This window comes from Endozoicomonas sp. ALB115 (assembly GCF_049310245.1).
Lineage (GTDB): Bacteria > Pseudomonadota > Gammaproteobacteria > Pseudomonadales > Endozoicomonadaceae > Endozoicomonas.
Genome location: NZ_JBLYZG010000002.1, coordinates 1 through 57671, shown reverse-complemented (window position 1 = coordinate 57671; position 57671 = coordinate 1). Strand labels below are relative to the sequence as shown.

Annotated in this window: 55 protein-coding genes and 1 pseudogene (1 of these 56 running past the window's edge); 32 read left to right on the top strand and 24 right to left on the bottom strand. The window is 48.9% G+C overall.

All coding sequences use genetic code 11. The annotated features are described in order from the left end of the window. Window positions 1-1495 carry the 3' portion of a heavy metal translocating P-type ATPase gene (locus ACO6VE_RS01300; RefSeq protein ID WP_422449313.1) on the top strand. The gene continues 1001 nt to the left of window position 1, outside the view, so only the last 1495 of its 2496 coding nucleotides appear in the window; the start codon falls outside the window, past its left edge; it ends in the stop codon at window positions 1493-1495. 2 nt (window positions 1496-1497) lie between these two features. On the opposite strand, the gene ACO6VE_RS01295 is transcribed toward ACO6VE_RS01300, so the two are convergent. Together ACO6VE_RS01295 and ACO6VE_RS01290 are read right to left on the bottom strand one after the other, a co-directional pair. After that, on the bottom strand, window positions 1498-3006 hold the full coding sequence (locus ACO6VE_RS01295) for an ATP-binding protein (RefSeq protein WP_422459306.1): 1509 nt from the start codon (window positions 3004-3006) through the stop codon (window positions 1498-1500). A gap of 8 nt (window positions 3007-3014) precedes the next feature. After that, complete coding sequence (locus tag ACO6VE_RS01290; RefSeq protein WP_422459304.1) at window positions 3015-3770, bottom strand: response regulator; 756 nt, start codon at window positions 3768-3770, stop codon at window positions 3015-3017. 217 nt (window positions 3771-3987) lie between these two features. Here ACO6VE_RS01290 and mglB point away from each other — a divergent pair, with 217 nt between their 5' ends. The 3 genes from mglB (at window position 3988) to mglC (ending at window position 7723) form a co-directional block, all read left to right on the top strand. Further along, entirely contained in the window at window positions 3988-4962 is a 975-nt protein-coding gene (mglB, locus tag ACO6VE_RS01285) for a galactose/glucose ABC transporter substrate-binding protein MglB (RefSeq protein ID WP_422459302.1), read from the top strand. 166 nt (window positions 4963-5128) lie between these two features. Continuing rightward, window positions 5129-6652: a galactose/methyl galactoside ABC transporter ATP-binding protein MglA gene (gene mglA, locus ACO6VE_RS01280; RefSeq protein WP_422459300.1), complete on the top strand. Its 1524-nt coding sequence runs from the start codon at window positions 5129-5131 to the stop codon at window positions 6650-6652. Window positions 6653-6694: 42 nt separating this feature from the next. After that, the gene (mglC, locus tag ACO6VE_RS01275; RefSeq protein WP_101744865.1) at window positions 6695-7723 is read left to right on the top strand and encodes a galactose/methyl galactoside ABC transporter permease MglC; all 1029 of its coding nucleotides are present in this window, start codon (window positions 6695-6697) and stop codon (window positions 7721-7723) included. Between the two features lie 48 nt (window positions 7724-7771). Here mglC and ACO6VE_RS01270 read toward each other — a convergent pair whose 3' ends face one another. Both ACO6VE_RS01270 and ACO6VE_RS01265 read right to left on the bottom strand, forming a co-directional pair. Then, window positions 7772-8563 (bottom strand): sporulation protein, encoded by a 792-nt coding sequence (locus tag ACO6VE_RS01270; RefSeq protein WP_422459298.1) that lies wholly within the window; start codon window positions 8561-8563, stop codon window positions 7772-7774. Window positions 8564-8708: 145 nt separating this feature from the next. Further along, the gene (locus tag ACO6VE_RS01265) at window positions 8709-9113 is read right to left on the bottom strand and encodes a hypothetical protein (protein WP_422449325.1); all 405 of its coding nucleotides are present in this window, start codon (window positions 9111-9113) and stop codon (window positions 8709-8711) included. Between the two features lie 651 nt (window positions 9114-9764). Here ACO6VE_RS01265 and ald point away from each other — a divergent pair. Together ald and ACO6VE_RS01255 are read left to right on the top strand one after the other, a co-directional pair. Further along, complete coding sequence (gene ald, locus ACO6VE_RS01260) at window positions 9765-10886, top strand: alanine dehydrogenase (protein WP_422449327.1); 1122 nt, start codon at window positions 9765-9767, stop codon at window positions 10884-10886. A 294-nt stretch (window positions 10887-11180) separates the two neighbouring features. Beyond that, a complete protein-coding gene (locus ACO6VE_RS01255) occupies window positions 11181-11666 on the top strand; it encodes an OmpA family protein (RefSeq protein ID WP_422449329.1) in 486 nt (161 codons plus the stop codon). A 403-nt stretch (window positions 11667-12069) separates the two neighbouring features. On the opposite strand, the gene ACO6VE_RS01250 is transcribed toward ACO6VE_RS01255, so the two are convergent. Then, the gene (locus tag ACO6VE_RS01250) at window positions 12070-12558 is read right to left on the bottom strand and encodes a CBS domain-containing protein (protein ID WP_422449331.1); all 489 of its coding nucleotides are present in this window, start codon (window positions 12556-12558) and stop codon (window positions 12070-12072) included. 114 nt (window positions 12559-12672) lie between these two features. Next, a complete protein-coding gene (locus tag ACO6VE_RS01245; RefSeq protein ID WP_422449333.1) occupies window positions 12673-13356 on the bottom strand; it encodes a class I SAM-dependent methyltransferase in 684 nt (227 codons plus the stop codon). Window positions 13357-13476: 120 nt separating this feature from the next. Here ACO6VE_RS01245 and ACO6VE_RS01240 point away from each other — a divergent pair, with 120 nt between their 5' ends. Next, the gene (locus ACO6VE_RS01240; protein WP_422449335.1) at window positions 13477-14052 is read left to right on the top strand and encodes an NAD(P)H-dependent oxidoreductase; all 576 of its coding nucleotides are present in this window, start codon (window positions 13477-13479) and stop codon (window positions 14050-14052) included. Here ACO6VE_RS01240 and apbC read toward each other — a convergent pair. The 3 genes from apbC to ACO6VE_RS01225 form a co-directional block, all read right to left on the bottom strand. Beyond that, window positions 14049-15140: an iron-sulfur cluster carrier protein ApbC gene (apbC, locus tag ACO6VE_RS01235; protein ID WP_422449337.1), complete on the bottom strand. Its 1092-nt coding sequence runs from the start codon at window positions 15138-15140 to the stop codon at window positions 14049-14051. The two genes, ACO6VE_RS01240 and apbC, sit on opposite strands and share 4 nt — an antisense overlap. Window positions 15141-15311: 171 nt before the next feature. Then, the gene (locus tag ACO6VE_RS01230; protein WP_422449339.1) at window positions 15312-16112 is read right to left on the bottom strand and encodes a replication protein P; all 801 of its coding nucleotides are present in this window, start codon (window positions 16110-16112) and stop codon (window positions 15312-15314) included. Continuing rightward, window positions 16021-16449: a DnaT-like ssDNA-binding domain-containing protein gene (locus ACO6VE_RS01225; protein ID WP_422449341.1), complete on the bottom strand. Its 429-nt coding sequence runs from the start codon at window positions 16447-16449 to the stop codon at window positions 16021-16023. Before ACO6VE_RS01225 ends, ACO6VE_RS01230 begins: the two co-directional genes overlap by 92 nt. A 501-nt stretch (window positions 16450-16950) precedes the next feature. On the opposite strand from ACO6VE_RS01225, the gene ACO6VE_RS01220 reads away from it, so the two are divergent. From ACO6VE_RS01220 to ACO6VE_RS01205, 4 genes are all read left to right on the top strand, one after another. Next, on the top strand, window positions 16951-18822 hold the full coding sequence (locus tag ACO6VE_RS01220; RefSeq protein ID WP_422459296.1) for a hypothetical protein: 1872 nt from the start codon (window positions 16951-16953) through the stop codon (window positions 18820-18822). Window positions 18823-19013: 191 nt separating this feature from the next. After that, on the top strand, window positions 19014-21080 hold the full coding sequence (gene metG, locus ACO6VE_RS01215) for a methionine--tRNA ligase (RefSeq protein ID WP_422459294.1): 2067 nt from the start codon (window positions 19014-19016) through the stop codon (window positions 21078-21080). 398 nt (window positions 21081-21478) lie between these two features. Then, complete coding sequence (locus ACO6VE_RS01210) at window positions 21479-21829, top strand: hypothetical protein (protein ID WP_422459292.1); 351 nt, start codon at window positions 21479-21481, stop codon at window positions 21827-21829. A gap of 2 nt (window positions 21830-21831) precedes the next feature. Then, window positions 21832-23808, top strand: coding sequence for an F-box/WD repeat-containing protein (locus tag ACO6VE_RS01205; RefSeq protein ID WP_422459290.1), 1977 nt, complete (start codon window positions 21832-21834; stop codon window positions 23806-23808). A gap of 78 nt (window positions 23809-23886) precedes the next feature. On the opposite strand, the gene rsuA is transcribed toward ACO6VE_RS01205, so the two are convergent. Then, the gene (gene rsuA / locus ACO6VE_RS01200) at window positions 23887-24588 is read right to left on the bottom strand and encodes a 16S rRNA pseudouridine(516) synthase RsuA (protein ID WP_422449351.1); all 702 of its coding nucleotides are present in this window, start codon (window positions 24586-24588) and stop codon (window positions 23887-23889) included. 229 nt (window positions 24589-24817) lie between these two features. Between rsuA and ACO6VE_RS01195 the strand changes: the two genes are divergently transcribed. The 4 genes from ACO6VE_RS01195 (at window position 24818) to ACO6VE_RS01180 (ending at window position 28722) form a co-directional block, all read left to right on the top strand. Continuing rightward, window positions 24818-26170 (top strand): DEAD/DEAH box helicase, encoded by a 1353-nt coding sequence (locus ACO6VE_RS01195; protein ID WP_422459288.1) that lies wholly within the window; start codon window positions 24818-24820, stop codon window positions 26168-26170. A 5-nt stretch (window positions 26171-26175) separates the two neighbouring features. Further along, window positions 26176-27510 (top strand): DEAD/DEAH box helicase, encoded by a 1335-nt coding sequence (locus ACO6VE_RS01190; protein WP_422459286.1) that lies wholly within the window; start codon window positions 26176-26178, stop codon window positions 27508-27510. A gap of 103 nt (window positions 27511-27613) precedes the next feature. Continuing rightward, a complete protein-coding gene (locus ACO6VE_RS01185) occupies window positions 27614-28015 on the top strand; it encodes an SMI1/KNR4 family protein (RefSeq protein ID WP_163370593.1) in 402 nt (133 codons plus the stop codon). Further along, window positions 28015-28722, top strand: a complete 708-nt coding sequence (locus tag ACO6VE_RS01180; RefSeq protein WP_422449358.1) for a hypothetical protein — start codon at window positions 28015-28017, stop codon at window positions 28720-28722. Before ACO6VE_RS01185 ends, ACO6VE_RS01180 begins: the two co-directional genes overlap by 1 nt. A 7-nt stretch (window positions 28723-28729) precedes the next feature. Here ACO6VE_RS01180 and ACO6VE_RS01175 read toward each other — a convergent pair whose 3' ends face one another. Beyond that, window positions 28730-30181, bottom strand: a complete 1452-nt coding sequence (locus ACO6VE_RS01175) for an NAD-dependent succinate-semialdehyde dehydrogenase (protein WP_422449360.1) — start codon at window positions 30179-30181, stop codon at window positions 28730-28732. A 238-nt stretch (window positions 30182-30419) separates the two neighbouring features. Next, window positions 30420-31157, bottom strand: a complete 738-nt coding sequence (gene nfsA / locus ACO6VE_RS01170) for an oxygen-insensitive NADPH nitroreductase (protein WP_422459284.1) — start codon at window positions 31155-31157, stop codon at window positions 30420-30422. Between the two features lie 147 nt (window positions 31158-31304). Between nfsA and ACO6VE_RS01165 the strand changes: the two genes are divergently transcribed. Beyond that, a complete protein-coding gene (locus ACO6VE_RS01165) occupies window positions 31305-32336 on the top strand; it encodes a rhodanese-related sulfurtransferase (protein ID WP_422449364.1) in 1032 nt (343 codons plus the stop codon). 66 nt (window positions 32337-32402) lie between these two features. After that, window positions 32403-32597: a DUF4250 domain-containing protein gene (locus ACO6VE_RS01160; RefSeq protein WP_101744843.1), complete on the top strand. Its 195-nt coding sequence runs from the start codon at window positions 32403-32405 to the stop codon at window positions 32595-32597. A gap of 49 nt (window positions 32598-32646) precedes the next feature. On the opposite strand, the gene ACO6VE_RS01155 is transcribed toward ACO6VE_RS01160, so the two are convergent. Next, window positions 32647-33258, bottom strand: coding sequence for a hypothetical protein (locus ACO6VE_RS01155; RefSeq protein WP_422459282.1), 612 nt, complete (start codon window positions 33256-33258; stop codon window positions 32647-32649). A 251-nt stretch (window positions 33259-33509) separates the two neighbouring features. On the opposite strand from ACO6VE_RS01155, the gene ACO6VE_RS01150 reads away from it, so the two are divergent. Beyond that, window positions 33510-33902, top strand: coding sequence for a DUF2750 domain-containing protein (locus ACO6VE_RS01150; protein ID WP_422459280.1), 393 nt, complete (start codon window positions 33510-33512; stop codon window positions 33900-33902). A 315-nt stretch (window positions 33903-34217) separates the two neighbouring features. Here the strand turns inward: ACO6VE_RS01150 and ACO6VE_RS01145 are convergent, their stop codons facing one another. Continuing rightward, window positions 34218-34757, bottom strand: a complete 540-nt coding sequence (locus ACO6VE_RS01145) for a copper chaperone PCu(A)C (RefSeq protein ID WP_422459278.1) — start codon at window positions 34755-34757, stop codon at window positions 34218-34220. Between the two features lie 28 nt (window positions 34758-34785). Continuing rightward, window positions 34786-35220: a hypothetical protein gene (locus ACO6VE_RS01140; protein WP_422459276.1), complete on the bottom strand. Its 435-nt coding sequence runs from the start codon at window positions 35218-35220 to the stop codon at window positions 34786-34788. Between the two features lie 196 nt (window positions 35221-35416). On the opposite strand from ACO6VE_RS01140, the gene ACO6VE_RS01135 reads away from it, so the two are divergent. Then, complete coding sequence (locus ACO6VE_RS01135) at window positions 35417-36232, top strand: TatD family hydrolase (protein ID WP_422459274.1); 816 nt, start codon at window positions 35417-35419, stop codon at window positions 36230-36232. Between the two features lie 3 nt (window positions 36233-36235). Here the strand turns inward: ACO6VE_RS01135 and ACO6VE_RS01130 are convergent, their stop codons facing one another. Together ACO6VE_RS01130 and ACO6VE_RS01125 are read right to left on the bottom strand one after the other, a co-directional pair. Then, window positions 36236-36709: an Hsp20 family protein gene (locus tag ACO6VE_RS01130; RefSeq protein WP_269673372.1), complete on the bottom strand. Its 474-nt coding sequence runs from the start codon at window positions 36707-36709 to the stop codon at window positions 36236-36238. Between the two features lie 143 nt (window positions 36710-36852). Continuing rightward, window positions 36853-37341 (bottom strand): 8-oxo-dGTP diphosphatase, encoded by a 489-nt coding sequence (locus tag ACO6VE_RS01125; protein WP_422449376.1) that lies wholly within the window; start codon window positions 37339-37341, stop codon window positions 36853-36855. Window positions 37342-37836: 495 nt separating this feature from the next. On the opposite strand from ACO6VE_RS01125, the gene ACO6VE_RS01120 reads away from it, so the two are divergent. Both ACO6VE_RS01120 and ACO6VE_RS01115 read left to right on the top strand, forming a co-directional pair. Further along, window positions 37837-39516, top strand: a complete 1680-nt coding sequence (locus tag ACO6VE_RS01120) for an ankyrin repeat domain-containing protein (protein ID WP_422449378.1) — start codon at window positions 37837-37839, stop codon at window positions 39514-39516. Window positions 39517-39622: 106 nt separating this feature from the next. Beyond that, window positions 39623-40291, top strand: a complete 669-nt coding sequence (locus ACO6VE_RS01115; RefSeq protein ID WP_422449380.1) for an NAD(P)H-dependent oxidoreductase — start codon at window positions 39623-39625, stop codon at window positions 40289-40291. Window positions 40292-40297: 6 nt separating this feature from the next. On the opposite strand, the gene ACO6VE_RS01110 is transcribed toward ACO6VE_RS01115, so the two are convergent. Together ACO6VE_RS01110 and ACO6VE_RS01105 are read right to left on the bottom strand one after the other, a co-directional pair. After that, window positions 40298-40963: a metallophosphoesterase gene (locus ACO6VE_RS01110; protein ID WP_422449382.1), complete on the bottom strand. Its 666-nt coding sequence runs from the start codon at window positions 40961-40963 to the stop codon at window positions 40298-40300. Window positions 40964-41010: 47 nt separating this feature from the next. Next, on the bottom strand, window positions 41011-42384 hold the full coding sequence (locus ACO6VE_RS01105; protein ID WP_422449384.1) for a hypothetical protein: 1374 nt from the start codon (window positions 42382-42384) through the stop codon (window positions 41011-41013). A gap of 380 nt (window positions 42385-42764) precedes the next feature. Between ACO6VE_RS01105 and ACO6VE_RS01100 the strand changes: the two genes are divergently transcribed. The 3 genes from ACO6VE_RS01100 (at window position 42765) to ACO6VE_RS01090 (ending at window position 45698) form a co-directional block, all read left to right on the top strand. Next, window positions 42765-43199, top strand: coding sequence for a YybH family protein (locus tag ACO6VE_RS01100; protein ID WP_422449386.1), 435 nt, complete (start codon window positions 42765-42767; stop codon window positions 43197-43199). Beyond that, a complete protein-coding gene (locus ACO6VE_RS01095) occupies window positions 43148-44515 on the top strand; it encodes an MFS transporter (protein ID WP_422449388.1) in 1368 nt (455 codons plus the stop codon). The genes ACO6VE_RS01100 and ACO6VE_RS01095 overlap by 52 nt, the downstream gene beginning before the upstream one ends. Window positions 44516-44693: 178 nt before the next feature. After that, the gene (locus ACO6VE_RS01090) at window positions 44694-45698 is read left to right on the top strand and encodes a phospholipase A (protein WP_422449390.1); all 1005 of its coding nucleotides are present in this window, start codon (window positions 44694-44696) and stop codon (window positions 45696-45698) included. 251 nt (window positions 45699-45949) lie between these two features. Here ACO6VE_RS01090 and nhaC read toward each other — a convergent pair whose 3' ends face one another. Continuing rightward, complete coding sequence (gene nhaC, locus ACO6VE_RS01085; RefSeq protein WP_422459272.1) at window positions 45950-47377, bottom strand: Na+/H+ antiporter NhaC; 1428 nt, start codon at window positions 47375-47377, stop codon at window positions 45950-45952. Between the two features lie 181 nt (window positions 47378-47558). Between nhaC and ACO6VE_RS01080 the strand changes: the two genes are divergently transcribed. The 5 genes from ACO6VE_RS01080 (at window position 47559) to ACO6VE_RS01060 (ending at window position 49728) form a co-directional block, all read left to right on the top strand. After that, entirely contained in the window at window positions 47559-47774 is a 216-nt protein-coding gene (locus tag ACO6VE_RS01080) for a hypothetical protein (protein WP_422459270.1), read from the top strand. Between the two features lie 231 nt (window positions 47775-48005). Continuing rightward, a complete protein-coding gene (locus ACO6VE_RS01075) occupies window positions 48006-48371 on the top strand; it encodes a hypothetical protein (protein WP_422459268.1) in 366 nt (121 codons plus the stop codon). A 7-nt stretch (window positions 48372-48378) separates the two neighbouring features. Then, a complete protein-coding gene (locus ACO6VE_RS01070; protein ID WP_422459266.1) occupies window positions 48379-48828 on the top strand; it encodes a hypothetical protein in 450 nt (149 codons plus the stop codon). Between the two features lie 9 nt (window positions 48829-48837). Beyond that, window positions 48838-49197, top strand: a complete 360-nt coding sequence (locus tag ACO6VE_RS01065) for a hypothetical protein (protein WP_422449400.1) — start codon at window positions 48838-48840, stop codon at window positions 49195-49197. Window positions 49198-49383: 186 nt separating this feature from the next. Further along, window positions 49384-49728 (top strand): STAS domain-containing protein, encoded by a 345-nt coding sequence (locus tag ACO6VE_RS01060; RefSeq protein ID WP_422449402.1) that lies wholly within the window; start codon window positions 49384-49386, stop codon window positions 49726-49728. Window positions 49729-49887: 159 nt separating this feature from the next. Here ACO6VE_RS01060 and ACO6VE_RS01055 read toward each other — a convergent pair. Further along, window positions 49888-50319 (bottom strand): annotated as a pseudogene (locus ACO6VE_RS01055) (solute carrier family 23 protein); the annotation flags it as partial. 75 nt (window positions 50320-50394) lie between these two features. Between ACO6VE_RS01055 and ACO6VE_RS01050 the strand changes: the two are divergent. Continuing rightward, complete coding sequence (locus ACO6VE_RS01050; RefSeq protein WP_422459264.1) at window positions 50395-50670, top strand: hypothetical protein; 276 nt, start codon at window positions 50395-50397, stop codon at window positions 50668-50670. A 71-nt stretch (window positions 50671-50741) separates the two neighbouring features. Here ACO6VE_RS01050 and ACO6VE_RS01045 read toward each other — a convergent pair whose 3' ends face one another. Continuing rightward, on the bottom strand, window positions 50742-52082 hold the full coding sequence (locus ACO6VE_RS01045; RefSeq protein ID WP_422459262.1) for a DUF6035 family protein: 1341 nt from the start codon (window positions 52080-52082) through the stop codon (window positions 50742-50744). Between the two features lie 189 nt (window positions 52083-52271). Here ACO6VE_RS01045 and ACO6VE_RS01040 point away from each other — a divergent pair, with 189 nt between their 5' ends. Then, on the top strand, window positions 52272-52631 hold the full coding sequence (locus ACO6VE_RS01040) for a hypothetical protein (protein WP_422459260.1): 360 nt from the start codon (window positions 52272-52274) through the stop codon (window positions 52629-52631). Continuing rightward, window positions 52631-56116, top strand: coding sequence for a hypothetical protein (locus ACO6VE_RS01035; protein WP_422459258.1), 3486 nt, complete (start codon window positions 52631-52633; stop codon window positions 56114-56116). Before ACO6VE_RS01040 ends, ACO6VE_RS01035 begins: the two co-directional genes overlap by 1 nt. Before the next feature lie 116 nt (window positions 56117-56232). On the opposite strand, the gene ACO6VE_RS01030 is transcribed toward ACO6VE_RS01035, so the two are convergent. Both ACO6VE_RS01030 and ACO6VE_RS01025 read right to left on the bottom strand, forming a co-directional pair. Then, on the bottom strand, window positions 56233-57009 hold the full coding sequence (locus ACO6VE_RS01030) for a hypothetical protein (RefSeq protein WP_422459256.1): 777 nt from the start codon (window positions 57007-57009) through the stop codon (window positions 56233-56235). Between the two features lie 127 nt (window positions 57010-57136). After that, the gene (locus ACO6VE_RS01025; RefSeq protein ID WP_422459254.1) at window positions 57137-57442 is read right to left on the bottom strand and encodes a hypothetical protein; all 306 of its coding nucleotides are present in this window, start codon (window positions 57440-57442) and stop codon (window positions 57137-57139) included. Window positions 57443-57671: the final 229 nt, after the last annotated feature.

Below are 57671 nucleotides of genomic sequence, written 5' to 3'. Positions count from 1 at the left end.
ACGCCCCGGAGAGAAGATTCCGGTGGATGGCAGCATTGTGGATGGCATGAGCTTTGTGGATGAATCCATGCTGACCGGTGAGCCTGTCCCTGTAGAAAAGCAGGCGGGTGATGCCATTAGCGCCGGCACCCTGAATAAAAATGGCTCACTGTTGTTTACTGCTGAAAAAGTGGGCAGTGAAACAGCACTCGCCCAGATTATCGCCCTGGTAAAAAAAGCCCAGAGTGCCAAGATGCCGATCGCCCGACTGGCCGATAAAATTTCCAGCATCTTTGTTCCTGCCGTTATCCTGATTGCACTGCTGGCGGCAGCTGTCTGGTTTTTTGCAGGACCTGAGCCCAGGGTTGCCCATACGCTGGTGGTCACCACCACGGTGCTGATCATTGCCTGCCCCTGCGCACTGGGCCTTGCCACGCCCATGTCAGTTATGGTGGGAGTGGGTAAAGCTGCGGAGCTGGGCATTTTGATTCGTAAAGGTGACGCGTTGCAGCAGGCCAGTAAACTGACGACACTGGTTCTGGATAAAACGGGCACCATCACCGAAGGTCGCCCCACCGTAACTGAGATTGTCAGCCTGGAGCCATACACCGAAGTCGAACTGTTAACCCTGGCAGCCAGCCTGGAACAGGGCTCTGAACACCCTCTTGCTGAAGCAATTGTGGCATCCGCCCAGTCAAGGCAGATAGCACTGAAAGCCGTTGAAAGTTTTCAGGCCATTCCCGGTCATGGCGTCTCTGGCAACGTCGATGGTCAGGTAGTGTTGCTGGGTAATAAAAAATTGATGACCGACAATGGCTGCAACATCGAAAGCCTGGTCGATAAAGCGGAACAACTGGCAGAACAGGGGCAAACCCCGATGTTTATGGCGATTAATGACTGTCTGGCCGGGATCATCTCCGTTTCAGACCCAATCCGGGCCGACTCACAGGCAGCCATCAAACGGCTTCATAAACTGGGTATTACCGTGGTTATGCTCACCGGAGATAACCGGTTAACAGCACAGGCCATCGCCAGACAGGCGGGCATCGATGAGTTCCATGCCGAAGTTCTGCCTGAAGATAAAGCCGGGCATGTGAAAGAAATACAGCGTCTTCTATCCGGGCGCGGTCATAAAGTGGGTATGGCGGGTGATGGCATCAACGATGCCCCGGCCCTGGCCCAGTCCGATGTTGGCTTTGCCATTGGCACCGGGACCGATGTTGCCATTGAATCGGCGGATGTGACCCTGATGGGCGCGTCTCTTCACGGTGTCGCAGATGCTATTGAACTCTCAAGAGCAACACTGAGAAATATCAAACAGAACCTGTTTGGTGCCTTTATCTACAACTCATTAGGCATACCCATTGCCGCGGGCATCCTGTTCCCGTTTACCGGTATGCTGCTCAATCCGGTTATCGCCGGTGGTGCCATGGCACTGTCGTCGGTAACCGTGGTGTCCAATGCCAATCGGTTAAGGTGGTTCAAACCATCAACGAATAAACATCAATTGTCATAAAATCATGCGACTGGCAGTGTCAGGGTAACCTCCAGCCCACCCTCCGGATGGTTACGAAGTCTGAGGCTGCCACCATGAATCCGCGCCAGGTGGCGAGCGGTGATCAGCCCAAGACCGTTACCATCCGGGTTCTTCTGACAGCCGTAGTCCAGCCGGAAATAAGGTTTAAAAATCGTTTCTTCCATCCCCTCTGGAATACCGGGCCCATGATCACGGACAGTAATGATGACCTGATCGGCTACCCGCTCAATATAAACATTGGCCGGTGCCCCATAAACAATCGCATTGCCAATCAGGTTCTCCAGACACCGTTTAAGCGCCAGCGGTTTGCCGGTGATGTTATAACGCCCGTCACCTTCAGGATGATTCAGGAACGGTGTATGCAGCCAGGCTCTCTGCCCGACTGATTGGGCTGCCAGTGTCATGTCATTCAGCATTCTTTCCAGATCAACCACCCGGGGGTTTTCATGGATATCGGTATTGCTGACCACCTGCAGGGCCGACTTGACCATGATTTCCAGGTGTTCCAGGTCATGGATAAACGGCTCCCGCTGGGCGTCATCATCCAGCATTTCGGCTCGCAGGCGCAGTCGGGTAATCGGCGTTTTCAGGTCATGGGAAATCCCCGAGAACAACTGTTTCCGGTCACTCATATAATGGCGGATATTCTGCTGCATCTGGTTAAAAGCCCGGGCCGTTCTTTCATACTCCAGACAACCCCGTTCAGGAATGGCCACAGGCTCCAGATCCCGCCCAAAATCGTTTGCTGCTTTGGATAACGCCGCAAAAGGACGAACCATAAAATAGATAGCCATGGTCGCAAATACCAGCAGCACCAGCATCCAGATCAAATAGGAAGTTTGCAAAGGTGCCGGGGAGGAGTCATCAGCCGAGAGAATGGATGAGTCTGGCATCAGGGTTGCCAGGTATAGCCACTCACTGTTTTCAAGTTGAACCTGTATTACCAGAACCGGAAGATCCAGAGGCTCAACCAATAACGTTTCCCGGCCCCAGTTATCGGGCAGATCCTGCAGCAGCGTTTGATTATCAAACACCTTCAGCGTTTCCGGTCGGGAAAAAGCCACCTCGACCCGACCACTGATATGATTGGCGTTTTTAAGTACTGCCTTAAAGACATTCACCACCGTTTGATGGGCCAATGAGTTCTCATAAGGCACCAGTTTAATAAACTCCGGATTCAGGGTGATGAAGTAACGGGCTCCTCCCATGTAACGCAGTTTGTTGATAGCGGCCTTACGGAGTGAGGCAGGCAATGTAACAAAATATTCAGTGGTAGCCGACATACGCAGCGCCACACTGGTTGATACTCTGGCAAGCGCTTCCTGCCGGTCACTCTCGGTTTCCCGCTCCCAGAGATGATTCACCAGAAGCTGAGAGGTGAACACCAGGGCAAACATCACCATCAGGAAACGGCCGGCCAGCGTCCTTGGTGAGCACTCATGAAACTGGTGTTTGAGGATTTGCCAATACTCTTTTATGACGCCGCTCATCCTTACGCTCACGAAAGAACAGGCACAGTGGCATCATGAGAAAATCGAACCTCGGTGGCCATCAGGTATCCGGCACCTCGCACGGTTTTGATGATCGCCGGTGACCTGGCATCATCACCCAGACACTGGCGGAGACGGCTGATATGGACATCAATAAAACGGTCCAGTGGATCTGAACCGCGTTTGCGGGTTTCGCCAGCAATATACTCACGACTCAACACCCTGCCGGCATTGTTCACAAAGAGCATCAACAGATTGTAATCAGCACCAGAGAGCGGCAGGGGTTCCCCTTCCGTATCAGACAATGACCGGGTAACCATATCCAGGCGAAGGCCATGAAAACAGCAAAACCGTGAAGGCGGCAGCACCTCAGCGGTCTGCTCACTGCGCCGGAAAATGGCTTTAATTCGGGCCAGTAGCTCCCTCGGGTTAAAGGGTTTGGCAAGGTAATCGTCTGCCCCGATTTCCAGACCAACAATACGGTCCATTTCATCGGATACGGCAGTGAGCATGATCACAGGGACTTTGGTAAAGGTTCTCAACTGCCGACAGACATCAAAGCCATCAATACCCGGCATCATGATATCCAGCACCACCAGCGCATTCCGGGTTTCTTCCACGGACAGTGATTGGAACCGTTCCAGAAAAGACTCACCATCCGGTGATGTTTCTACAGCAAAACCATGCTTTGTCAGGTATTCAGCCAGTAACTGCCGAATGCCATCATCATCATCCACCACAAAAATCCGGTGCGATGCCCTCATCGTTCCCCCTAACCATATAATGACCACGTCGTCAGTCAGGATTATCCCAATCAGCGCTGAGCAAAACTATTGATCCCTGACAATATGAACGTCGATCGACTTATCTTTTTATGATCACTTTTTTAAGACTTTGTTACATTTCGTTGAGCTGCCTTACCCTAACAGTAAGCACTGTTTGATACCATCAAAGCACACAGAAATTCACCGAAGGACAACCATGAAAAAAGTCACAGCGCTGGCTGCCATGATGGCAGCGATGACCATTGGCAGTGCCGCTCAGGCCAGCACGACCCTTGGCGTTACCGTTTACAAATACGACGATAACTTTATGGCAAGCGTTCGCCGGGCTATCGAAGCAGAAGCCGACAAGGTTGACGGTGTTCGACTGCTGATGAACGACTCGCAGAACGATCAGTCCAAGCAGAATGACCAGGTTGACATTATGCTGGCCAGAGGGGTGGATGCTCTGGCGATTAATCTGGTGGACCCTGCTGCCGCTCCGGTCATCATTCAAAAAGCCAAGTACGATGATGTTCCCATTGTCTTCTACAACAAAGAGCCCTCCGCTGAAGCCCTGGCCAGTTATAAGCATGCTTACTACGTTGGCACTGACTCCAAGGAATCGGGCATTATCCAGGGAGAACTGATTGCTGAGCACTGGGCCAGAAACTCAGCCTGGGATCTGAACGGTGATGGCAAGATCCAGTATGTATTACTGAAAGGTGAGCCCGGCCACCCGGACGCAGAAGCAAGAACGTCCTATGTCATCTCTACCCTGAATGACCGGGGCTACCCGACGGCAGAACTCCATATGGATACCGCCATGTGGGATACCGCCATGGCAAAAGACAAGGTTGATGCCTGGATCTCTGGCCCGAATGCCGACAAAATTGAAGTGGTTATCGCCAACAATGATGCCATGGCCATGGGCGCTATCGAGTCCCTGAAAGCCGCCGGTAAATCCGCCATTCCCGTGTTTGGCGTTGATGCCCTGACAGAAGCACTGGCACTGATTAAAGGCGGGCAGATGCAGGGAACCGTACTGAACGACGCCAATAACCAGGCCAAAGCTGCTTTTCAGTTAGCCAATAACCTGGCCAATGGCAAAACCGCAGGTGAAGGCACCAACTGGAATATCGAAAATAAAATCGTTCGCATACCTTACGTGGGTGTCGATAAAGACGACTTGTGACAGGCAGGTTTAGGTCTGACTAACCTCTCGTTCCCACGCAGGAGCATGGGAACGAGAGGAAACCAGGCCAAATCTTTCAACTCCGTTTCTCATTCAAAAGAGCAGCCTCCCGGGCATTTCCGGTGCCCTTGCCGGGTGCTCTTTATCTCTGAAAAGTCAGAATGCTATGGATACCAGCAACCATTTGATTAACGACAGTGAATGGCTTCTGGAAATGACCGACATCAGCAAATCATTTCCCGGAGTAAAAGCCCTGGACCGGGTTAATCTAAAAGTGCGTCCTCACTCCGTCCATGCCCTGATGGGGGAAAATGGTGCCGGTAAATCAACACTCTTAAAATGTCTTTTCGGTATTTATGAAAAAGACGAAGGCAGTATTTATTTTCAAGGCAAGGCCACTGAATTTACCTCATCAAAGGAAGCACTCACTCACGGTGTTTCCATGGTGCATCAGGAGCTGAACCAGGTATTGCAATCCAGCGTGATGGACAATGTCTGGTTGGGTCGTTACCCAAAGAAACATGGTTTTATTGATCACAAAACCATGTACGACGAAACCAAAAAGATCTTTGACGAGCTGGATATTGATGTTGATCCAAAAGATAAGGTGGCGGATCTGTCTGTTTCCAAACGACAGATGGTGGAAATTGCCAAGGCATTTTCCTACAACGCCAAAATTGTCATTATGGATGAACCGACTTCGTCCCTTTCAGAAAAAGAAGTCCGCCACCTGTTTACCATCATTAATAAATTAAAAGAGCGTGGCTGCGGTATTGTCTACATCTCTCATAAGATGGAAGAAATTTTTTCTATCTGCGACGACATTACCATACTTCGGGATGGTCAATGGGTGACTACCCGGCCACTGGCAGGTCTGGATATGGACCAGATCATCAGCCTGATGGTGGGGCGGGAACTGACCCAGCGATTCCCTCAGCGGGATCACCAGCCGAAAGAAGTGATCCTTCAGGTTGAGCATTTGACCGCCAAAAACCAGCCCTCCATACAGGATGTCAGCTTTGAACTCCGTAAAGGGGAAATTCTCGGTATCGCCGGTCTGGTGGGTGCCCGTCGTAGCGATGTCGTGGAAACCATTTTTGGTATTCGCGATAAAAGCGCGGGCGTTATCAAGCTGCATGGAAAGACACTGGACAATAAGGATGCATACCAGGCCATCCAGAATGGCTTCTCTCTGGTCACCGAAGAGCGACGTGCGACGGGTATCTACGCCACACTCGATATCACCTTTAACGCTCTGATTGCCAATATTGAAAAGTACAAACAACGTTTTGGCTTATTAAGTAATCAGACCATGGGGGCGGATACTCAGTGGGTCATTGATGCAATGAAGGTAAAAACACCCGGTCATAAAACGCACATCGGCTCACTCTCCGGCGGTAACCAACAGAAAGTGGTCATTGGCCGCTGGCTTCTGACCCAACCGGAAATCCTGATGCTGGATGAACCGACCCGGGGGATTGATGTGGGTGCCAAGTTTGAAATCTATCAGCTGATTCTGGACCTGGCCAAAAAGGATAAAGGCATCATTATGATTTCATCAGAAATGCCTGAGTTGCTGGGTGTCACCGACCGCATCATGGTAATGAGTAATGGTCGGGTTGCCGGCATTGTCAATACCCGGGAAACCACGCAGCACGAAATTCTTGAACTGGCTGCACGCTATCTATAACGCATTTTTTATTTACTGAAACGAACAAGGGGAGAGACTGCCATGAGTGTTGCCAGCAGTCTGACGGCGGGAAAACAACTGAGTGTTCTGCGCCTGGTAAAAGAAGGTGGTATCTATGCGGTGCTGCTGATTCTTCTGGCGGTGATAATTATACAAGAACCGTCGTTTGTAAGTTTAAGAAACCTCAGCAATATACTGACACAGTCGTCGGTCAGAATTATTATCGCCCTGGGGGTTGCCAGTCTGATCGTTACCCAGGGAACCGACCTTTCTGCAGGTCGGCAGGTTGGTCTGGCAGCGGTCATCTCGGCAACCCTGTTGCAAGCTTTGGAAAATGTCAACAAAGTCTTCCCGGAGCTGGGACCACTGCCGATCCCTGCCGTTATCATGATTGTCTGTGCCATTGGTGCATTGATTGGTCTGGTGAACGGGCTGGTGGTCGCCTACCTGAAAGTGACGCCGTTCATCGCTACCATGGGTACGATGATTATCGTCTATGGCGTGAACTCCCTCTACTATGACTATGTGGGCGCTTCGCCAGTGGCCGGTTTTGCCACTCAGTTCTCCGAATTTACTCAGGGCTTTATCCGACTGGGTGACTTCCGGCTTTCCTACATCACCTTCTATGCGGTTATTGCCATTATTTTCAGCTGGGTACTGTGGAACAAAACCGTCTTTGGCAAAAACATCTTTGCCATCGGTGGTAACCCGGAGGCGGCCAAAGTATCTGGTGTCAACGTACCACTTACCCTGCTGAAGGTGTATGCGCTTTCCGGCGTGTTTTATGCCTTTGCCGGTCTTCTGGAAGCTGGCCGTATCGGCTCTGCCACCAATAACCTGGGCTTTTTGTATGAACTGGATGCCATTGCCGCCTGTGTGGTTGGCGGAGTATCTTTTGCCGGTGGCGTCGGCAGTATCATGGGGGTGGTCACCGGCGTATTGATCTTTACCATCATTAACTACGGTATGACTTATATCGGCATCAACCCTTACTGGCAGTTTATTATCAAGGGGGGAATTATTATCTTTGCCGTAGCTCTGGATTCCATGAAATACGCCAATAAAAAATAGTCGATAAAACGACGATGTCAAAGCACTGGCTCAGCAGAATATTGCCGATCACATTGTCTGATCAAGAAACGTGATCACCTGTTCAGCCAGTGCTTCCGGCGTTGTCTCCACCGATATTTCCAGGTGTCGATGCAACTCACCTCTACCCAGCAGTCCGGATAACATACCCTGCAAACCCCGTTGCTGACGATCGACTTCAAACCAGAGTTTAAGCTGTTGCTCATCGCGCCAGGCAACAATTTCCAGCTCCCGCCAGCGGCCAAGAAACTTTCCGGAGACAGGGATAAATTCAAACTCCTGAACAAACGGCAGTGCAAAGCCACTGGCGGCTTCACACTCTGCCTGGCGCAACTGCAAACCGGCGTTGGTGAGTCCATCAAACAGACCGGCCATCAATGCATCCGGCCTTACTACCAGCAAGTCAGTATCCGAAGGATCTATGGCAAACTGGATATCCAGCCCGGTTTCCAGCCATACCTTACCCTCGCCCAGGGTAATGGGTGTGTTATAGGGCAAAATAAAACTGGCATTGAATATTCGTTCTTCACCCGGAGCAATAATAAAGGTTTCCGGCAATGACCACTGGCTTAAAGAGCAGGTCTGTTTTACCTTTTCAGTCACGGTTCCTTCATCACCGCCCTTACGCTTTTCCAGCTCGGCAAAATATTGGCAGCAGATATTCAGATAGATGTTATCAATCTGTTGTTCAGCGACACCCCCGTTAACCCGAATGGTGAAATCCCCCCGTTTGCCCGGAATCAACTCTGGCTGCTCGAGCACGGCATCCACTTTGGCGGCACCTATCGACAACGACGCCATTGCTTTTTTCAGTAGTGACATAGATATACAACAACAAAACAGTAAAATCAGTCTGTGCAGCTGATCATTGATGATCAGAACACAATTCATATTGGCCAAAGTCGCCCATGATAAGCCCCATTTCCTGCCCGTCAAACTCTCTTCACTGACTCAGCCGGGCAGCGAGTCATTCATTATTCTGACCAGGTTCCGGCAGGTCATGTGCAGCTATATGTGCGTCAGTTTCTGCATAGGAGAGTATTTCTCTACAGCCACTCAGCGGACAGTGCACAAACAACCTGCCAATCTCATCCATGCTGGAAATATCGTAGTTTTCCAGTTTCTTGTCATCGCCACACCGACGATTGGGACAGCGTTGTTCATTACTGATCCAGCACTGGTTACAAACCCGATGGCCGCAAACCGTAACTTTGGTACCCTGCAAAAAATAAATATTGCACCCTGAGCACGTCGCTCTGGATGACAGCGCCTCCATAAGCTCTTTGTCATCAAGGCTCCTTTTGGCTATGGTCACCATATTACCTGCTGAAGTCACGACATAATCCAGTTTCATCCCGGGCATATAGCTCACTTTTCAATACTGTGTGATCGCAAAAAACCGGTACTTTCGGTGCGCAGCAAAAGTATGTATGCGACGATCTTTTCTTTTTAGTAGGCGGTAGTCTGGTATGGTTCTTTGCGATCACCAAGGAAGGTTGGTATTTCTCCATATACTGTACATCACGGGTTGTTATCTGAAAGCCTCTTCCACAGGTTTCGGTCTGTTCAGTTCAGCAGCCAATGTCAGGTAATAAGGTACCGATGTACGCAGTGTTCGGACAGCACTCATGATAGTCAGCGAGTTCTGTTTTGAAATCTCGCATTGATAGATCCCCCGGTTCTTTTAAGCGCAAGCCTCACTTTCAGCCCCGGGAGCCTGTCGGACTCAAGACTGGCCTTCCCGGGCAATATGCCGACTGACTTACTCTCTTTATCATTTTTGAGGCCTTTTTTATGCCAATACTGCCCAGTCACAGAGAGATGTTCAATATTCAACAAAAGTTAATTTACCGGCGGTTATATGGCTTTATCTGTTATGTCTCCTGAACACAGAGCAAAAAATTCATTCAAAAATATTTTTTAGATTAAAAAACCAATAAAAAGTCATATTCAAGATAAAATCCTGTGAAAATTGATGTTAAATATTGTTATATCCCAATTTAATAGGATCATGGAGTTGAATATGCGGATAGGTATTCCCAAGGAAATCAAGAATCACGAGTACCGCGTAGGCCTGACCCCGGCTGCTGTTAAAGAGCTGGTTCACAACGGACACGAGGTGTTTGTTGAAGACCATGCCGGTAATGGCGTCGGTTTCTTCAATGAGGACTATCTGGCCTCAGGTGCCACAATCCTGGACACGGCAGAAGCGGTTTTTCAGGCAGCTGAGCTTATCGTGAAAGTAAAAGAGCCCCAGGCTGTTGAGCGCACCAGACTGAAACCCCACCACACACTGTTCACCTATCTGCACCTTGCACCAGATGTGCCACAGACCACAGAACTGATCAATTCCGGGGCAACCTGTATCGCTTACGAAACCGTAACCGATGCCCGGGGTCGTTTGCCACTGCTGGCCCCCATGTCTGAAGTGGCCGGGCGCATGTCTATCCAGGCCGGTGCACGATGTCTGGAAAAATCCATGGCCGGACGCGGCATGCTGCTTGGCGGGGTTCCCGGCGTTGAACCTGCCAAGGTGGTCATTATCGGTGCCGGGGTTGTTGGCCAGAATGCCACCGCGATGGCAGTCGGCATGGGTGCCGAGGTGGTGGTACTTGACCGTTCAGTGGATGCCCTGCGCTGGCTGGATGCCCAATATGGCAACCGTGTGCGTACCGTATACTCCACTTCCCAGTCTATTGAGCAGCATGTGCTATCCGCTGACCTGGTCATCGGCAGTGTTCTGCTGCCCGGAGCAGCAGCGCCAAAGCTCATCACCCGGGAGCTGGTTAGCAGGATGAAATCAGGTTCTGTTATTGTCGATGTGGCCATTGATCAGGGTGGCTGCGCAGAAACTTCCGTGGCGACTACCCATGCCGAACCGACCTTTATCGTTGATGAAGTGGTGCATTACTGCGTTGCCAACATGCCCGGGGCGGTCGCCCGTACTTCTACCCTGGCACTGAACAATGCAACATTGCCTTATGTTCTTCAGATTGCCAACAAAGGTACTCGCAAGGCCCTGGAAGACAATCCATACCTGTTGGCTGGCCTGAATGTTTGCCGGGGTGTTGTTACCTGTGAAAGCGTTGCTCAGGCACAAAACCTGCCTTACAAAGCAGCAGCCCTGGTGCTGACTGAGATTTAACCGGCGCTGAAATTCATGTCTGATGGTTGCTGACTCCGGGTTACATCTCCACATCTGTCGAATGATCAGGGGTGTGGAGGCGTGACCGGGAGGCAGCACTTTTACAAGTGGCTCCCTGAGTCCTGCCGCTCATCCCTGAAAACCCGCACACTCTGTCAAAAATCAGTCTTACTGACACCTGCCCAAAAGATTTTCCAACAGGCTCCTGCAACGGGAAAGCACAACACTATACTCAGTAGAAATTCCCATTAAAGGGAATCAAACATCATTAAACACCATGGATGGAGAATTACCATGATAAGGCAACTCAAAATAACCGCCCTTCTGACAGCAGCCCTTCTGACAACAGCCTGCGGCTTAAAGCAAACCAGCAGTGAAATGGCCGCCAGTGATTACCAATCAACCAACAGCGTTTTCGACTGTGACTTTGGTCCCTTCTGTGCTTTTGCGGAAAAGCCACCCGAGGCCATATATTTTGATTTTGGAACTTCGGTTCTGGATATGGAAGATCGCAAGTTACTCGATACGGTGGCAGAACAGATGGGTGATTCCAGGCGTATCGAACTCACGGGCTATACCTGCAAAATTGGTTCAAGCCGGGCAAACCAGAATCTTTCTGAGAGTCGGGCCCTCGCTGTAAAAGCGTACCTGATGCATAAAGGTATAGAAGAAGAGCGTATTACAACGTCGGGTAAAGGCAAACACAGCCCTGCTACCCTCAACAGCAAAGGAAGCGACCGTTCGCAGAATCGTCGGGTTGAAATGAGGATCTTTCGTTAATCGTTTCTGATTTGATTGGACTACACGGTTAGCGATCTTCAAAAAGGTACCGGTCAACCGGTACCTTTTTTATGTACAGTATCCTGAAAATGCAGGAGCAATACTCCGCAAACACCTAGTACATGCTTTCAATGCGTTTGACGGTTTGTCGTGCCTCCGCACTCCGTTCGTCCTGAGCCTGTCGAAGGGCGGAAGCTCCGGAGTCTGATAGATTGTGCCAAGCACCCTTCGACTCCGCTCAGGGTGAACGGAGATTGTACACGTCAAACTCATTGAAACCATGCACCAGTGCGGCAAAGCGTTAATACCCGTACACCCCGTTCATCCTGAGCTTGTCGAAGGATGGTGCCACCGTACTTCGACAAGCTCAGCACGAACGGTGTGGGTATCAACGCTTAGTACGCTAAAGCGTCATTACCTTCAACAGATCCAGCGCACTGATTACCCCCTTCAGTGAGCGATCCCTGGTGACCATAACCCGGTGAATACGCCCTTTAACCATCGCTTCAGCGACGTGGATCAGCGGTGTATCCGGAGACACTTCAAACACCATCGGCGTCATAATATCATTGACCAGAACGGACTGATCCACCAGATCATGAAACGAGCGCTGATCTTCCGGTGACAGTGAATCGTCGATCATGGTGCTGTAAAAATCATCATCCCGCCTGGCCAGATCAACCAGACCACTGTCTGCATGCCGGACAATATCGGAAAATGACACAACGCCAATCAACTGTCCGGCATTATTCACCACCGGCGCACCGGAAATGGCCTTATCCGTCAAAAAGCGCGCCAACCGATCCACTGACCAGTCAGAGGGAACAGTCATCACCTTCTGACACATGATTTGTTCAGCCGTCATGCTAACTAAGGGGTTGTCATTATTCATATCCCTGGCTCCCGGAAGAAACACCGTCGGGATCAGTATGACCTATTGCGGTAAACCACTATCTTGACCCAGATCAATATTCAGGGAGAACAGAGAGTAACCGTCACTGTGCCATCACCCCCGGTTAAGCTGAAGCAGCTTATGGGAATGCCACTCCCCTTCCCACAGGTTTATGACCTGTTTAAAACCGACGTCTTCTGACCATTGCCGAAACGTCTGCACCTCTTCCGGAAAGTCACAGTCCGTAATATGAGCACTCAATGCCTCCAACTCCTGAACTGACATGGCTATCCAGTTGGAATGCATATAAGCCAGATAATTTGCAAGGTATCGCTGCCGGGATTCGCCGGGCTGTAAAAATACATCGTAGATAAACATCACCCCATGCTCTCGAAGACAGCGATAAGCCATCTCCAGGCACCGTTTTTTATCATCAAACGACAGGTGATGGATACAAAACCCGGCGAGAATAATGTCAAACTGACCATCACAGGACGATAAAAAATCCATCATATCCTGACAGTCAAGTTGAAACGCCACATCCCTGCCGTTAAAACGCCGGGTCAAAACCTCAAGAGCCGCAGCAGAACTATCAACGCCCCGATACGCATTGACCGTCAGCTCCGGTAGCAGCTGGAAAAACACCTCGGCATCGCCACAGCCCAGATCAAGAATATCCGAACCTTGCGGCAGCGGCTCTATCTGCCTGAGGATATGGTCAGCAATACTGTTGTGCCCCATGTAGCCCTGGTCAACAACGGTTCGATAGGTACGCCACTGCTGGAAGAAATTGTCCATGCTGTTAGTCTTTTTAGATCGGGTGATCAACCAAGCATAGACGAACACACAGCGGTTACGCCCCATTCAATAAGCGTTACAATCAGGCCAGACGAATAAAGGCATGGAGTGAATGCTTGCATGAAAACACTGGTTGTCTTTGCCCACCCGGTTCCTGAGAGTTACAACGCCAGCATCTTGCAGGTGGTGTCTGATGAGCTGAGGGCAAAATCATTTGAGGTACAAACGCTGGATCTCTATCAGGAAAATTTTGAGCCCAGAATGAGCACCGCCGAGCGAAGAACCTATAAGGACAGGGACAACACCGCTACTGTCGAGAACTATGTGCAACAACTGCAATGGGCTGAAGCCCTGATCATGATCTATCCCACCTGGTGGATGGGACCGCCGGCCATCCTGAAGGGCTGGCTGGATCGAGTCTGGCTTCCCTCGGTCGTGGCCGATTTTGGTCCGGATGGGGTAAAGCCAAAGCTAACCAACCTGAAGAAGATTCTGATCATTACCACCCAGGGCGCATCCCGCTGGCGGATGGCCCTGATCGGTAACCCACCCCGCAAAATGATGAAACTGAGCCTGAAGGCCGTCACCCAATGCAGGGATATTGACTGGCTGACCCTGTACCGCATGGATAAGATTGCCAAACCCCGGTTAAGCCAGTTTCTGGACAAAGTCCGCCAGAAAATCAAACACTTTTAGTCATCCACCACTGACAGGGATGGCACGGCCGGGGCCTGCTGATGACGTAACCACAGTTTTGCCGTCATGTGCCTGGCCATATCCCGGTAGATCATGGCGATCTGTGATTCCGGTTCAGAAACAACCGTAGGCGCGCCCTGGTCTGCCTGTTCACGAATCATCATGGAAAGAGGCAGGGAGCCCAAAAGGTCGATTTCAAACTGATCAGCGATACGGCTTCCCCCACCTTCACCAAACAGATGCTCGGTATGGCCACAGTTTGAGCAGATATGAACCGCCATATTTTCCACCACGCCCAGAACAGGCACACCAACCTTGCGGAACATCTCCACACCTTTTCTGGCATCAATCAGCGCCAGATCCTGAGGTGTTGTCACCACCACACTGCCGGAAACCGGAATTTTCTGAGCCAGGGTTAACTGAATGTCACCGGTGCCCGGAGGCAGGTCAATCACCAGGTAATCCAGGTCATGCCACATCGTCTGAGTCAGCAACTGAATCAGGGCACCACTGACCATGGGGCCACGCCATACCACAGGGGTATCTTCGGTCACCAGAAACGCCATGGACATCACCTGGATACCATGGGCCTCAATGGGCACGAAAAATTTCTCATTCTTCACGTCCGGCCGGGTGCCATCGGCAATACCAAACATCTGCCCCATACTCGGGCCATAGATATCGGCATCCAGAATACCCACCCGCGCACCTTCTGCCGCCAGTGCCAATGCCAGATTTGCTGCGGTGGTGGATTTACCCACCCCACCTTTACCGGAAGCCACGGCAATGATGTTCTTCACACCGGCCATGGTTTCCAGCTCACCCTGAACCGGTGCCGGATCCACTTGCCAGTTGACCGAAACATCGACCGACGCAACGCCATCAACATCTTCGATTTTACTGGCCAGCATCTGGGCCACCCCATGACACAGGCCTTTGGCCGGGTAACCCAGCACCAGTGAGGCGCTGACGTTGCCATGGTCAATGTTCAGGGATTCAAGACAGCCAGCATCCAGCAAATTGTTTTTCAGGTAAGGGTCCTGATAGCTGCGGATCGCCGCTTCAATATCGGCTCGGCTTGGATTCATGGCCACACTCCAGTCGGCGGGAAAATAATATTCGGTTTAATGAGGGTTTGAGGCGAGAAATTCAAGAGGCCAGCTTTGCGTACACATCACCGCGCAGGATTTACTGCCAATACTGTTCAGTCGATTCACGGAGTTCAGGGCTCCCTGCATTGCATCAGGGATGATTCAGTATCAGCCCTGGTCAAACACTGTCCTTAACCGATCCCGGGCTGATGCCCCATTATCCGGATCAATACCCTGGGAAATCATCGTCTCCCGCTGATGCTGTTGCGCCGCCTCTTCTGCCAGACGGGTGACTTCTTTACTGCGACTATCTTCAATCCCTTTCAGGATACTGGCCTCCAGATCTTCACCTTCCAGTACCCGGTTGCAGAGTATTTCATAGTTTCGCTCAAATACCGGAAAAGCGATCCGCTGTTCTTCACTGCGCAGCATCATCCAACCGGTTTCACGGGCGGCAAGATAGACCGCAATATGCGACCATGGATAGTCTCTGTGCTGGTGCGGGGCATAACAGGCCTCATAATAAGCCTGCAGGGGCTCTTTTAGCCCCACTTCATCGTATCGCAGCTTGCACTGCTCACGGATATCACTGAGATCGGGAAAAAATTTAGCGGTATCAAGCGCCTTTTTTGCCGCCATCAAAATACGACGGGGGCTGAATTCCTGCAGAGAGTTTTTCCAGACCCGCTTGGCTCGGATGATATCTTCATGGGTTTGGAAAGCCCGCTTGAACTTCAGGGGATAAGCATCTTCCAGTAGCGTGAAAACCGCATTAATGGCATCAACATGATCGGCCCCGGAACGGGCCTGTTGCGTACCAGGTCCGGACGCTGCCGGATCACAGGCCGCAGGCGCTTGTTGAGCGATGGAGCGCTGATCACTCGCAGTCTTCGAACTGGAAGCCGTCGTCCCAGCTCCGGTCTGTAAGCTTTTCAGCTGTTGATCGATGAGATCTTTGCCCTGTTTCACTTTGATTCCGCTTCCACTGGTAAATGACGTGGGATTTGAACTTGTTCTGCCAGGCTTTTCGCGCCTCACCCGTTTCATGCCAGTACAACTTGAAATCAACCAGCTGGGTAGCAATAAATTCCAGGGGTATGCCCTGATGGGCCTGGAGAAACTCCAGAATTTCCCGGGATGGAGCAAAATCTTCCGGCAAAGGCTGAACCCGGGCCCCCTCACGGATGACAGGCTGAGCCTGACCAAACACAGGATGCTCTTCCTGCTTGCGGGTATCCGGCTCAATTTCCCAGGGTAATGCGCCCGCATTGCGTCGGCGAATGTAGTGTTTGTTCTCGTCAGTCATGTAATCAACAATACCTGCCTTCCCGTTTCTGGTCTAGCTTGATCAATGATATCACCCTGTTTGCCATACGGTTTCATAAACACAGAAAAAGCGACACAGGAATAACCATTGTCAGCCCGGACAGGGAAGTTTGCTGCCGAAGCCATGACATGGCAATGAGTAAAGGACACAAAAACCATCAGCACTGGCTCATGACAAATTAGCGCACTCGAACCAGAGTGCTTGTGAGGCCCACGGGTCTCCTGATGAATGTAAGCCCATGTCTTGCTGACATTATTTTATCAACGATTGCCTCGAAACATAATTAAAAAATTCATGATAAAAAACCATCTTTGTACGGCCGTAGATCACTAATATAATCATCAGTTGCAAAAATTAGCGCCTTGATTTCAAAAGAATTAAAAAATACGAATATTTACTTAGCGAGAAAATAGTCAACTCAGGAAACTTTCAAACGGTCTCAATGATCTGAAGAGGAGGTTTTTAATCAGGAGAGTGAGAATGGACCTACAATACCCAGGTTCAGGTTACGATCATACGATCCACCGTCCCCGTGAGCAGAACCTTCCCCATTCGGCCACTGCGTCGTCCCGGGAAGAAGCAAAAACGCTTTACCACGGCATGAAGACTGATAAATTCTCGCCTGATTCTGATACTCTGCAACTCTCTTCTCACCTGCATCCCTCAGCAGAGGGACATGCCAAACAGCTTCCGACCAGAAAGCGGAAAATCCCGGATCAACACTATCAGTCAGCTTTCACACTGAACACCAATAAGAAGAGCACCAGCCAGTCGTTTTCTGCCCTTCTCGCCAGGGCAGACGAACAGGCTGAACGTTTAAGGATTTTATTAGAAGGACACACAGCGTCGCTGCCACGTTTACGGGAGCATCGTGCTGACCAGCCTCAATCCTCCCTCAGCAGCCAACCGGTCAGGGCAACTGAAATCAAACCGATACGCCAACAGAGCCTCGAAACGCACATCACTGAACCGGACATCACCGGGCTGTCATCATCAGAAACATGGGCGGAACTGACCGTTCAGGATGCTCCAGCTGCTGCCTCACCGTTTGAACAGCCTGATGCCGACACGGCGGAAGCACCATCAGGCTCAACCGACAGCACTTTACAAAACCAGCTCTCACAGGATGACCAACTCAGTACCTCCTCATCCGCATCTTCTACAGAAGGTGTCTATGAAATTCAGGAATATCCAGTTGATATAGAGACAGACCAGGGATCACCAGGAAGTCCCGTGGAGCAGTTTGTAACCGCGCATGAGTTTTTCAGTCAAGAACAGTATCAGTCTGGGCCTGAAACCAGCGGCAGTGACGATAGTGGTCATCTCGAAGATGAAGTCATAACCAGAGATTCCGCGAGTTATCTGCCATCCATGGATATCACAACCGGACCAGCAGCTGCAGATCAGAATCCGATTACCCAAACCATAACGCACAGCCTTGAAAGTAAAGTGGGTGAGTTGGAAATCAGCGGGGCTGATAAAGAAGATGACGATGCAACAGCAATCAATGACACACCTGAGAAAACGGGCACCCAACCGGATAAAGCCTCAGTGCTTCCATCGTTGAGTGATTCTGCCACAGAGACTGACAGTTTGGCGGAAACCCAATTGAGCCCTAAAAATGAGGATGATATTCAGCTAACCTCTGAATCCATGCAAAAAGAAAAGCCTGTCTACAAGAAACTCACAATCAGTGTTGTATCTGTGGCCAACCCCCACCTTAAACCGGCAAAAAAAACACCTGAAAGACTGGACACCAACCAAAGCACCAGTGCTCAGGATACCATAGCCCCAAAAGCCAGAAACCCAAAAGCCAGAAAAAAGTCGGTTAGATGGGCCCCATCGGTGGAACAACATCACTCCACCTCCGTTCAAACAGAAACTCAAAAACCGCAGGCAGAGCCTTTGAGAACCGGGTCCGCATCCATTTCCAGTCCGGCAAAGTCTGTGATCGGAGCAAAAAAAGCAGCAACCGTGGGTACGCCATCGGAATTATCCGACGGACCCCGCACCCGCAGTATTAAAATCACCTACGAGTACCGAAGGAGACATTACGAAGTTTACAAACAGACGTTTTCACCAGACACGCCCCTGGACGTTATTCAACAGCGAGTGAATGCTGAAATCAGCAAATTTAAAAACTCGGGGTACAAAAGTCAGTACCCCATACGGGCCGAGCTCAGCTCTGTGATAAAAGATCTTCCTGATAGCAAAAGAACGATGTCAGTGGATGTGCCAGGGTCCAGGAACGTAGATCGTCAAGATTCTGCTGCTACTCCATCCTATGAGCAAAAAACAGCATCACTGTTTGATCAACTGAAAAACGCTGAAGCCGAGTCGGATTTTTACTAAACGTTGTTATTTTCCTGAAATCTGATGTCAAAGGACTGATCAGATACTCAGGAGCACCAAAAAGTAGTTAACCAGCAGGGAGGTAAATGATGATCGTCAACGATCGAACTTTTCACGAATAGGCTTTCCTCTGGACAGTTTGTATAATGCCGCATTCCCGTTTTTTTATCCGACCATCAAGACAGAATCGAATGAGCCAACGCAAAATACTTGTCACCAGTGCCCTGCCCTATGCCAACGGCCCTTTACACATGGGGCATCTGGTGGAATACATCCAGACTGATATCTGGGTTCGTTTCCAGAAACTGTCTGGCCACCAATGTACCTACGTTTGTGCTGATGATGCCCATGGCACCGCCATCAGCCTCCATGCGGAAAAACAGGGCATGTCACCGGAAGAGTCCGTGGCTCGCATTAACATCGAACGGGTTCGCGATTTTGGTGAGTTCCATGTGGCATTTGATAATTATTACTCCACCCACTCGGAAGAAAACCGCAAGCTCTCAGAAGCGATTTACCTGGCTCTGAAGGAACAGGGCCATATTGTCAGTCGCAATATCATTCAGGCTTATGATCCTGAGAAACAGATGTTTCTGGCCGACCGTTACATCAAGGGTGACTGCCCGAAATGTGGTGCCTCTGATCAGTATGGCGACAACTGTGAAGCCTGTGGAGCGACCTACTCACCGGCAGAACTGAAAAACGCCCGGTCAGCCATTTCCGGAGCCGCCCCCGTTGACAAAGAGAGTGAGCATTTCTTCTTTAAACTCTCGGATTTTGCTGACTTCCTGAAACAGTGGACCCGCTCTGGCACCATCTCCGAGGAAATTGCCAACAAACTGGCGGAGTGGCTGGATGCCGGCCTGCAGGACTGGGACATCTCCCGTGATGCGCCTTACTTCGGCTTTGAAATCCCCGGAGAAACCGGTAAATACTTCTATGTATGGCTGGATGCGCCCATTGGTTATATGGCGGCATTTGAAAACCTCTGCCAGCGCCGCGATGACCTGAACTTTGATGAGTACTGGCAGAAAGACAGCCAGTGCGAGGTGCACCACTTTATTGGCAAGGACATTGTCAACTTCCACTGCCTGTTCTGGCCTGCCATGCTCCACGGTACCAACTATCGCACCCCAACCCGTGTGAATGTGCATGGTTATCTGACCATCAACGGTGAAAAGATGTCCAAGTCCCGTGGCACATTCATCACCGCCCGGACTTACCTGGAACACCTGGACCCTGAGTATCTGCGTTATTACTACGCCGCCAAACTCTCCAACCGTATTGATGACCTTGACCTGAATACCGATGACTTTATCCAACGGGTAAACTCGGATCTGGTGGGCAAGGTGGTCAATATTGCCAGCCGTAATGCCGGTTTTATCAATAAGCGTTTTGGCGGCAGGCTTTCTTCTGATAACAGTGCACCGGAACTCACCGCCGACTTCCAGGAAGCGGCACAGCGTATTGCCGGGCACTATGAAGGTCGCGAATTTGGCAAGGCGATGCGTGAGATCATGGCCCTGGCAGACAAAGCCAATGCCTGGATTGACGAAGTGAAGCCATGGGTAGTTGCCAAAGAACAGGGCAACTCTCTTGAGAAAAGACAGGTTCTGCATGACATCTGCAGCACCGGCATCAACCTGTTCCGACTACTGATGATCTATCTCAAGCCGGTACTGCCAGCCATGACGGTGAAAGCGGAGGCCTTCCTCAATGTTGCCCCTCTCACCTGGCAGGACAGCCAGACGCTGCTTCTGGATCACAACGTCAATAAATTTGAACCATTGATGACCCGTGTCGAAGCCGATAAAGTAGCATCCATGATCGAAGCCAGTAAGGAGGTCCTGGCCCAGATGGAATCATCCAATAAGCCAGCTGAAACGTCTGCTGTTTCTTCTGAATGGTTAGAGAAAGATCCTGTTGCTGACGAAATCACCTTTGATGACTTCGCCAGAGTTGATCTGCGTATCGCCAGAATTGTCAACGCTGAACTGGTGGAAGGGGCGGGCAAACTGCTGCGTCTGACCCTGGATATTGGCGAACCCGAGCCTCGCAATGTCTTTGCCGGCATCAAGTCTGCCTATGCACCAGAAGCCCTGGTGGGCAAACATACGGTTATGGTGGCCAATCTGGCTCCACGTAAAATGAAGTTTGGTGTGAGTGAAGGCATGGTATTGGCCGCAGGCCCCGGCGGTAAGGATCTGTGGATTCTTGAGCCTCACGAAGGCGCTCAGCCTGGCATGCGTGTGATGTAATCGTCCTCAGCCATAGAATTAGAGCGTAGCCCGACAGCTGCGCTCTTAAGTCCATATCACCGGGCTGATTATCACGATATCCGCTCGATCTCCTTTTCTTATCCGCCCGGCCTCGATACCAAACCACTGAGCCTGATCCCCGGTAAAACTCCAGTCTTTTTGTCCAGCCAGCACGCTGACCGAAACCAGATCGGTTGGTTCTCAAACATCAGCGCATTGAAAACCAGTCGTTTTCCCGGTTGCATCAGATAAGGTGATCACAGCAAATGAAACTGAACCCGATCCTACCAACACGGTCACACTGCTTCCCATGAACTTTTTCTTCAGAAACCTGTCTTAAAAAGGTGGCTGTTTGACACTCAACAACATACCAATCACAAGCTTAAAGGAATAAGAGTATGCAGAGCTCTAAAATAACAGCGAACAATGTCGGTGCAGCTTTCGAATTGCGGACTTACGGTAGCAATTCCGGCAACACTTACCTCCTGTTACATGTCTTCCAGGTCCAGGAAGACCGTTACCGATTTTTTGCTGGCAAGTCAATCAACGATAAACTCCACAAAGTTCCGGTAACCTTTTCCAGGGCTGACACCTGTCATATTCCTTTACAAAACACCCTCACCCAGTTTCATGTACGTCCGATCGAAGATATTAAATCTCTGTTCCCTCAGGAAGACTCAAAGCCACCGCACGAGTTAAATCACGCCATTAACCAGGATCACCAATACGCCATACCATTGAAGTTTTAAAGATGAATACCAATAATAAAGTTGGCCAACCTAATGACTATAACGCTTTAGCTTTTGAGACCAATGATCCGACAGAAAATGGTACCAGCCATGGTGTCACCACTGTTCCTGCCCGGGACTGCTTTCCATTACTGGCCATGCCAAGTGAACCTTTATTACGGATTTTGGGTTATTTATCACACAGAGATATTGTGGCGATAGAAAAAACCTGTCTGGATTTAAGGAATTTAGCCACCAGTATTCTGACCGTCAGGAGCCAGGCATGGTACGCACAGTTCGAGACATCACAAAAGCAGCAATTCACCCGGATCGCGAAAAACATCAGTCAACATAAACTGAAAGCCTGGCTTATGCAGTTTACCCGTGATGAAGTGCTGGTCAGCCGTCTTTGCAGCCAGCTGGCCGGGGAGGCGACGGACGACCTTGAGGCCTGCAACCCGGAAAAGATAACATCGTTCCCTCAACGCCTGTTTTACCGGGTGGCTAAACTCATGTTTGACTTTCCAGCCTTTAACCCGGCTTTAGTATCAGACATTCAGTGCAAGTCCTTTAAATCCGACCTGTGCCTGCTCACTCCCAGTGATGTCAGCTACCTGGTAACCAACTGTGATAGTGCCGATTGCTGTGCAAAAATTCATATCCTGTCAGCGAAGAACCTTGACCACAGGGAGATCTCCATTCATCGCTGGGGCTGCGTCAGGGCGGTCTCCCTCAGCGCTGATAAACGCCATATAATGAGCCGCTGTGGCTACCGGGCGGTAAAAATCTCCAGCCGTACTGCCACTGACTGCTGGGCAGGGCAACTCTTCGTTGCCCATGAAAAGGAGATCGTATCGGCCACCTTCAGCCCCGATAGTCGCCATGCAGTGACGGCCAGCGAAGATATGAGTGCATACATCTGCTCAGTGGATCAAACTGGCTGCTGGGCATCAACAGCGAGGATTACCCATGAGGGGATTGTTAATTCAGCTGAATTCAGCCCTGATAGCCGCCTGCTAGTGACTGCCAGTGATGATCACACCGTAAAAATCCATGAGTTTGCCAACGGCACATGGCTGACAAGAACCACCCTGAACCATAATGGCAGGGTGTTCTCAGCCAGGTTCAGCCCGGATGGCAACCATATCATCACCGTCAGCCTTCATCAGAATGGCGGCCAGACAGCAACGATTTACAGCGTTAATGCCGATGGCCGTTGGACAAAAAAAGCCGACATCACCCACTCAGAACGGATTTGGACAGCTTTCTTCAGCCCTGACAGCAGACATGTCGTGACGGCCAGTAGTGATCATACCTGCAAAATCTTCAGTTGTGACACCGGCAACAATTGGCAGTTTAAAGCGGTTATTCACCATACCGGGCGGGTTAGATCTGCCCACTTTAGTCCCAATAGTCTCCTGATAATAACAGCCAGTGATGATTGCTCGGCGAAAATCTACGAGTTTGATGTAGACCACAGGAGTTGGTCACAGCAATATTCCATTACCCATAAACGTCAAATCACCTCCACCCAATTCAGCGCTGATAGCTGCCGAATTTTGACCCTGTCCGGAAACAACTCAACAAAACACAGCGTCAATCACCAAGCCAGAATCCACTCTCGTAATGCCAGTGGCCAGTGGTTGCAAATCGGCAATATTGTACCAGAAAGCGGGGTTCAATCAGGTCAGTTTAACCACGATGGCTCCCATGTTGCCATCTGTGACTGTAGCGGCAACGCTCTGATCATTGGCATTGAGGCTGATCGCAAAGAGTTACAGGTAAAAGCCTCCCTGCACCACTCTTACCGGCTCGGCCTGGCAGAATTCAATGCCAACAGCAGCCATATCGTCACCATAAGCCTTGATACCACGCAATTTAAAGTCTGGTGCCTGTATGGGAAGGATTTAGCGCCACCGTCGCCCTCGAAAATTACCTGTTTGCCGTTGCCGCCTCCATGCAAAAAAAGTCCGCAAGCTGATCCACAGTTAAATGATTAAAGACTGTCTGAGCATAGCGCCCGTGGCGAGGTGGCATTCATTAGCAGGGCTTATTTGCTATTCTTCCGGGTCAGCCGATCACACTGAGTCGATTTCATCCTGAGTCAGATAGCGCCACTCCCCGGGCCTCAGAGATACATCAAGGCCAATATCCCCAACCTGTTCGCGATGCAGACTCACCACTTTATTGCCAATGGCCGCAAACATACGCTTAACCTGATGATATTTACCCTCAGTAATGGTCAACAATACCTCTGAGGGTGTCAGAACTTTCAGCAAGGCAGGCTTGGTCGGTGCTTTCTCACCTTTCAATTCAATACCGCTGGCAAACCGCTCAATCAGTTCTGCGGTCTTATCTTCTGGCAGAGGGTCGGCTAATTGCACGCGATAGCGCTTGCCACACACTTTTACGGGCGAGGCCAAGCGATGGGACCATTGCCCATCATCGGTAATCAATACCAGCCCTGTCGTATCTGCATCCAGGCGGCCAGCGATATGGAGTGAATAAGCCTTGGGAATATCCAGCAACGAGAGAACCGATGGATAGACCTCATCCACATTGGAACAGAGCGTATCTTCGGGTTTGTTGAGCATGATATAGCGCAGCCCGCGAGCTTTGACCAGCTCACCCAGCAAACGGACTTCACAGGTATCCGGCACTTTGAAGGCACTGTTTTTTACCACAATGCCATCACAGGTCACTTCACCTCGGTGCAAACATTTTTTGGCATTGGCACGTGAGAGTTCGGTACTTTCGCAGAGGTATTTATCTAAACGCATTCGGGGAAGACTATGCCTGAAAAACGGGATGTTAATATCAAAGGAGCGTTATAGCCAGTAACAATGCAGGGAGTTGGGTAACTGAAACCCCATTGCTTCAGCCACCGCAAACCACTCACTATTTATGAATTTTCACATATTGGCTTTCCAAGTCATCAGTCATAGAATACTTCACCATTTATCTCCCTTCTAGAAAACCGTATTTCACCTATGGTCGAGGAACTCCCCATTGCTTTTTTCTGAGCTGGCTCTCCATGAACGGGTGCAAAAAGCACTCTCTGAACTCGGGTTTGAACAGGCCACCCCGGTTCAGGAACAAACCCTGCCTCTGGCTATGACCGGCAAGGATCTGATGGTCAGCGCAGAAACCGGCAGTGGTAAGACCGCAGCGTTTCTGCTGCCCATGCTCAACCATATGCACACCACCCCTTCGCCCAAAACCAGTACCCGGGCACTGGTGCTCGTGCCTACCCGGGAGTTGGGCCTGCAGGTGTTAAAAGAGTGTGAAGCCCTGGCACGCTATACCTACATCAAGGCAGGGCTGATCGTTGGTGGTGAGGACTATCGCCATCAGGTAAACACTCTGCGGAAAAACCCCGAAATCATTATTGCCACCCCCGGCCGCCTGATTGAGCATATAAAAAACGGCAACCACGATTTCAGCGACCTGGAATACCTGGTACTGGATGAAGCGGACCGCATGCTGGATATGGGCTTCGGTCCCGATGTATTGAGCATCGTGAAAGAGTGCCATGGCGAACGCCAGACCTTCCTGTTCTCAGCAACCCTGGAAGCCCGGGGCCTGGGTGAAATGGCCTACCAGGTATTGAACGATCCTACCCGGCTGAAGCTGAACTCTGTCCAGGAAAAGCACGCCAATATCCACCAGCAGATTATTCTCTCGGACGATACCGCCCATAAAGAAAAACAGCTGATCTGGCTACTCCGGAATGAAACCTATGACAAAGCCCTGGTGTTCACCAATACCAAAGCCCGGGCTGAGGAGTTTGTCGGCAAAATCCGGGTTAAAGGCCTGAAGGTCGGCGTACTCCACGGGGATATGGACCAGCGGGAGCGCAAGCACGTTATGCGCCTGCTGCTGGATGGCAAGATCAACATTCTGATTGCTACCGATGTGGCAGCCCGAGGCCTGGATATCAAAGGTGTGGAACTGGTTATCAACCTGGAAATGGCCCGTAACGGTGATGACTATGTCCACCGGATTGGCCGTACCGGACGTGCCGGAGAACAGGGGCTGGCCATCTCCCTGATTGGACCGGACGAATGGAACCGGATGTCGGGTATTGAACGCTACCTCCGGCTGCGGTTTGAGAAACGCACCATCAAAGAACTGCCGGGCAGCTATAAAGGCCCCAAAAAGCTGAAAAGTTCTGGCAAAGCCGCCGGCAAGAAAAAACCGGCCGGTAAAAAAGGCGCTGGTAAAAAACAACCGGCGGATAAACAACGTCACCGGGAGCAGAAGAACGTGGGCAAACGTCGTACACCGGCGGCCGAAGCCAAACCCACCACTGCAACCACCTCAACCGATTCCGGTTTTGAACCACCCAGGCGCAGGAAATAATACACATGAGCAATAACCTACCTTTTTCCGCTCTTGGGCTGGATGAGTTGCTGATTCAGGCCGTCAACGAAGCGGGCTACCAGAATCCCACCCCGATTCAGGCCAAAGCGATTCCCATGGCTTTAACTGGCCGTGACCTGATGGCATCTGCCCAGACCGGCACCGGTAAAACCGCCAGTTTCACCTTGCCAATCCTGCACCGGCTGGCGCAGATGAGAGCCAGGAAAGCCATCCGCGCCTTGGTACTGGTCCCTACCCGGGAACTGGCCATTCAGGTTGATAATAGTTTCCAGACCTATGGCAAGCACACGGCTATCAAGACAGCTGCCGTCTATGGTGGCGTAGATATTGACGATCAGTTGCCGGTTCTGAAAGAAGGCGTTGATGTCCTGGTGGCGACACCCGGTCGTCTGGTGGACATGATCAACCGGAAGCATATCCAGCTGGACAGTTTGAGAATACTGGTGCTGGACGAAGCCGACCGGATGCTGGACCTGGGCTTCCGTGACGATATTCAACGCATTGTGCAAAACGCACCTACAAAACGTCAGAACCTGTTGTTCTCCGCCACCTTTTCCAAAGACATTAAACAGCTGGCCCATGAATTCATGCGCCATCCGGTCAAGATTGAACTGGAAAACCCCAACTCTGCTGCTAACACCGTGTCCCAGTCTTTCTACCCGGTGGACCAGCAGGACAAACCGGAGATTCTCAGCTATCTCATCCATGGTGGTCGCTGGCAGAAAGTGCTGGTGTTTGTCCGCACTAAAAAAGCCGCCAACAAGGTTGCCGAGTTGCTGGCAGAAGACGGCATCAATGCCCAGCCCATTCACAGCGATAAAAGTCAGTACCTGCGTATTCGCACACTGGAAGATTTTAAGGATAACTATTTTGATGTTCTGGTAGCAACGGATGTGGCCGCCAGAGGCCTGGATATCGAACAGCTGCCGCTGGTCATCAATTATGACCTGCCCAAAGTTCCCCAGGACTACGTGCACCGCATTGGCCGCACCGGCCGCGCCGGACAAAAAGGCAGGGCTATCTCCCTGGTGAACCCGGAAGAGAAAAAGTTATTGGCCGGTATCCAGCAGCTGATCAAAAAACCACTGGAAATAGAACCTCTGCCCTACTTTGAAGATGGCGAGGTGCGTCCTGCTGAGATTGATGAGCCAGCCGGTAAAACCCGCAACAAGCGAAGCAAACCTGACCTGAAAACAGGAAAGCCTGCGATAAAACAGCGTTCGGGTAATAAATCACGCAATGGCAGCACCAGAAAGCCTTCAGGTACTGCGTCAAAGAAAAGGCCTGCTGTTTTCTCAGGGAAAAAACGGAAGTCCTGACCAGGCTGATTCATTTCAGCCAGGTGAAAAGCAATAAGCTGGGAATACCCTGCCTCTGCCGGGTATTCCCACCGTAGAAAGCGGGTGACAAAGGTCGCATACAATGGAAGATATTATTGAAGAACTGCGGGAACGGGCCCTGGATGTGTCAGTCCCACTGGAACTGCCGGATGAAGACCAGCTGGTGGAAGTGGAAGAACAGATTCTGATTCCCCTTCCCTACGAACTCCGGGAGTTTCTGCTGCACGTCAGTGATGTTATTTATGGCTCCATTGAACCGGTGACGGTTACTGATCCCCAATCCCATACTTATCTGCCGGAAGTCGCAGCCAATGCCTGGGCTGAAGGTCTGCCGAGAGAGCTGATCCCCATTTGTGAATGCAATGGTGAATACTATGGCATTTCCGAAGAAGGAGAAGTGGTTCGCTGGGCTGACGGTGAAGTGACTGACGACAGCTGGCCATCCATCTGGTTATGGGCCAGGGATATCTGGCTGGAGAGCTAATGTCGAAACGAATTCTGATCATTATGGCCATGGCAGCGGAAGCCCGGCCAATCATTGATCAATTGGGTCTCAAGGCACTGCCCGCCGATCCCCGGTTGCAAAGTCACTTCCCCCGCTTTCAGGGTGAGTTTGCTGGTAATACCATCATGATCTCCCTGAATGGCACATCCAGTGAGTACGGTGTCGACAGGATAGGCACCGAGTTTGCCGCGCTGAATACCCAGTCCGCCATTATTGAGTTTGCTCCGGAGCTGATCATTAATGCGGGCACCTGCGGTGCTTTTTCAGCCGATGCTGATATTGCAGATATCATCACTTCCGACCAGCCGGTGGTTTACCATGACCACCGGGTTCCCCTGAAAGGCTTTGACCGTTTTGCCATGGGCGCTTATCCAACCGCCTATCGCCCCGAATACTTTCAGGGTATTGAGCATAAGCTTGGAGTGGTCACCACAGGCAACTCCCTCGATATGCCGGATATCGACAGGCAGTGGATCAGGCAAAACCAGGGTATGGCCAAAGAGATGGAGTGTGCCGCCGTTGCTGCCACCGCTCATCTTTACGGCATCGACTTCCTGCCGATCAAATCCGTGACCGATCATATCGATATCGAACTGGATAATGTTGAGCAGTTTCTGAACAATCTGGGCAAGGCCAGCCAAAAGCTGAGCGAAACCTTGATCAGGGTATTAACCAATATCAAATAAAACCCGATTATTCTCCTACACCAAGACAAACATATTTGATTTCAAGATAGTCTTCGATGCCATATTTTGAGCCTTCCCGCCCGATGCCGGACTCTTTGATGCCGCCAAATGGTGCTGCCTCGGTGGAAAGGATACCTTCATTAACAGCGACCATGCCATACTCCAATGCTTCGCTGACCCGCCAGACTCGTGACAGATCACGGGAATAAAAATAGGCAGCCAACCCAAACGGCGTATTATTTGCCCGATGGATGACGTCAGCTTCTGACTTGAACCGGAACACCGTAGTGACCGGTCCGAACAGTTCCTGGTGAGCAACATCCATACTTTCATCAACACTGGTCAATATGGTGGGTTCAAAATACAGGTCTCCGACATTGGATCGGGACCCACCCATATGCACGGTAGCCCCCTGTTCTTTTGCCAGGTTAACGAGGTACGCAATTTTTTCTATTGCGCGGCTATTTATCATAGGGCCTATGTCTGTCTCTTTATCAAGGCCATTACCCACCTTAAGTGCCGCAACAGCTGCAGTGTACTTCTCCAGGAACTCATCGTAGACCCCGTCCTGTACGTAAAGGCGGTTTGTACATACACAGGTCTGGCCAGCATTCCTGTATTTTGAAATCAACGCCCCTTGCACTGCCTTGTCGATGTCTGCGTCTTCAAAGACGATAAATGGAGCATTTCCGCCCAATTCCATGGAAACTTTTTTTACCGTATCGGCACTCTGACGTATAAGATGCTTACCAACCGGCGTTGACCCCGTAAAGGAAACCTTTCGAACCAAAGGGTGCGTGGTTAGCACCGAACCAGTCTCTACAGCAGACGACGACGTAATAACATTAATCACACCCGCAGGAATTCCGGCCTGCTGCGCAAGCCTGGCCATCGCAAACGCACATAATGGGGTGTCTTCAGCTGGCTTGATAACAATAGTGCAGCCAGCTGCCAGTGCCGGTGCTGCTTTTCGAGCAATCATGGCAACGGGAAAATTCCATGGCGTTATGGCACTGACCACCCCCACCGGTTGCTTCATCGTTAAATAGCGGGCAGTTGCCATCGTAGAGGGAATGATATCACCATAGGTTCTCTTGCCTTCCTCGGCGAACCATTCGATAAAGGATGCGCCATACAATACTTCACCATATGCCTCCTTATAGGGTTTTCCCTGCTCAAGGGTTAACAGTTGAGCAAGGTCCTCCGCATACGAAGTCATGAGCTGGAACCATTTCATCAAAAGCCCTGCCCGCTCTTTGGCTGTGGTTCTTTTCCATGAACTAAAGGCCTCACTGGCTACTTCAACAGCCTGTTCAGCATCTGCTGCCCCCATATCCGGTACTTCCGCAATCTGTTGTCCGGTAGCGGGATTTGTTACCCAATAGGTGCGGCCACTTTGTGCACCAACCCACTGACCGTTAATAAATGCCTCGTTACTCTCAAAGAGAAATGGGTTCATTAGCTTGCCTCATTTTTTCTTGCATCAGTTTATAAAGTTTGATGTGTACAATCTCCGTTCACCCTGAGCGCCCTTCGGCTCCGCTCAGGATGCACGGACGAAGGGGGCTTGGCACGATCTATCGGGGGCCGGAGTTTGCGCCCTTCGACAAGCCTCAGGACGAACGGAGTGCGGAGGCACGACAACCCGTCAAACTCATTGAAACAATGTACTAAAGCAACAGCTTATCTCAGTTGAATCAGCGCATCCTGAACCCTTTTTTCTCCAGAAACGCCCTCATATGAGGCCGGGATTCTTTACCCAGCAAGGCCAACATCTCCTGAGACCAGACCCGATCCAGCTTGCCTCCGGTTCGTCGCTGGTAATAGTCTCTCATAGTTTCATCATATTCAGCCACCAGCGCCTTACTCACTGGCTGGTAATGCTCCTCCATCAGCACAGCTTCCAGCGGCAGTCTGGGTTTACACTCCGGATCCTGATCCGGGTACCCAAGGCAGAGGCCAAAAACGGGGTAGACATGTTCCGGCAACGCCAGCAAATCACTGACCTGTTGCGGGTCATTGCGCAGGCCTCCGATATAGCAGATACCCAGCCCTTCTGACTCAGCAGCGACCACCACGTTCTGGGCAAACAGGGCAACATCAACCGTGGCAATAATGAAATGCTCGGTCATTCCGTCTGCCACGGTGTTGCCCGACTGTTCACAGCACCAGCCAGAGCGATGCAGGTCAGCACAGAACACCAGAAACTCAGCCGCCTGCTGCACATAGGTCTGGCCACCGGCAAGCTCTGCCATGGCTTTGCGGGTTTCAGGGTTTCTGACCCGAATAACACTGACACCCTGCAAATTGCTGGATGTGGCGGCACTTTGGCCCGCGCTGATCAAGTCTCTCAACAAGGACTCTGCGATCGGCTGTTCCGTGAATTTGCGAATGGAGCGGTGTGATTGCAGCAGTTCAATTACCGGTTGGGTCATGGTGTTATTCTTAATCTGGCCATTATTATTCTGCACTATTGTAGCCTTGGCTGGATTTTTCAAGGCTGCCTGCCTCTGCTAGAATTCCCTTCCCGGATCTGGCTCCGGATTTACGTTTCGGACCGCTGACCAAGGACAATAAAGACAATGACACTCTCGCCTCCAGAAAACACTCAAACAGACGCTCATATCGTGGTCTGTGCCCTCTATAAATTCGTTACCCTGAAGAACTTCACCAGCCTGCGGGAACCCCTGCTCAGAACCATGGAAGCAAACCATATCAGAGGGACGCTGCTGCTTGCCCGGGAAGGCATTAACGGCACCGTGGCCAGCACCCGGGAAGGCATCAATGCGCTGCTGGCCTGGCTTAACCGGGATACCCGTCTGAACCCCATTGAATACAAAGAGTCCCTCAGTGAATCCATGCCGTTCAAAAGAACCAGGGTCAAACTCAAAAAAGAGATTGTCACCATGGGAGTGGAAGACATTGACCCACAAAAGGCCGTCGGGACCTATGTGGAACCGGCAGACTGGAATAGCCTGATCAGTGACCCTGAAGTCCTTGTGGTGGATACCCGTAACGATTACGAAATTCAGGTGGGCACCTTCAAGCACGCCATCAATCCAAAGACAGATTCCTTCCGGCAGTTTCCGCAATATGTCAATGCCAACCTGAATCCTGAAACTCATAAAAAGGTGGCCATGTTCTGCACTGGCGGCATACGCTGCGAGAAGTCCACGGCCCTGCTCAAAGAACAAGGCTTTGACGAGGTTTACCATCTGAAAGGCGGCATCCTGAAATACCTGGAAGAGGTACCGAAAGCGCAGTCACTCTGGGAAGGTGAATGCTTTGTCTTTGATGAACGGGTGACGGTGAATCATGACCTTGAGCCGGGCTCCTACGACCAGTGCAACGCCTGTCGTTTACCCATTACGGAAGCCGATAAGCAAAGTGATATGTACCAGCAGGGTGTCAGCTGCCCGCACTGTTTTGACCTGCTGAGCGAACAGCAAAAAGCACGGTTTTCGGAGCGTGAAAAACAGATGCAGCTGGCCAGGGCACGAGGTGAAGCCCACATGGGCGCAGAAGTTGCCAAGACCGTTGTCCATCGTCGTCAATTAAAGAAAGACGAACGCAGGCAACAGCAACTGAGAACCCGGGCAGGCAAAGTTAAATAGCTGAGCTATGTTTTAAGTACAGCCAAGTGGTGTTTTTTCATCAGCTGACTTGAACGGAGTGCCGCCATGGAACTCGAAAACCCCGAGAACCTCAACCCTTTTATCCTTCTGGGCATTGTCAACGAAAAGCTGAGGCTTACCTGCAACTCACTGGATCAGCTGGCCGATGAGATGGACATGAGTAAACAGGAGATCGAAAACCAGCTTCATAAAATCCGTTTTCATTATCAGTCGATCAATAATCAGTTCGTTCATGACTGACCGGTAATCGAGGGTCTGTTGAACTTGTAACAAAAAACATCAACAGACCCTAAACAAAATATTGCCACACCTGCTTTACCGATAAAGTTCCCCCCCGTACTGCATGAACCAGCAAAACAGCAAACCCCAGGGTCATCAACGGTAACAGTGGGCGCTTTTCCTCCTGGAAAAAATACCAGCCAGCCCCCATTAAACAGAGTGCCATTATCATCAGCCGGGCATCCACAGGTTCACCGGAAACCACTTCCATAAAGATCGCCAGACAACCAATCACATTGGCAATTAACCAGATGGGCGACAGCATCCCGATACTGCCCAGCAACGGAAACTTGATCAGTGCGCCACCGGTCCAGGCTTTGGGTTGCAGATCCGACGACAGGTGAAAGGCAATTCCCAGGGCCAGACCTGCGGCAATGGCTGAAAAACCGAACGCCCAAACCACCAGCGCAGGAATACAGGAATGGGTTATTGCTGAGCGGTGGGACAGCCCCGGTATCACAAAATCCAGATCCGGCAATCGGATGCCGGCAATCAGACCGGCCAGGAAAAACAGAATCTCTTCCATGAAAGCCATAGTGGGCCAAAATGGGCAAAGCTCTCTGGCTGCCAGAACCAAACCCGCCAACAGAGAAGCCTTCAGCGGTGTACTATACAACTTCATAGATCACAAAACAGACTATAAAACAGGGGGCGGGCGGACTATACCGGTTTAGCAGTAGTAAGCCCAGACCCAACGCCTTACTGACTATTTATAGTTGGCAAACCCATCGCCAAACAGAGCTTCCAGGGCTTTTTCTTCCGTTATTATTTTTTATCCGGAATTCTGAACACCATTCTACCGCACCATTTGCTTTCAATCCTGCGCTGGTAATACACTTCCCCCACTATTTTATGCATTAGCGTTGATGACTGATGACTTACAAACTCAACGACAAGCAGTTCGAATCTATTCAGAAGCTGGCTGACCATGAGCGTTATGATTACTTTCTGAAAAAAGTGGCGGACTGGGAAGAGATCTGGAGCCTGCACAGTCCCGAGGGTTGGGTAGAGCTGTCATCCAGTGATGGTGAAGAGTGTCTGCCAATCTGGCCACACCCTGATTTCGCCAAAGCCTGGGCAGTGGATGACTGGTCAGACTGCCAGCCAAAAGCCATCAATCTGGAAGTGTGGCTGGAGCGCTGGACGCCTGGTCTGGAGCGGGATAACAGCATGTTGGCCATATTCCCGGTTAATGAAGAAGAAGGGCTTGTTGTGACACCTTCTGAACTGCAGGAAGCCATTCTTGGCGAGTTGGAGCAGGGATAAGGCGTTACCCTCTTTTAACCTTACTCTTTTAACCCTACTCTTTTAACCACAGAGGCACAGAGACGGTTAGGGTGAAAGCCTTTTTTCTGTGCTCCTGCTGTTTATGACCAGGCAATAGTTCCGCTTAGGAATGTCCCGAAATAAATTCCACATTATGGACTCGATCTCCGTTCATCCTGAGTGCTGAGCTTGTCGAAGTATCGAAGGGTGATTGGCACAATACATGAGGCCGGAGTTCACGCCCTTCGACAGGCTCAGGACGAACGGAGTTTTGAAACTCAGAAATGTGGAAATTATTTCAGGACAGCTCCTTACTCAATGTGCCATATGCTGGCCTTTGATCTCGTCCGTGGCATGAGCAACCACTGTCTTCTGATCACCATTACTGAAAGTGATCGTCACCGGCACTTTACTGTTTTTGGCTATAGGCTTGTTAAGGCCCATCAACATAACATGATAGCCACCGGGCTTTAGCTCCAACCTGTCGCCCGGGTTGATGGCAAGGTTATCCACACGGCGCATTTTCATCATGCCATTGATCATTTCTGTGGTATGAAGCTCTGTTTTCCCGGCAACAGGGCTGCTCAATGAGCGAATCTGTACGGCCTGATGAGTACCATTGTAAATGGTCATATAAGCAGCTGATGAGGACATACCCGGCTTGGTAGCGCGGGCACTGGCGTTCAGTAACTGCAACGCTGGTTCAGAGTGCTCTTTTGAGTGAGCATGACTGTGCCCGCCCTGTGCAGCCATTGCAGTGTGCGCAGTCAATAGCATCATCAGAGCCATCGTACTATGTACGATTGCTCCCATAACCCTGACTGCCCTGGCATACAAAATCGTTCCGCTTTTCATTAATCAACTCCACTATTCATTAGAAGTATTATGGGAGGATAGCAATCTGCTGTGAGTTTGCTTCTAAAGGGTCCAGTTCAAAATGAACATTATATACCGCTTCTCTGGTTTCCATTTTCAGCCTGGCGATCCAGACCATGTTGCGGTCGGTGGCACAAAAGGCGATATTGCCGGTACCAGTATACAGGTCAGTTTCTGCAAAATGTCCAGATTGTTTCTGTAAATTGAATGGCATCAACCCCATGGGCATATCACGCCCGACGAACTCCATGCTGACCTTTTCAGCAGCAAGCCCTGAAACTTCTGCCCTGATAGCCAGTGGTTGCCCCGTCGGTATGGACGCCGGCAAAATATTAAGCGTGATCGAACCATTCCCTACCCTGCTCTGACACCCTTTGTACGTGTTGCAATAAGCAACCGTTTGAAACCTTTGTTTATCGACGAAATTTTCACTCTTGTTCAACAAGCGGGATCCGTAAAATACCAGCAGTAAGCCAAGTAATAATGCTATCGGAAGGAGAAGCCGGAATAAGTGCCTTGACAGGTTTTTCATCATTATTTGAATCAAAATTGACTTGCAGGTGGGCATTATAGGCTTTTTACTAACGGAAAACAGAAGAACATTCTCCTGAAATTCATTTTTAGAGGAAAAATCAGCTGTGACAAAAGAGAACGATACGCTGTCTCTGTTCGACAGCCATTGCCATCTTAATTTTTCAGTCTTTGATGAGGATCGTTTACAGGTGTTGAGTCAGGCAGAAAAGGCAGCAGTCAGTCACATCTGCATCCCTGCCACTCAACAGGTGGAATGGCCTTCCCTGATTAATGAGTCAGAATTACTGTCGCAAGTGAGTCCCGTAAGTATTGTAACGGCCCTTGGTCTGCATCCCTGGTTTATTTCTGAACATCATCCCGAACATCTGAATGTATTGGATACGCTATTACAACAACGTCCCGCCGGGGTCGTTGCCATAGGGGAAACCGGGCTGGATTTTTTTGACCGGAACACGACTCCCCAGACAAAGGCCAAACAACTCGAGCTGTTCACTGGCCAGGTTAAACTGGCCTGTCTGCACCAGATGCCACTGATTATTCATGGCCGGAAAAGTCATGATGATATTTTAAAAGTACTGCGACGATACAAACCAGAACGGGCCGGGATTATTCACGGATTTTCCGGTAGTGAACAACAGGCCGGAGAATATCTGAAGTTAGGCTTTAAGCTGGGGTTTGGTGGCGGTATCACCTACCCGAGAGCCCGTAAAACACGGCACTTGGCAGCCACTATGCCAATCGACAGCATTGTGCTTGAGACAGACGCTCCGGATATGCCATTGAATGGCTATCAGGGACAGAGAAATGAGCCGGGAAGAGTGAAACTGGTGGCTGAGTGCCTGGCCAAGCTGCGAGGAATCTCTTTGCCGGAGGTGGCAGAAGCCACCTCTCATAACTGTCGTACGCTATTCAGAATATGATGGTTAAGCACCATCGGCGGCTTCAGCTTCCAGCAGCTTGTTCTTACCGATATTGATTTTTCTTGGCTTCATCGCCTCTGGAATTTCACGTTCCAGATCAATATGCAAAAGACCATTATCTATGGTCGCACCGGTGACACGGACGTAGTCGGCCAGCTGGAAACGGCGCTCAAAGTTACGCTCGGCAATGCCCTGATAGAGGTATTTGCGCTCTGTATCGTCTGGCGTTTTCTTGCCCTGGACAATCAGTACACCCTCACGGCTTTCTATTTCCAGTTCATCTTCGGCAAAGCCGGCAACTGCCATGGTGATACGGTATTCGTTCTCATCCAGAAGTTCGATATTGTAAGGAGGGTAGCCATTATTCCGGGGTGTCTGGGAATGCCCGGCATTCATGGACTCCAGAAGATGAGCCATCCGGTCAAAGCCAATAGCAGAACGGTACAGGGGGGTGAAATCAAAATCAAAGGTACGCATGGTCATATCCTCAATGGAGCAATATGTTGATCAAATCGGCTTTTCATTATGAACAAGCCTTGGTTGACAGTGCTGCTTTGAGCCACTGTTATCCCTAATATATGTACGTTTAATTCGATTCCAACCCCTGTATGTTATTTTTTTTAAAAAATATCCAGGTGGTAATCCAGCATCCGGTCACCATCGAACAGATAGCGTCCTTTGAACCTGTTCCCCTTCAGCATTTCAGGTAACCAGATAATGTCGTCTGCCCACATTTCTTCATAGGGGATCTGATCAAGAGAGAACCACAGCGGTATGGCCTCATCCGTCTCTGTCGGTGAGCCGGTGAAATCCCTTGCCACATAGGTATGCACGTGCATAGAGTAGCCATCGGTAAACTGGAAACAGCTCTCTCCACAGAACTCAGGATTCACCGGGGTGATGCACAGTTCCTCCTGCACTTCGCGGATCGCGCACTCCAGCAGGGATTCACCGGGCTCAAGTCGTCCTCCCGGCCCATTGATTTTTCCGGCCCCCAGGCCACGCTTTTTACGAATCAGCAGAATTTGCCCATCCTTGATAACAAATGTCAGCGTAGCGGGGTCTTTGGCCTGCCAGGAGCTCCAGTCAATATCCTGCAATGATTGCATCAATCAATTCCTGCTTAAAGATAATTAGGGCCTGTTGACGTTTCGTTGCGTGCTCAGTGGCTCAGAAAGGCGTCATATGCGCGAAAGACTTGCGCAGCGCGTAGTTATTCTACGCCAAGCAAGTCTGACAAAGCAGATGGCGCCTTTCTGAGCCACCCTTCGGGCGTATCAGGGCGCCCCTATGACTTCGTTGCGGCATTTTGAAAGGCAACCAGCCTTCCTGCAATGCCGCGCCTCGTCATAGGAGCGCCCTGATACGCTGAGCACGCAACGAAACGTCAACAGGCCCTAACATACCTCAGCTTCGCGTTGGGAGGCAGCATTATCGATAATGTTTTTGTTTATCGGGATTAACGCTTTTCTGCGCTAGTCTTGCATTGGTAAAGGAGCCAAAAGGTCATACAACAACGGTTATAACGCAGTGCCTGACAGTTGGAGTTCTTTCCCCGGCTCATGAGGCACTTAATTGTCTTCGTCTAATCCAGGAGTTTAACAATGAATCCAATTCATTCAGAGTTGTTGCCCGGTTCTTTGGCGGGCCCTCCGTTAGCAGCGAGTGCTCTGCCCGAGTCAGCTCCTGAAAAATGCATTGTATGCAGGGACCCATTGTTCAGTGGACGGTCTGTTGTGATATTGCCATGTCAGCACAGATTCCATAACGCCTGCAATGATATCTGGATTGATAGTCGCCAGCTGGGTGACTGGGCTTGCATCCTTTGCAATACAACGCCCAAAACTCTTGATATTGTTGCCTTGAATGATGACCGATACTCATCTCTGGCAAGCCGTTCTGAAAGCCTGAAACTGCAGCTGTTCAAGGCTTGTCAGGACGGAAGTGTCGCTACAGTGATCGGCGCGGTGGAGAAAGACCCATCGCTGATTTCCGGAAAAATTAAGCTTGAGGACCGCTTGGGACACTATAGGCCCATTCATGTTGCCTCCATCAACGGGCACGTACCGATTGTCAAGTTTCTACTTGACCAGGGGGTCGATATTAATTTGCCAGAGGCGTTCGGTAAACTTTCTCCCATTGAACTGGCTGCCACCGAAGGCTTCGTAGAGTTGGTCAGCTGTTTGATTGAGCGCGGTGCCAAAGATTTAAATTCATCACTCCTGTTCGCCACTCATCATGGCCACGTCAATGTGGTTCGGAAATTGATCGATAACGGAGCTGACATTAACCATGCGATAGAGATCATTTTGCGCGACAGGTTAATCCGGTATACCCCTCTTGTCAGTTCTGTTACTTCGGAGTCTGCTGCACAGCTGGTTAAGTTGTTATTATCGAAAGATGCCAAAGTGACTGGTGAGGCACTGTGGGTTGCTATTGGATTTGGCAAGCTGGATATCGTTAAACTCTTGATCACCCATAAAGTCGATGTCAACGCCATGGATGGATGGATAATCTGCAGTGCAGCCAGATATAATCAACTGGAGACCGTCAAGTTGTTACTTGCCAACGGTGCCGAGATTGATAAGCCTTACGATGTTCAGACCGCTCTTGGGTACGCAGCTGAATACGGCTGTGTTGAAATGATTCATTTACTGGCAGATGCTGGTGCCAGTCTGGAATCCACAGTATTGTCCAATGGCAAAAGAAGCCTCAGTCCTCTGTGCATTGCTACTCATGCCTGGCAGCAGGACTGCATCAAGGCACTTATCGAGCAGGGCTCCGGGATTGATAACGCCGATTATCGAGGTCTTACACCGCTGACCCAGGCCATTATCGCCAATAATATCGACCATGTCAGAGAGCTGGTTGAGCATTTCCACGCGTCGGTGAATTGTTCTCCAAATTATTCTATACCCCGGGCAAATGTAATACCCCATGAGTTATTCAGGTGCAGGGAGCAGTTTGTTATCTCTCCGCTGGCATTTGCCGTGCATTTGGGTAGGAGTCCAATCACTCAGTTTCTGATTGATTCCGGCGCAGAGGTTAATGCCCTTCACGGGTTGGCACTGCGACTGGCAATTATACAAAACAATGCTGGGATTTTATTGAAGCTGATTCATGGCGGTGCTGACCTTTGTGGTGTTTTTGATAACGGAGAAACGCCTCTGGCATTAGCAAATCGTCTAAAACGTTCGACTTTGGTTATGGAACTCTTGAGTCATGGGGCACCGGCTTCTGAAATCAGTCTGGCAGCGGATTTTCGAGATTTGAGCATTGTTTAAGTGCTGAAATTTGCAAGTCAGGCCTGTCATTTCTGTGATTTCTTCCTTTTTTAACCTGATGCCAATAGAATGCAGCTCTCGACCACTGTTGTATAGGGTCTGAACAATGAACACCGACCTGCGTAAACAAATTCTGGATGCCTTCAATTTCCGTCACGCCTGCAAAAGCTTTGATGTCAGCCGGAAAATTCCCGATGAGGATTTTAATTTCATTCTGGATGCCGGGCGCCTTTCTCCCAGCTCATTTGGTTTTGAACCCTGGAAGTTTCTGGTCATCCAGAATCCGGAATTAAGGGAAAAGATCAAAACCGTCAGCTGGGGAGCCCAGGGACAGTTACCCACTGCCAGTCACTTTGTCATCATTCTGGCCCGCAGGGAAAACAGCATGCATTATGAGTCCGAATACATTCTGGATCACATGCGCACTGTTAAACAGTTGCCTGAAGATGTCGTGGATATGATCAGCGAGTTCTACCGCGACTTTCAAAACAGTGACTTCCGGCTGACCGAGTCACCCAGGGCCATGTTTGACTGGGCCTGTAAACAGACCTATATCGCCCTTGGTAATATGATGAGCGTAGCCGCCCAGATTGGCATTGACTCCTGCCCGATTGAAGGTTTCAACCGTGACAGGCTGGAGCCACTGATGGCACAGGAGGGTCTGCTGGATAGCGGGGAGTTTGGCGTCAGTGTGATGGTCGCCTTTGGTTACCGGGAAAACGAGCCTTACCCAAAAACCCGCCACCGGCAGGCGGCAGTTGTCGAGTGGCATTAAACCCGGTCACTGAGCAAGCTCACTGAGGCATAACAGCGTCAGGCAGTTGCTCTCAAAGCCACCGGTATCAATAAAGTGGGTATTTCCCAGGGTAACCGGTTGATCAACAATGGTATGACCACAGAAGATGTGGTCAATACCGGCCACCACAGAATCATCCTCACTTTGAATCCGGGTCCTGGACCATTGCATCGCCCGGACCAGGTCCGGATCAGATGCTATTTTCTCCGGATTCCAGACCGACAACGGGTACTCAGCATGACAAATGGCCACCAGCCTGTCGCCAGCAAGATCAACCGAGATCAGAACCGGCTGTTCAGAAGCCATGTCTGCATACCTATTCATTCTTTCTGATGAGACTTGCAGATGCCAGTCACCGCCACAAAGCACCCATTGGGCAATCTCATGGGCGGATGGGTGTCTGACCGTATCAATCATGCACTGCTCATGATTGCCTCGAACACAGTGGAACCATGGCTCATCCATCAGAGAGAGGCACTTCTCGGAAGCGGGCCCCCGGTCGATCAGGTCGCCACAACTGAAACAACGATCCTTTTCCCGGTCAAAGCCGACGTTGGCCAGTGAGGACATCAGGAGATCATACATGCCATGCAAATCACCAATAACAAAATCACGGCCAACGACATTCTGACGAAAATGCTGGTAAAACATAAATCCTCCCTGGATTTCTGATTAGCGTCAGTTGTGTACATCCATGTTTACGGTTTATCCTTCATTACCAGTTTAGCCACGCCATCATCGGGATTGATGACGGTGGTGAATTGCCGGTGACTGGTGAGAATGTTGTTAAGCATCGGCTCCCGGGCCAGCTCCCTGAACGACAAGGGCATATCAGCAGCTAACTTGCCCTCAGCCCTCATCTGTCCCGCCTGTTGATAAAACCTGAGCATCACTGGCAGCACTTTACGAACGGTTTCCGGTAACCCGGCCACAGCAATGGCATTGGCATAAACGGCAGGCCCATAGGTTGCGGGTGGTGTAGCCAAAGCCGTTAATTGCCGTTTGCTGTACTGAACCCACTGCTTCTGCTGATCCTCTGGCAGACTTTTAAAGCTGGCGTATAACGCACTGCCTTCGGCCGGTGTAAACAACCTTGCAGTGGCCCCCAGGGAGGCAAGGGCAAGAAACTCACTGGGATTTCTGGTCAACGTATTCAGTTGCAACCATTGCCCCCGCTTTTGCAGGTAGACCTGCATGGGGTTCAGCTTCGGCTCCCTGGACAGCCTGTCCAGCAGTAACTTCAGTTGATTCATGGACCGCCAGGTATTCTGGGTGAGATAAACGGAGCCTTTTGCCTCCAAATGGCCACGGAATCCGGCAATATTCACCACCCAATGGTCGTACCATAGATTCATATCATCGTGACTGATGCTCTTGTTCTGTATCCCGGAGTTAAGCACGGTATACATGGACAAAGAGCCCTCGTTATACATCATATGGCGAAGGTGGCTATGAGGCAGATAGACAATTTCAAACAACCGGGCAGCTGAAGGGTGTTTGGTAATAATCGAGCGAGCCAGCGGGTAGATCTTCTCAGCATAGGGTGCTGTAACCGATAGGAAATCCACCGAATTTTCAGGAACAGGCTTAGCCAGAGCTTTAGCAGCGCGCTTACGTGCCTCCGGCGATAAAGTGACTGCATCGAGAATGGCTGTTGCCCGGAGAACTTCATAAGAGACAGCGTCCAGCCCCGCAATCTCCCTGGACAGCTGCTGGAACGATGGCTCTGACAACCTGGGAGTATCAGGGTCAGTCTGAGGTGCCACAAATGCCTTATAGGCCTCATGTGAGCCGTTTCTTAACAGCTGCAGGCAATATAATCGGGACAGTGCTCTTGACACCTCCCGATGGATGGCCGCCGATGACCACTGTGTAGATAACTCCGGTGTAACCACTGGATTAGCCAGCACCCATGAGAGTTGCTCTATTTGCTCCCGGGTAATCTCCAGCTGATCGGCAAAATGCTTGTGGATATACTTTTTTATGGGATCGAGCCGGTTTTCAGCCACAATCAACGGGCTAACCAACAGCAGAAGCACCAGCGAAACCCAGGACAAGGTCATTGTTTTCATAATAAGCTTTCTTTTATGGAATTGTTGCCATGACTGGAAACCGTTGTGAGCAGACTTCCCGGGGATGAACACCCCATAAGGCGGCAAACTATTATGTCAGCCAGGGTCAACACCAATATCCGTATCCAATGCTCGCAGCAACAGGTCTCAGGAATGCTAAGTAAGATAGATGCTGATGGTTTAGTCAGCCACATGAAAGCAGCATTATTTCTTAACGGTATATAAGACCTCTCCAAAGCCTGGGCTTTAACTCCAACACAACCATCGATTTTGCATTATCAGTCATATTGTTTTATTCGGCTGTCAAAACGGGGGCTATTCTTAATCGATGTTCCAAACCCGATTGCCATTGAACTCCATTGACAGGGGAGAAAACAGCCATGGCTGACCTCGACCTGGCAACCAGACTGGTAGACCAGTTTTTCTCAGAGATCGCTGACAGCTATTGCCGTAAGGATCTCGACGCAATCATCGGTCACTACCAACCCGATCCGGGTCTGCTTTTCTGGAACGCTGAGGGTGACACCATTACCTCTGTTGACCAGTTAACCCTCTGGTATGAAGAACTGTTCCGGCGATTTGATATCAAATCGGTCAATTTCCGGCTTGAAGAGATTTATGCGGATGAAAGCACCATTGTTTCCGGGAGCCTGTGGGTACTTTCCACACTGCGAAAACCCGGAGAAGAAAAACCCGGAGAAGAAAAGCTGGAAGAAGAGCAGTCCCTGAGAGCCACTCACCTGCTTAAAAAACACGATGGCAGATGGCTTATCCATCACCTGCATGTTTCACCAACCCACTTTCTACCGGATTGATGACTCAAACAACGCCCAAACGATGCATTACTGCATCTTCCAGTCAATACAAGCTGGCATCTTCCATATCACTTGGAGGCATGCTGGAGATTTACGATTTCCTGATATATGGCTTGATGGCCAGCTACATTGCCGAGAACTTTTTTCCTGCTGAAGACCATATCACCTCGTTAATCAACACATTTGCTACCTTTGCTATTGGTTACCTGACCCGTCCCCTCGGTGGTATTGTCTTTGGCCACTTCGGGGACCGCTATGGCCGCAAAAAGACCTTTACCTTTTCCATCTTTCTGATGGCAGTAACCACTGCATTGATGGGCTGCCTGCCCGGATGGAACAGTATAGGTTCAGCAGCCCCCATCACGCTGATCCTGTTACGACTACTGCAGGGGTTCTCCCTGGGGGGAGAAATTCCGGGATCCATCACCTATCTCAGTGAGACAACACCTGAAAGACGCGGGTTGGTGATAGGCATTCTGTTTCTGGCCATCATGATTGGTGTATCTTTCGGTACGTTCGTGCACGGAATACTTGAAATGTACCTTTCGGCAGAAGACATGAAGGAGTGGGGCTGGCGTGTCCCTTTCTGGATCGGTGGATCCCTGGGAATCATCAGCTATCACATTCGCAAACACTTCTCCGAGTCCGGATTTTTCGAAGCACTGGACCAGACCAAAGCACAGGCTTCCATACCGATTGTTCTCCTTTTCACACAACATACCCGGGGAGTTATCTGCGGGCTCATGACCATAGGCCTGTGTGGAGCAACCGTGACTGTCTACAGCATTTACATGCCGGGTTTCCTCTCGTCGCTACTGGGTTTTCCCAGGGAAGCCGTTGCCTGGCAAACCACCCTGGCGTTTTTGATGCTATCGCCACTCTGTCTGATATTCGGGCTGCTGTCCGACCTGATAAATCACAAACTGATTCTTGGCATTATGGCCATTATTGTCGCCACCACTTGTTGGCCAGCGTTTCAGTACTTCTCTTCTCCAGACGCCGAACTGAATAAGATCCTGTTGATCTGTGGCCTGCTGGCAGCAACTGCATCGGGTGCACTGCCGCCATTGTTGATCAGTTTTTTTCCAACGGAGATTCGCTATACCGGCATTGCCACCTGCTACAATATCGGGTTTGCAATTTTTGGCGGCATCGCCCCTGTTACCTCAACATTACTGGCTAAATACTCCAGTAATACCACGGGGCCGGCTATCTACCTTTCTCTTGTTGCTGTGATCAGCCTGATCGCCCTGTTTATTCCCTGGCCAAACGTTCAGCTGACAACAGAACAGTTTGATGAGGAAAGAAACCTTTAAGTCTGCCAGTCAAAATACATTTCCCTGAATCAGGGGATTGAGCGTCGAAACATTTTCTGGCCTGAAATGCAAAGCGGGTTAACACACAGGCCATCCAATGATTTATGGTAATCATCAATAGCCAACCGGATAATTTCCTGTATAAATTAGCTTTAGATAACAAATGCAAGGCTTAATAATGAATGCATTGACTTGGTATAAAAGTACGTTTTTTCCAGCGCTAACCCTGTGCCTGTTGCCAATAGCGGCCTATTCTGATGCTTATGACGACTGTTTATACAAACAACTCAAAGAAGGTGATGATTCACTGACACTGGTTGAAATCCGCCAGCAATGCCAGACAGTTGTCGCTGAAAGTACGGAAGACACTGATAACGTCGTTGAACAGCGGTTACAGGAAGAAGAAGAAACTCTGGACAACCGGTTTGCCATCACACCTCACCGACCCAACTACCTGCTGCCCATTTCCTACAATAAAAGCCCTAACCCAAGCCCCTTTGAAATCCGCAATATTGATGATTTCTCCAACACCGAGATCAAGTTTCAACTGAGTATGAAAGCTCCCCTGGCCCAGGGTGTATTCAATGGTTACGGTGATATCTTCGTTGCCTACACCAACACCTCCTGGTGGCAGGCTTATAACAGTAACTCGGCCCCCTTTCGGGAAACCAATCATGAACCGGAAGTGTATATGGTTTTCCCCACCAGCTATCAGTTCGGGGGATTTGAGTTGAATGCGGTTTTGGCCGGGCTGACTCACCAGTCCAATGGCCGCAGCGGAGAACTTTCCAGAAGCTGGAACAGAGTCTACGCACAGTTGGTTTTTTCCAGAGACAATGTTGTGGTGAGCATCAAACCCTGGTGGCGGATTCCGGAGCCGGAAAAAAAACCTGGCCAGCAAAACAGTTCCCGGGGGGATGATAACCCTGATATTGAAAAGTATATGGGCCATGGTGAGTTGCATCTGGGTTACCAGGTCCGGGAGCACAATCTTGGCATGACGCTAAGAAATAATTTGCGAAGTGATAACAAAGGTGCCGTTCAACTGGACTGGTCATTTCCAATTAACAAAAGATTCCGGGGTTATATTCAATACTTCAATGGCTACGGTGAAAGCCTGATTGATTACAACGATAGCGCTAATCGACTAAGTGTTGGCGTTATGTTGACCGACTGGTTATAAGTAGTTAACCAAATGAAATCATATATTTCTGACTAAGTTGTCAGTCACTCCCGGCAACTGCTCCTGCGTTGCTCTATCTCCTGCATCCATGCAGTCGTGCGGCGTTGCAACTCCGGTCACATAGCTACGGCTATGCTCCCTGCGTTGCGCCTTGCATAGCAACTGCCCACTTAGCCAGAAATATACGATTCCATTTGGCCAACTACTTAGCCCGGAAACAAGGGAAACCATGAACGCTTCCCGTTAAATGTTTAAACTGCCGGACTGGTTTGTTGAAGATCCTGGCCTTTGCGGAACAGGCCAAAACCCACCATGGCAAGTACCACAGCAAGAACCGGACTGAGCCAGTTTAAAAGAGCCCAGGGCGCATACTCAATCACGGCAACACCCAGGGTCGAGGCAAAAAACGCACCTCCGGTAGTCCAGGGTATAAGCGCTGTGGTGAGTGTCGCCCCTTCTTCCAGAGAGCGCGAAAGCACACGGCGATCTACACCCTTTTGATCATAGGCTTCACTGAACAGCTGACCACCCAATATGATCGATATGTAAGCTTCCCCCATGGTCAGATTGCCCGTGAAGCAGGCAATAACAGTGGTCGCAACCAGAGTGGATGCCCTGGTTATTTTTATCACAATCGTTTGAATAAGCACCCGCAAAAAACGGCAACGCTCCAGAATGCCACCCAGTGCCAGGGCCATAAGAGATAATGACAGTGTCCACATCATTGAGGTGATCCCCCCTCGTCCAAGCAATGCATCCAGGCTCTCCAGGCCTGTCGCAACCGTGCCGCCGCCATAAAGGCTGTTAAGCACCGCGGGCAGACTCTGATCCTGCAGGACGATAGCCAGCACCACCGCAACAGAAGATGCCACCATCATGCTGGGTTCAGCTGCAACACGGGCCATACTGAGCAGCAACATAACGATCAGCGGTAACAAAGTCAGGCCATTGATCGTGAAGGTATCCTTTAAAGCCTCCTGCATGGCGAACAACTGTTCAGCGGGCAGCGGGTTCTCAGCGTAACCGAGCCCCATCAGCGAGAATATCACCAGGGCCAACAAATAGGCCGGTCCTGTAGTAAACAGCATGCTCTGAATATGGGAGTAGAGATCAACCCTTGAGGTCATGGCAGCCAGGTTAGTGGTATCGGAAACCGGTGACATCTTGTCACCAAAGCAGGCACCGGAGATAACCATTCCGGCAACCAGGGGAGCGGGTATGCCCATGGTGGTCCCGATCCCCATCAGGACAACCCCCATGGTGCCAACCGTTCCCCAGCTGGTACCGGTGGCCAGGGACATCAGGCTACAGAGAAGCAACCCGGCAGGCAGGAAAAGCGCCGGACTGACAAATTCAATACCGTAGTAAATCAATGTTGCCAGCGTACCGCTTTGAATAAACGCGGCAATCAGTACCCCGATCAGAATAAAAATATAAATCGCCGTCAGCGCTCCGCTAATCCCGGCATTCATGGCACCCCGAATGGCACGAAAGTCATAGCCAAGGGCAAAGGCGCTGATGGAAGCGATCATCAGGGACAACAGAATCAAGCTGTGCAGGCTGGTTTCCAGAACAAAAAGCCCGACACTGATGACGCCAATGATTGCAGCAAGGGTGATAAAAGCATGGAGAAAACCGGGCTCTTTCCATGACGTTTCTGCCGAAGTCGATACAGCCAAACCAGAACTCCTTTGGATACTGGGCGAATAGCCAGATATAAATATCTATTTCCCAGTATGAAATACGTTATTTTTAAGAATTTGATCGTTTTATATCCCAATCAATCTATTTAGCAAGTGTAATGACAAAAATATTACTCTGCTGGACGATAATCGGGATCCTCTTCAACAACCGTCAGGCGTGATCACTTATCCACAGGCAGACACCATCCATGCCAGCCTGGTCTCCCTGCGCTGGCGGCAGAGAGAAGGCTCCAGTGGATTTCCCTTGGTGGCAACATCGGTTAACCCTCTGAAGCCACCACCATTGCAGTACGATACAGGGCCTGAGCTGGATTTTGCCCGGGTCGCCACCCGAACAACATCCATTGTTATTGACTTGAAGGATCTCGCGTAGTCGTGACTGATAAGACTCATAAGTAATGTAAATATTGTTTTATTAATCAAGATGATAAAATCACCGTTCAAATTTAGTGAACTTATTACTTGTGGAATTGTATATGTAATTTAAGAAAAACAACTTTAAATCGCTTTTGTTGCCACCATACTGGCCACTTCTATCGATCCAGCTGATTCTGAAATGGCTCTTGAATCCAAGGAGAAGGGAAGAAAAATCCCCTGATTAATAATGAAAAAATTATTTTTAGCATTGATGTTCTCGTCTTCTGTTTTTGCCCAGACACAAAGTCCCATTCACATTGGTGGCAAAGACAATATCGAAGAAGCGATTCGAATGACACGAGTCACAACAGTAGAGATCAAAGTGTCATCGATGTCAAAATCGTCTGACTATGAAATCACTGTGGATGGTGAAGTGATTGATACAACTGGAGTGATCCAGGCTCATTCCACCAGGAAGATTGATGTACCTCTTATATTCAAAACATCAAATAAGCCACAGAGGTTTCAAATCTGTTCTGTTTCGATCCCCGGTGAGCGTGATCTATTCAGGACTCGTGTTTGTACCAACGCTGATCTCGTATTCATTATTTGATGAAATCATGAACATCAAATCAATTTTCGCTGCAACACTTTTCATTTCTGCTTCTGCAATGGCTCTCGATGATAATCAAATGCAGTTCTCTACTGACGTTGATCCAATGTATGGAATCGAAATTACCGATGCACAAGGTGCTCTTCGCTTCAAAGGAGAAGCTGCTTCCAATCCAACGGCATTCAAAGTTATTTCCAATACAGGAGAAACATTGACTGTCCATGTCGAATTGGAATCCCTGAATACTCCATCGGGTCAACCTGTTAATAATCTTGAAGATGATCTCTATATGGGTATTGGCTCAAAATCCAGCAAGATAGGCGACGGTGCTGATTTCAGCAATCTGAAATCAGACAAAGTGTATCTTGCTACAGCTCAGTTCGTACATATCGAACGGACAGATGTCAAAGCAGGAACGTATGACGCGATCATCACTCTGACAGTTCAGCACAAGTAAGAGAGACAAATGAAGAAACTTATTGCTATTGCCGCTATGACGCTTTCCATGCATGTATTTGCTGACTCGATTCGTACTGCTGATGGAATCTCCTGTTCTTTCGATGCTGATGATTCTCCATGGAGTGTGGAGACCTATGCTGAAATGGGAAATGATGATTACGATAATCAGTATGAAAGAGGGCACAACAATAGCGTAAGAGATAATAATAAGTTTGGTGTGAAGCTCGTGTATAAATTTGGCGGACCGGGGAGACTCCAGTGTAATGATCTTTATCAACTGGAGCTTCGAGATAAAGAAGCTCGTGTAAAACAATTGGAAGCCAAGCTCAAGATGTACGAAAAAGCTTCGAACCTGGCATGGGACTGATTTGTCAAGCTAAAAAATAATTTATATTTCAACCAATTACCGCAAAACATTCCTCACAAAAAAAACCTCCTGAAATGAACTATGGCCTGGCAATATTGTCAGACCCTGTAACCAGAGTGTTATGCAAAAACAAAGCCCCAGCCCTTACTATTTCGATCATTAAGGGATCACACCGGGAGAAGGAGTATGGAATTAACCATTAATCTCGAAAGCTATCAAAATTACACACTGATTATTCTGGATGGCGATCTTAATGCCAGTACCATCCAAATTCTGGAGAATGCTGTAGAGAATGCCACCAGAATCGACACCAGCCATATTGTGCTGGATTGCACCCTGCTCAAAAGCATCAGTAGCGATGGGTTGCAATTACTCCTTCATTGTCAGGTACAACTGGCAGGACATTTCTATCTCTCGCTATATAACGTACCCAACAATGTTGCCTCACTGATGGAGTTATGCGGCATTACGTATTTTATCCAGATGAACACGCAGGAGCAGAATCAAAAAAAACAACCGGCATCAGCCTGATCCATAATAACGGCGGCACTTAAGTAGTTGGCCAAATGGAATCGTATATTTCTGGCTAAGTGGGCAGTTGCAACGCCGCAGAGTGACTGACAACTTAGTCAGAAATATATGATTTCATTTGGTTAACTACTTAACAACAGTACCGCCTGTTTCCGCTTCTCAGGCAACGTCTTCTTTGCCAACTTCAGCAGACTGGTATCTATCTTCCCCGGCACGATGGGGTAGCAGCAAATTCAGAATGACTGCAGTCAGTGCGCAAAGACTGACGCCCTTCAGTGAAAATTCACCCAGTGAAATGCCCATATTACCGATACCAAATACCAGCACGATAGAGACAATCACCAGGTTGCGGGGCTGTCCCAGGTCAACCCTTGCCTTAATCAGCGAGTTAAGGCCAACAACGGCAATGGAGCCAAATAGCAGCATCATAATACCGCCCATCACCGGCACTGGAATGGTTGACAGGAATCCACCAATTTTACCGATAAACGCCACACCAATAGCAATGACTGCGGCCCAGGTCATAATAGCGGGGTTGTAGGCTTTGGTGAGCATCACCGCACCCGTGACTTCGGAATAGGTAGTATTTGGGTTGGTAAGTAAACCCTTTTATTCCAGTATTAGACTATGCTTATGTCCGTTGGGCTGCAAGGGTTGGAGTGTGTTATGAATATTTTGAAGGGTGATGTAGTAGGAGTTGAGCAGCTGTTCACTGACCTCCTGCTTGGAGACATTTCAGAGGAGCTGATAGACGAATTACTGTTCACCTATACATACCTGAAACTGGATTCAACAGACATAGTGAGCGTCCTGCAAAATCGCATAGCAGAGAAGCTACCAATTATCGGGAAATGCTTTGAGTATAGAGAGATGGGAAATTCTGAGATTAAGAAGGTTATCGGGGAGGAAAAGAACAAAGTAGTGGCTTCCATGCCGGATTAAGGTTAATAAAGAAAATGTCGAAGCAAACTATCAGAACAACACCAAGTCAACGATAATTATCAGGTAGAATCTTACTCTGAAAAATATTTTGTCTGTATTAATTCCGGAAAAAGAAACTTGATTATTGGGTCATATCGCCTGTTCTGCTTGGCTGGAGCCAACTCCTTCCTTAACTCTTCCCTTCTTTCGCGATACGTCTTGTGGTGGAAGTCGTGATTGTAGTAATTACATAGATAGGCGTATGCATGAAAGAATTGGTGCAGCGCAGGAGATATAAATACCTGTGCAGTTAAAGTTTTGAGATTACTTCTCCCTTGCACTCTACTACCCAATTTTGCAGAGTACAAAAGAGTTAGGAGCCAAACTAAGTTTCTATCAAGTTTCTTTCCAAACTGGGTGTCATAAACAGTAGCATCAAGACCTGTGTATCCCTTGAGCTTCTGAAAAATCTCAATATCACGAGGCTGTAAGTTTACGTCTGATATCTGCCTGATGTTGCAAAAGTAATCATGGAATTCCTCCCTAATAATTGCAGCATTCAAATCAGCTTTCAGTAAATCCATAGCTTGATCGTAATCAAAGTAATAGAGGCGAGTCTTTTTGTCATCTACGTTTAGCTGATCAAATGTTACCATTTGCTTTTCCCATACCTCGTGTATTTTTGCCCCGGAGAGGTAAGGTCTCAAGTAGTAGCACCAGAAATGTAGTTTCTTCTGCTGTATAGAGAGGTTATATGCTTCCTCATCAAACACAAATGCATTAGTTTTATTGGTATTAAAAATATCGTTCTCTGTTTGTACTGTACTTTCGGGATTAAACCGTTGAAACACCCAAAGAATTTGAATATTTTCCTTCCGGTAAAACTCATTCCTACCAACAATCACATCGAGAAAAGTAGTTGTTAGCTGTACTTCAAAAACGACTTTTTGTGAATCGTAGAAAGCACTCACATCAGGTCTGCGAAAGTTTTTATCTTCCGTAGCTTTGATGTGTTCTTCTTGCTTTATATCTTCAAACTCTAGGTCAACCGATAAGGCATGGCGCAGCCTATACTTCATTTGTTTATGTGCATCAGATTCCTTAACGTTCGCAAAAGTCATTAAGCGCATTTCTTCTTTTGAGAAATGTCGATCTGTCTTGTAAGGGCAATCATTGTCAATATCTTGGTAGTGAGCAAAATGGGCTTTTCGAGGCTGTCCGTTTTTCATCACGATATCACGACGAACCTTCAGCTTCTGCAAACACTTACTACATACCAATGTCCCCGGACTTTCTTTACTTTGCAGGCTTATCTCAAGCTCTTCACGCAGATTGTCAAGGTAATACTGACCTCTGAGCAAATAATAATCAGCAGGGTAGATATTGCCTGTCTTGAGGTCTAACACCTCCTCAACCGTGTAAAGCTTGCTCATTTTTCTGAACACCTAACAATAACCACAAAAGACGGAATACCCTAACTTTACTGACCTCTGAGCATTTTTTCGAGAACCTCTTGGCAGGTGAGTACATGACGATGGTCGTCCTTGTACGACCATGCAAGTTTATAGGAAAATAGCCCTCTACAGTCAATATTTTCACCATATACAACTGAAGGTTTGCAAATGGCGATAACGATCAACAATGTAAACGGCAACGCACAGATTATCGAGAAAGTCGAAGGAAATGTAGTCCAGAACAACGGCATTTCCGTAGATGACACCATCCGTCTAATTGCTGCCATCAAGGATGTGCTGAGCAAGCACAGTGCTGGCGAACACACCCAAGAGCTGGAGCAGATCATCTCCGAAGCTGAAGCAGAGCTTGCTGATCCAAAGGCAGATAAACAGAACGTCATCAATACACTTTCTGGCAAGGTTCAAGGCTGGATTGACTCAGGCCACAAGTTGGCTGGCGTAGCTGCCAGTGCCCAATCATTATACTCAACAGTCGGGGGCTTACTGGCAAGCTTTGGTGCTGCTTAATGGGTGACGAAAAATTATTCATTAATGACGTTGAGAACCTACAGGCAGTTGGAGAAGCAGGTTCGGCAACGCAAGTCAACAGCATAGGCACCAACAATGGCAGCGTAACATACAGCACGGTGTACATACAGGGGGCAACTGTACCAGCGGCTCTAACGGATGACTATCTATCTGATTTTCAGAAAGCCGCTGCAAGAGAGGAATGGGATGATGCTGGAAAGGTGATCAGACCTCTTGTACAGCCTGAGAGCTTTGCCGCTTACGACGGAGACAGAAAACGGTCTATCGGGAGTAGTTATCTAAGTTACTGCTGGACTACATCAGCCTATCAAGAGGGTATTGATTGGTATGATGCGTTGTCAGACACCGACAAAGAGCTAAAAGAGCTGTCTGCATGGCATTCCCTGATCTGCTTTTTATCTGGAAATGAAGCCTTAAAGAGGCAGGCCAGAGATAAAATTTTTGGTGCAATTTTATCGTATCCAGACAACCCAACCATCCAAGCTGTTGCAGTAGAATCCCAAGAAGCTGAGCTATCACAAAAAGCTGCTGAAAACATAGCCAACTGGTTAGATGATAAGGATAAAACATCAAACCAGCACTACCATTATGCTCTTTCTTCACTTGCTGCATATGCGTTTAATCAGAAAGATTATGCATTAGCGAAGCGTGCCATTGCACCATTACTTGACACGCAGCGCCAAAAAGTGAACAACCTAAAAATATCACTTTTCGCTCTGCATATTGAAATCAACGAAATAATAAAGGATGGCTCCGTAATCGAGGGGGTGCATCTCCCCATCAAGAAGTATAAGCAGCTATCAGCCATTGAAGGCAAAGTTCAGGCCATTGTGGATGCAACAAACAAGGAAGGATATTCGTACCTTGATGCAATAAATACACTGGCATCTGTCAATGCCTTACTTTACAAACCAACCAAAGCCATTGACCTATATGAGCAGCTTACTCTTTCGAGTCTACCCATCGGATGCATCAGGAATCTGCTCAATTGTTACCAAGAAGCTGGGGATTATAAGTCTGCTTTAGTGCTGATAGAGTCTCTACCAGAGTCAGACCAAAAGGAACTGGCTCATTTTCATACTGTGGTACTTTTTAATCTTGATGAATGGGAAAAGGCCAGCAAAGTACAACCTGACAGTTTACCTGATAGTACCATCTTCAACTCCGAGTCAACTAATCCACTCAGTGACATTGAAGACTTTCATTATGCATCGCAAATAGCAGTCCATCGTTATAGAGCAGGCGGTGAGCAAGAAAAGAAGGCATCTGTAGAGTATTTAACCAGCTACCGAGCGGCTGATATAAGAGAGCAACTTACAAAAGCCACTTCGTTGTGTCTATGCGGCAATCACAAAACGGCAATCAATATATTTGATAGCATATTTAAGGAAGTTGGCGCAGGGTTCGGACCAGCATTCTGTAATTTCATGGCAGCACTTGAAAAGGAAAAAAGCCGCCGAGAGATGAAACTGTGGTATGACCAGTTCGATAATGGCGCTCCCATTGAGTCTTATTTACCGCTAAAACTGGCGCACCTTAATTATATCCATGTAACCCAGAACTCAAAGAAGCTCAAAAAAGCAATTGAAACAGTTTTGGGTAAAATTAATGACAATGATGCCCTTCCGTTCAAAATATACTGGCTGCAAGTCAACATGCAGCAGCGAGAATGGGAAATGGAGTTCCACAAATACATCAGAAAGTGGGGGTTTCGACCCAAAGGTCACTTATCTTATCGATTAACATATCTAACCATACTATCCCATACCCTTCCACCTGAGGATACCCTTCCTGAATGGTACAGACTCATTCATGAAAACCCACGCAGAGGTGAAGTTTTAGAAGCCTATCAATTGGCAATTCTTAACCACATATCCAAGAACGATGATCTACAGTGGGAACAACATAAAGTCGTTAGTAACCACTCGGCTGTTGAGCTTAGTGATGGAAAAAGAATACTTATTGATGACGACTTTATTGATATTTCTAAGGTCTCCGAAATATATTCGTCAGAAGATGAGTTAGCTGTTGATCTCATCGGGAAAGGGGTTGGTGATGAGATTTCCAACGAGGCTATTGGCGAGGTCACTATCACTTCTATCTATTCCCCTCAGCTATGGGCATACCGATATGCACAGACAGAACTCCCAAAGCGGAAAAGTCCCGGTCAACTTCATCAGTTAAGCCTTCCCGAAACAGGCTCTGATGATGAAAAAGTCAAGCCTATCTTTGACTTGCTAAAGGAGTCCGCAGAAGCGCAAGAAAGACTGGAAGGTTTCATAATCGACAAGCACCTACCATGCCTCACTGCCCTGTCATTCCGTGGCGGAGCTTTGAAGGGTTGGTTGCATCTGTTGATTAAGAACCACGAGAAGAGGATATCGACTAGCAGTACTATCGATGATGATACAGCCAATAAAATTTCTGACCTAAAGTATGCAGTCATCGACTTGACTGTGCTCGGAAGCTTAGTTTTCCTATCTCAGCAAAATGATGTTCTTCGCAGACTTTGGGGAGATGTGGCTGTTGTACCATCAATCACTAGAGAAATTAACTACGAAAAGCACTTGGCACAATCTTCTGGCAACGAAGGAATGTATGCAAGTTGGGACTTGGACAATGACAGGCTGAGACTAGAAGATAAAACTCAGGGAGAAAAAGACCACTGGATTAATCTGTGTAATGAGTTCTTAGAATTAACTGAGAATGGTCATATAACTGAGTTAGAAAGCATCCCTGCGTTTGAATTTGAAGATGAAGACAAAAAGATTCTTGAGTGTATCGACCAAACGACTAGAGATACACTGATCGCCTGTCATGGACACAAAGACAGATTTTTGGTCACTGACGATGCCAACCTTCAAGCATTTGCCCAGAGGTTTGACATCATCACTGTTTCATCGTTGCAGGTGATGCAACTGAGAACAGAAGACCACCACATCACAAAGGATGAGTTCTCTAAGCACTTTGTAAACTTAAACACCGGACTGTATTTATCAGAAGTGACACCAACCTATGTTCTAACATGGTTGATGAAACAGGATGAAAGTGCCGAGTATTTTGAGTTTGTTTGCCGAAATTTAATACCAGTACCCAGCAAAACCCAACAAAACATTGAAATTCTATCAATTTTGATGACTCTATATCTCAGAGCTGAGGATCAGAAACTAGGGGCTGAGTATATTCTCAGCAATATTTTAAGCTCAATTACCGATGATGGAATAGATATTGTAACGATCATTCGCTTCATAAAACTAATGCTAAAAGAAATGCCTGAAAATCTAGCAATGAAGGGAGTATCCTGTTTGCTCAGACTGACTAACTGCAAAACCCCAGCAGGTTATAGCACAGCTGGCGCAATAGAATATCTCTTCGAAGTAGGAGAAATGCTTTCAAAGGCTGATCTAAGAGCTATGATTTATTTGAAGCTTCTGCCTCGACAAATGGAAAAAGCTGGTCTTTAAAGACCAGCTTTTTCAGTGTCAGCTGACTAGTAAATGACTTCTTTGGCGACCATTCGGTGAAAACAATGAAGGAGAAGTCGATAGTTGTGGCACCCATGCCTTGAGTGAGGTGAAGTTTACTGATCAACCTGTTTACGTTCTTCGTCAGTCATGGCGAATTTCATCATATTCTGAACCACTTCGAAATCAGTCATATTATCAGTTGCGCCTATGTACGAAGGTTCAGTCAATTCTCCGTATCTGCACTCAAGTAATACCTCATCCCACTCATAATCCTTGTTATTGTCCATCCATTTGTAGAACGTTAGGGGAGTTGGATTTTCTGCTATTAACTCGTCTCTGTGTCTCGTAATAGATTCCTTAATAATCGCTTTGGATAAGTCCCTATACGCTAGATTTTCGAATTCCTCAAAGCTAATCTTCTCGCTGAATGCTTTCTTGGATTCTAATTGAGACTCATCCAGTAGCTTCATTATAGAAAGTGGATACTCGCATGACATCATTTCAGGATTCAAAATTACTGCTGCAAATGCACTTTCGTAGTCATTATTGGCAATTTGGTCTTTGACTACCCCATAAACTGCTGTACGAACTGCTTCCCTTCCTTCCATCTCTTTCTTGAATAATTCAACAGAGTGAGAATCCCAAGGAAACAAATCGTCATCAACAACTCGTTTGAAGGCACAAACAATCATTCCCGTTACAAATGTGGTTCCTTCGATAAATGCAAGTTTCTGACCTTCATATTCTATGACTGGGTAGCCTTCATCACCATACGACTCTATGATGTTGTCATTGAACCAATCTTCCCACATTTGGGTATTTTTGGTACCTGGAATAGCAATAATGTTGGTGTCGTTTGGGTCTGCGGAGGGGAACAGATTGATTTTCATGGGATTAGTCTTGTTGACTGGGAATGAGAGGAGTATACAAGAGAGTGGAAGTGTATTTTAGAATGGAAGGGTATAACGGGGAGGAATTTTAGAAGAAAGCTGAGGGGAGGCTGTGCTCCCCGTACGATTAGAACTTACAAAGAGACTTGAATTCTTTGATTGCTTTGGCTGATCCCTTCAGAGAAGCAGACTTTGTGTAATCTTCATGACTTGAGTATACATTAATTCCTAGTTTATCAGTGGTTCCAGTTTTTCTATAGCCAACCTTGTAGACAACTCTATTTCCAGCAGCCAATTTACTAGACAAATACTCAAACTGTTCTGGATTCAACCACCACCTACCATACAAGTCTCCATTAAGACTTCCATGGACGTATGTCCACTCTTTATCTGCACTCGTTGCTTTTCTATTAAAGATTTCGTCACCATCCACTTTGATCTTCAGATATTCCAGATTAACAGTGTTTCCGTGCATATTCTGGCTAATCGTGAACGCTCATTCTGGCAAAGCGTGAACACGAATTCTGGCCAGGCGTGAACATGGATTCTGGCTGATCGTGAACATTTTTGCCCGATTTCCAGAATCGCGTTCACGACTCCAGAATTCATGTTCACGACACCAGAATCGTAACGGTAACGTAACTATTTCCCTTTCTTAAGCA

Coding starts and splice junctions, on each gene's coding strand:
- ACO6VE_RS01295 (WP_422459306.1), bottom strand. CDS start 3,006: ATGAGCGGCGTCATAAAAGAGTATTGGCAAATCCTCAAACACCAGTTT.
- ACO6VE_RS01290 (WP_422459304.1), bottom strand. CDS start 3,770: ATGAGGGCATCGCACCGGATTTTTGTGGTGGATGATGATGATGGCATT.
- mglB (WP_422459302.1), top strand. CDS start 3,988: ATGAAAAAAGTCACAGCGCTGGCTGCCATGATGGCAGCGATGACCATT.
- mglA (WP_422459300.1), top strand. CDS start 5,129: ATGGATACCAGCAACCATTTGATTAACGACAGTGAATGGCTTCTGGAA.
- mglC (WP_101744865.1), top strand. CDS start 6,695: ATGAGTGTTGCCAGCAGTCTGACGGCGGGAAAACAACTGAGTGTTCTG.
- ACO6VE_RS01270 (WP_422459298.1), bottom strand. CDS start 8,563: ATGTCACTACTGAAAAAAGCAATGGCGTCGTTGTCGATAGGTGCCGCC.
- ald (WP_422449327.1), top strand. CDS start 9,765: ATGCGGATAGGTATTCCCAAGGAAATCAAGAATCACGAGTACCGCGTA.
- ACO6VE_RS01255 (WP_422449329.1), top strand. CDS start 11,181: ATGATAAGGCAACTCAAAATAACCGCCCTTCTGACAGCAGCCCTTCTG.
- ACO6VE_RS01250 (WP_422449331.1), bottom strand. CDS start 12,558: ATGAATAATGACAACCCCTTAGTTAGCATGACGGCTGAACAAATCATG.
- ACO6VE_RS01245 (WP_422449333.1), bottom strand. CDS start 13,356: ATGGACAATTTCTTCCAGCAGTGGCGTACCTATCGAACCGTTGTTGAC.
- ACO6VE_RS01240 (WP_422449335.1), top strand. CDS start 13,477: ATGAAAACACTGGTTGTCTTTGCCCACCCGGTTCCTGAGAGTTACAAC.
- apbC (WP_422449337.1), bottom strand. CDS start 15,140: ATGAATCCAAGCCGAGCCGATATTGAAGCGGCGATCCGCAGCTATCAG.
- ACO6VE_RS01225 (WP_422449341.1), bottom strand. CDS start 16,449: ATGACTGACGAGAACAAACACTACATTCGCCGACGCAATGCGGGCGCA.
- ACO6VE_RS01220 (WP_422459296.1), top strand. CDS start 16,951: ATGGACCTACAATACCCAGGTTCAGGTTACGATCATACGATCCACCGT.
- metG (WP_422459294.1), top strand. CDS start 19,014: ATGAGCCAACGCAAAATACTTGTCACCAGTGCCCTGCCCTATGCCAAC.
- ACO6VE_RS01210 (WP_422459292.1), top strand. CDS start 21,479: ATGCAGAGCTCTAAAATAACAGCGAACAATGTCGGTGCAGCTTTCGAA.
- ACO6VE_RS01205 (WP_422459290.1), top strand. CDS start 21,832: ATGAATACCAATAATAAAGTTGGCCAACCTAATGACTATAACGCTTTA.
- rsuA (WP_422449351.1), bottom strand. CDS start 24,588: ATGCGTTTAGATAAATACCTCTGCGAAAGTACCGAACTCTCACGTGCC.
- ACO6VE_RS01190 (WP_422459286.1), top strand. CDS start 26,176: ATGAGCAATAACCTACCTTTTTCCGCTCTTGGGCTGGATGAGTTGCTG.
- ACO6VE_RS01185 (WP_163370593.1), top strand. CDS start 27,614: ATGGAAGATATTATTGAAGAACTGCGGGAACGGGCCCTGGATGTGTCA.
- ACO6VE_RS01180 (WP_422449358.1), top strand. CDS start 28,015: ATGTCGAAACGAATTCTGATCATTATGGCCATGGCAGCGGAAGCCCGG.
- ACO6VE_RS01175 (WP_422449360.1), bottom strand. CDS start 30,181: ATGAACCCATTTCTCTTTGAGAGTAACGAGGCATTTATTAACGGTCAG.
- nfsA (WP_422459284.1), bottom strand. CDS start 31,157: ATGACCCAACCGGTAATTGAACTGCTGCAATCACACCGCTCCATTCGC.
- ACO6VE_RS01165 (WP_422449364.1), top strand. CDS start 31,305: ATGACACTCTCGCCTCCAGAAAACACTCAAACAGACGCTCATATCGTG.
- ACO6VE_RS01160 (WP_101744843.1), top strand. CDS start 32,403: ATGGAACTCGAAAACCCCGAGAACCTCAACCCTTTTATCCTTCTGGGC.
- ACO6VE_RS01155 (WP_422459282.1), bottom strand. CDS start 33,258: ATGAAGTTGTATAGTACACCGCTGAAGGCTTCTCTGTTGGCGGGTTTG.
- ACO6VE_RS01150 (WP_422459280.1), top strand. CDS start 33,510: ATGACTTACAAACTCAACGACAAGCAGTTCGAATCTATTCAGAAGCTG.
- ACO6VE_RS01145 (WP_422459278.1), bottom strand. CDS start 34,757: ATGAAAAGCGGAACGATTTTGTATGCCAGGGCAGTCAGGGTTATGGGA.
- ACO6VE_RS01130 (WP_269673372.1), bottom strand. CDS start 36,709: ATGCGTACCTTTGATTTTGATTTCACCCCCCTGTACCGTTCTGCTATT.
- ACO6VE_RS01125 (WP_422449376.1), bottom strand. CDS start 37,341: ATGCAATCATTGCAGGATATTGACTGGAGCTCCTGGCAGGCCAAAGAC.
- ACO6VE_RS01120 (WP_422449378.1), top strand. CDS start 37,837: ATGAATCCAATTCATTCAGAGTTGTTGCCCGGTTCTTTGGCGGGCCCT.
- ACO6VE_RS01115 (WP_422449380.1), top strand. CDS start 39,623: ATGAACACCGACCTGCGTAAACAAATTCTGGATGCCTTCAATTTCCGT.
- ACO6VE_RS01110 (WP_422449382.1), bottom strand. CDS start 40,963: ATGTTTTACCAGCATTTTCGTCAGAATGTCGTTGGCCGTGATTTTGTT.
- ACO6VE_RS01105 (WP_422449384.1), bottom strand. CDS start 42,384: ATGAAAACAATGACCTTGTCCTGGGTTTCGCTGGTGCTTCTGCTGTTG.
- ACO6VE_RS01100 (WP_422449386.1), top strand. CDS start 42,765: ATGGCTGACCTCGACCTGGCAACCAGACTGGTAGACCAGTTTTTCTCA.
- ACO6VE_RS01095 (WP_422449388.1), top strand. CDS start 43,148: ATGGCTTATCCATCACCTGCATGTTTCACCAACCCACTTTCTACCGGA.
- ACO6VE_RS01090 (WP_422449390.1), top strand. CDS start 44,694: ATGAATGCATTGACTTGGTATAAAAGTACGTTTTTTCCAGCGCTAACC.
- ACO6VE_RS01075 (WP_422459268.1), top strand. CDS start 48,006: ATGAAAAAATTATTTTTAGCATTGATGTTCTCGTCTTCTGTTTTTGCC.
- ACO6VE_RS01070 (WP_422459266.1), top strand. CDS start 48,379: ATGAACATCAAATCAATTTTCGCTGCAACACTTTTCATTTCTGCTTCT.
- ACO6VE_RS01065 (WP_422449400.1), top strand. CDS start 48,838: ATGAAGAAACTTATTGCTATTGCCGCTATGACGCTTTCCATGCATGTA.
- ACO6VE_RS01060 (WP_422449402.1), top strand. CDS start 49,384: ATGGAATTAACCATTAATCTCGAAAGCTATCAAAATTACACACTGATT.
- ACO6VE_RS01050 (WP_422459264.1), top strand. CDS start 50,395: ATGAATATTTTGAAGGGTGATGTAGTAGGAGTTGAGCAGCTGTTCACT.
- ACO6VE_RS01045 (WP_422459262.1), bottom strand. CDS start 52,082: ATGAGCAAGCTTTACACGGTTGAGGAGGTGTTAGACCTCAAGACAGGC.
- ACO6VE_RS01040 (WP_422459260.1), top strand. CDS start 52,272: ATGGCGATAACGATCAACAATGTAAACGGCAACGCACAGATTATCGAG.
- ACO6VE_RS01035 (WP_422459258.1), top strand. CDS start 52,631: ATGGGTGACGAAAAATTATTCATTAATGACGTTGAGAACCTACAGGCA.
- ACO6VE_RS01030 (WP_422459256.1), bottom strand. CDS start 57,009: ATGAAAATCAATCTGTTCCCCTCCGCAGACCCAAACGACACCAACATT.